54 protein-coding genes and 1 pseudogene (1 of these 55 cut by a window edge) are annotated in these 55354 nt (G+C 66.5%); 23 read left to right on the top strand and 32 right to left on the bottom strand.

What is annotated here, in order from left to right; all coding sequences use genetic code 11:
* Window positions 1-165: 165 nt before the first annotated feature.
* Genes arsJ through AB4Y64_RS04450 form a run of 6 tightly spaced genes read right to left on the bottom strand, consistent with a single transcriptional unit; the run spans window position 166 to window position 4911 of the window.
* Window positions 166-1395 carry an organoarsenical effux MFS transporter ArsJ gene (gene arsJ / locus AB4Y64_RS04425; RefSeq protein ID WP_441815237.1) on the bottom strand — a complete coding sequence of 410 codons (1230 nt, stop codon included), beginning with the start codon at window positions 1393-1395 and terminating at the stop codon, window positions 166-168.
* Between the two features lie 3 nt (window positions 1396-1398).
* Window positions 1399-2406 (bottom strand): ArsJ-associated glyceraldehyde-3-phosphate dehydrogenase, encoded by a 1008-nt coding sequence (locus AB4Y64_RS04430; RefSeq protein WP_441815238.1) that lies wholly within the window; start codon window positions 2404-2406, stop codon window positions 1399-1401.
* 32 nt (window positions 2407-2438) lie between these two features.
* Window positions 2439-2942 (bottom strand): arsenate reductase ArsC, encoded by a 504-nt coding sequence (locus AB4Y64_RS04435; RefSeq protein WP_441815239.1) that lies wholly within the window; start codon window positions 2940-2942, stop codon window positions 2439-2441.
* Between the two features lie 16 nt (window positions 2943-2958).
* Window positions 2959-4038: an ACR3 family arsenite efflux transporter gene (gene arsB / locus AB4Y64_RS04440; RefSeq protein ID WP_441815240.1), complete on the bottom strand. Its 1080-nt coding sequence runs from the start codon at window positions 4036-4038 to the stop codon at window positions 2959-2961.
* Window positions 4035-4553: an arsenate reductase ArsC gene (locus tag AB4Y64_RS04445; protein ID WP_441815241.1), complete on the bottom strand. Its 519-nt coding sequence runs from the start codon at window positions 4551-4553 to the stop codon at window positions 4035-4037. Before AB4Y64_RS04445 ends, arsB begins: the two co-directional genes overlap by 4 nt.
* A gap of 4 nt (window positions 4554-4557) precedes the next feature.
* A complete protein-coding gene (locus AB4Y64_RS04450) occupies window positions 4558-4911 on the bottom strand; it encodes an ArsR/SmtB family transcription factor (protein ID WP_441815242.1) in 354 nt (117 codons plus the stop codon).
* Window positions 4912-4962: 51 nt separating this feature from the next.
* Between AB4Y64_RS04450 and AB4Y64_RS04455 the strand changes: the two genes are divergently transcribed.
* The 4 genes from AB4Y64_RS04455 to AB4Y64_RS04470 are packed head-to-tail and all read left to right on the top strand — an operon-like array spanning window position 4963 to window position 9005.
* Window positions 4963-5784 (top strand): MarR family winged helix-turn-helix transcriptional regulator, encoded by an 822-nt coding sequence (locus AB4Y64_RS04455; protein WP_441815243.1) that lies wholly within the window; start codon window positions 4963-4965, stop codon window positions 5782-5784.
* A gap of 45 nt (window positions 5785-5829) precedes the next feature.
* Window positions 5830-6372: an arsinothricin resistance N-acetyltransferase ArsN1 family A gene (locus tag AB4Y64_RS04460; protein ID WP_441815244.1), complete on the top strand. Its 543-nt coding sequence runs from the start codon at window positions 5830-5832 to the stop codon at window positions 6370-6372.
* 9 nt (window positions 6373-6381) lie between these two features.
* Entirely contained in the window at window positions 6382-7836 is a 1455-nt protein-coding gene (locus tag AB4Y64_RS04465) for an NAD(P)-binding domain-containing protein (RefSeq protein ID WP_441815245.1), read from the top strand.
* A gap of 14 nt (window positions 7837-7850) precedes the next feature.
* A complete protein-coding gene (locus tag AB4Y64_RS04470; protein WP_441815246.1) occupies window positions 7851-9005 on the top strand; it encodes an MFS transporter in 1155 nt (384 codons plus the stop codon).
* Window positions 9006-9155: 150 nt separating this feature from the next.
* Here the strand turns inward: AB4Y64_RS04470 and AB4Y64_RS04475 are convergent, their stop codons facing one another.
* On the bottom strand, window positions 9156-9377 hold the full coding sequence (locus AB4Y64_RS04475; protein WP_441815247.1) for a DUF378 domain-containing protein: 222 nt from the start codon (window positions 9375-9377) through the stop codon (window positions 9156-9158).
* A 32-nt stretch (window positions 9378-9409) separates the two neighbouring features.
* Window positions 9410-9937 (bottom strand): fasciclin domain-containing protein, encoded by a 528-nt coding sequence (locus AB4Y64_RS04480; RefSeq protein ID WP_441815829.1) that lies wholly within the window; start codon window positions 9935-9937, stop codon window positions 9410-9412.
* Window positions 9938-10076: 139 nt separating this feature from the next.
* Between AB4Y64_RS04480 and AB4Y64_RS04485 the strand changes: the two genes are divergently transcribed.
* Entirely contained in the window at window positions 10077-10964 is an 888-nt protein-coding gene (locus tag AB4Y64_RS04485) for a MerR family transcriptional regulator (RefSeq protein ID WP_441815248.1), read from the top strand.
* An 11-nt stretch (window positions 10965-10975) separates the two neighbouring features.
* Here AB4Y64_RS04485 and AB4Y64_RS04490 read toward each other — a convergent pair whose 3' ends face one another.
* The gene (locus AB4Y64_RS04490; protein ID WP_441815830.1) at window positions 10976-11320 is read right to left on the bottom strand and encodes a VOC family protein; all 345 of its coding nucleotides are present in this window, start codon (window positions 11318-11320) and stop codon (window positions 10976-10978) included.
* A gap of 141 nt (window positions 11321-11461) precedes the next feature.
* On the opposite strand from AB4Y64_RS04490, the gene AB4Y64_RS04495 reads away from it, so the two are divergent.
* A complete protein-coding gene (locus AB4Y64_RS04495) occupies window positions 11462-11725 on the top strand; it encodes a hypothetical protein (protein ID WP_441815249.1) in 264 nt (87 codons plus the stop codon).
* A 69-nt stretch (window positions 11726-11794) separates the two neighbouring features.
* On the opposite strand, the gene AB4Y64_RS04500 is transcribed toward AB4Y64_RS04495, so the two are convergent.
* From AB4Y64_RS04500 to AB4Y64_RS04510, 3 genes are all read right to left on the bottom strand, one after another.
* Window positions 11795-12580, bottom strand: a complete 786-nt coding sequence (locus AB4Y64_RS04500) for a TSCPD domain-containing protein (protein ID WP_441815250.1) — start codon at window positions 12578-12580, stop codon at window positions 11795-11797.
* A gap of 91 nt (window positions 12581-12671) precedes the next feature.
* On the bottom strand, window positions 12672-13253 hold the full coding sequence (locus tag AB4Y64_RS04505; RefSeq protein WP_441815251.1) for a hypothetical protein: 582 nt from the start codon (window positions 13251-13253) through the stop codon (window positions 12672-12674).
* A gap of 285 nt (window positions 13254-13538) precedes the next feature.
* The gene (locus tag AB4Y64_RS04510) at window positions 13539-15707 is read right to left on the bottom strand and encodes an adenosylcobalamin-dependent ribonucleoside-diphosphate reductase (RefSeq protein ID WP_441815252.1); all 2169 of its coding nucleotides are present in this window, start codon (window positions 15705-15707) and stop codon (window positions 13539-13541) included.
* A 542-nt stretch (window positions 15708-16249) separates the two neighbouring features.
* On the opposite strand from AB4Y64_RS04510, the gene AB4Y64_RS04515 reads away from it, so the two are divergent.
* From AB4Y64_RS04515 to AB4Y64_RS04570, 12 genes are all read left to right on the top strand, one after another.
* The gene (locus AB4Y64_RS04515; protein WP_441815253.1) at window positions 16250-17674 is read left to right on the top strand and encodes a trypsin-like peptidase domain-containing protein; all 1425 of its coding nucleotides are present in this window, start codon (window positions 16250-16252) and stop codon (window positions 17672-17674) included.
* Window positions 17675-17717: 43 nt separating this feature from the next.
* Window positions 17718-18080 (top strand): hypothetical protein, encoded by a 363-nt coding sequence (locus AB4Y64_RS04520; protein ID WP_441815254.1) that lies wholly within the window; start codon window positions 17718-17720, stop codon window positions 18078-18080.
* Between the two features lie 6 nt (window positions 18081-18086).
* Window positions 18087-18650, top strand: coding sequence for a phage holin family protein (locus AB4Y64_RS04525; protein WP_441815255.1), 564 nt, complete (start codon window positions 18087-18089; stop codon window positions 18648-18650).
* Between the two features lie 45 nt (window positions 18651-18695).
* Window positions 18696-19127 carry a hypothetical protein gene (locus tag AB4Y64_RS04530; protein ID WP_441815256.1) on the top strand — a complete coding sequence of 144 codons (432 nt, stop codon included), beginning with the start codon at window positions 18696-18698 and terminating at the stop codon, window positions 19125-19127.
* A complete protein-coding gene (locus AB4Y64_RS04535) occupies window positions 19124-20245 on the top strand; it encodes an AI-2E family transporter (protein WP_441815257.1) in 1122 nt (373 codons plus the stop codon). Before AB4Y64_RS04530 ends, AB4Y64_RS04535 begins: the two co-directional genes overlap by 4 nt.
* Window positions 20246-20356: 111 nt before the next feature.
* On the top strand, window positions 20357-21073 hold the full coding sequence (locus AB4Y64_RS04540; RefSeq protein ID WP_441815258.1) for an HAD-IA family hydrolase: 717 nt from the start codon (window positions 20357-20359) through the stop codon (window positions 21071-21073).
* On the top strand, window positions 21070-22443 hold the full coding sequence (locus AB4Y64_RS04545) for a leucyl aminopeptidase family protein (RefSeq protein WP_441815259.1): 1374 nt from the start codon (window positions 21070-21072) through the stop codon (window positions 22441-22443). The genes AB4Y64_RS04540 and AB4Y64_RS04545 overlap by 4 nt, the downstream gene beginning before the upstream one ends.
* Before the next feature lie 151 nt (window positions 22444-22594).
* On the top strand, window positions 22595-23857 hold the full coding sequence (locus AB4Y64_RS04550; RefSeq protein ID WP_441815260.1) for an efflux RND transporter periplasmic adaptor subunit: 1263 nt from the start codon (window positions 22595-22597) through the stop codon (window positions 23855-23857).
* Between the two features lie 52 nt (window positions 23858-23909).
* Window positions 23910-24605: an ABC transporter ATP-binding protein gene (locus AB4Y64_RS04555; RefSeq protein ID WP_441815261.1), complete on the top strand. Its 696-nt coding sequence runs from the start codon at window positions 23910-23912 to the stop codon at window positions 24603-24605.
* Between the two features lie 123 nt (window positions 24606-24728).
* Window positions 24729-25886: an ABC transporter permease gene (locus AB4Y64_RS04560; RefSeq protein ID WP_441815262.1), complete on the top strand. Its 1158-nt coding sequence runs from the start codon at window positions 24729-24731 to the stop codon at window positions 25884-25886.
* A gap of 15 nt (window positions 25887-25901) precedes the next feature.
* On the top strand, window positions 25902-27209 hold the full coding sequence (locus AB4Y64_RS04565; RefSeq protein WP_441815263.1) for an ABC transporter permease: 1308 nt from the start codon (window positions 25902-25904) through the stop codon (window positions 27207-27209).
* A 191-nt stretch (window positions 27210-27400) separates the two neighbouring features.
* Window positions 27401-27970, top strand: coding sequence for a hypothetical protein (locus tag AB4Y64_RS04570; RefSeq protein ID WP_441815264.1), 570 nt, complete (start codon window positions 27401-27403; stop codon window positions 27968-27970).
* Here the strand turns inward: AB4Y64_RS04570 and rarD are convergent, their stop codons facing one another.
* Both rarD and yedA read right to left on the bottom strand, forming a co-directional pair.
* On the bottom strand, window positions 27971-28876 hold the full coding sequence (gene rarD, locus AB4Y64_RS04575; protein ID WP_441815265.1) for an EamA family transporter RarD: 906 nt from the start codon (window positions 28874-28876) through the stop codon (window positions 27971-27973).
* Window positions 28873-29838, bottom strand: coding sequence for a drug/metabolite exporter YedA (gene yedA / locus AB4Y64_RS04580; protein WP_441815266.1), 966 nt, complete (start codon window positions 29836-29838; stop codon window positions 28873-28875). Before yedA ends, rarD begins: the two co-directional genes overlap by 4 nt.
* Before the next feature lie 192 nt (window positions 29839-30030).
* Here yedA and AB4Y64_RS04585 point away from each other — a divergent pair, with 192 nt between their 5' ends.
* Window positions 30031-30525: an Lrp/AsnC family transcriptional regulator gene (locus tag AB4Y64_RS04585; protein WP_441815267.1), complete on the top strand. Its 495-nt coding sequence runs from the start codon at window positions 30031-30033 to the stop codon at window positions 30523-30525.
* A 4-nt stretch (window positions 30526-30529) separates the two neighbouring features.
* Here the strand turns inward: AB4Y64_RS04585 and AB4Y64_RS04590 are convergent, their stop codons facing one another.
* From AB4Y64_RS04590 to AB4Y64_RS04610, 5 genes are all read right to left on the bottom strand, one after another.
* Window positions 30530-31360: a methylated-DNA--[protein]-cysteine S-methyltransferase gene (locus tag AB4Y64_RS04590; RefSeq protein WP_441815268.1), complete on the bottom strand. Its 831-nt coding sequence runs from the start codon at window positions 31358-31360 to the stop codon at window positions 30530-30532.
* Between the two features lie 112 nt (window positions 31361-31472).
* Entirely contained in the window at window positions 31473-33722 is a 2250-nt protein-coding gene (locus tag AB4Y64_RS04595; RefSeq protein ID WP_441815269.1) for a carboxy terminal-processing peptidase, read from the bottom strand.
* A gap of 285 nt (window positions 33723-34007) precedes the next feature.
* The gene (gene lipA / locus AB4Y64_RS04600; RefSeq protein ID WP_441815270.1) at window positions 34008-35024 is read right to left on the bottom strand and encodes a lipoyl synthase; all 1017 of its coding nucleotides are present in this window, start codon (window positions 35022-35024) and stop codon (window positions 34008-34010) included.
* A 58-nt stretch (window positions 35025-35082) separates the two neighbouring features.
* Window positions 35083-35802, bottom strand: a complete 720-nt coding sequence (gene lipB, locus AB4Y64_RS04605) for a lipoyl(octanoyl) transferase LipB (RefSeq protein WP_441815271.1) — start codon at window positions 35800-35802, stop codon at window positions 35083-35085.
* Window positions 35790-36068, bottom strand: a complete 279-nt coding sequence (locus AB4Y64_RS04610; RefSeq protein ID WP_441815272.1) for a DUF493 family protein — start codon at window positions 36066-36068, stop codon at window positions 35790-35792. Before AB4Y64_RS04610 ends, lipB begins: the two co-directional genes overlap by 13 nt.
* 351 nt (window positions 36069-36419) lie before the next feature.
* On the opposite strand from AB4Y64_RS04610, the gene AB4Y64_RS04615 reads away from it, so the two are divergent.
* Window positions 36420-36710, top strand: coding sequence for a winged helix-turn-helix domain-containing protein (locus AB4Y64_RS04615; protein WP_441815273.1), 291 nt, complete (start codon window positions 36420-36422; stop codon window positions 36708-36710).
* 55 nt (window positions 36711-36765) lie between these two features.
* Here AB4Y64_RS04615 and AB4Y64_RS04620 read toward each other — a convergent pair whose 3' ends face one another.
* The 8 genes and pseudogenes from AB4Y64_RS04620 to AB4Y64_RS04655 form a co-directional block, all read right to left on the bottom strand.
* Window positions 36766-37998, bottom strand: coding sequence for a D-alanyl-D-alanine carboxypeptidase family protein (locus AB4Y64_RS04620; protein WP_441815274.1), 1233 nt, complete (start codon window positions 37996-37998; stop codon window positions 36766-36768).
* Between the two features lie 67 nt (window positions 37999-38065).
* Entirely contained in the window at window positions 38066-39247 is a 1182-nt protein-coding gene (locus tag AB4Y64_RS04625) for a septal ring lytic transglycosylase RlpA family protein (protein ID WP_441815275.1), read from the bottom strand.
* A gap of 98 nt (window positions 39248-39345) precedes the next feature.
* Window positions 39346-40464, bottom strand: a pseudogene (gene mltB / locus AB4Y64_RS04630) (lytic murein transglycosylase B); the annotation flags it as partial.
* Between the two features lie 144 nt (window positions 40465-40608).
* Window positions 40609-41721: a rod shape-determining protein RodA gene (gene rodA / locus AB4Y64_RS04635; RefSeq protein ID WP_441815276.1), complete on the bottom strand. Its 1113-nt coding sequence runs from the start codon at window positions 41719-41721 to the stop codon at window positions 40609-40611.
* Entirely contained in the window at window positions 41718-43664 is a 1947-nt protein-coding gene (gene mrdA / locus AB4Y64_RS04640; RefSeq protein WP_441815277.1) for a penicillin-binding protein 2, read from the bottom strand. The genes rodA and mrdA overlap by 4 nt, the downstream gene beginning before the upstream one ends.
* A gap of 2 nt (window positions 43665-43666) precedes the next feature.
* Window positions 43667-44152, bottom strand: coding sequence for a rod shape-determining protein MreD (mreD, locus tag AB4Y64_RS04645; protein WP_441815831.1), 486 nt, complete (start codon window positions 44150-44152; stop codon window positions 43667-43669).
* Window positions 44152-45201, bottom strand: a complete 1050-nt coding sequence (gene mreC / locus AB4Y64_RS04650) for a rod shape-determining protein MreC (protein WP_441815278.1) — start codon at window positions 45199-45201, stop codon at window positions 44152-44154. The genes mreD and mreC overlap by 1 nt, the downstream gene beginning before the upstream one ends.
* 205 nt (window positions 45202-45406) lie before the next feature.
* Window positions 45407-46453, bottom strand: a complete 1047-nt coding sequence (locus AB4Y64_RS04655; protein ID WP_441815279.1) for a rod shape-determining protein — start codon at window positions 46451-46453, stop codon at window positions 45407-45409.
* 335 nt (window positions 46454-46788) lie between these two features.
* Between AB4Y64_RS04655 and AB4Y64_RS04660 the strand changes: the two genes are divergently transcribed.
* Window positions 46789-47721 (top strand): carbohydrate kinase family protein, encoded by a 933-nt coding sequence (locus tag AB4Y64_RS04660; RefSeq protein ID WP_441815280.1) that lies wholly within the window; start codon window positions 46789-46791, stop codon window positions 47719-47721.
* Between the two features lie 3 nt (window positions 47722-47724).
* On the opposite strand, the gene AB4Y64_RS04665 is transcribed toward AB4Y64_RS04660, so the two are convergent.
* The 5 genes from AB4Y64_RS04665 to ubiE form a co-directional block, all read right to left on the bottom strand.
* Window positions 47725-48192: an aminoacyl-tRNA deacylase gene (locus AB4Y64_RS04665; RefSeq protein ID WP_441815281.1), complete on the bottom strand. Its 468-nt coding sequence runs from the start codon at window positions 48190-48192 to the stop codon at window positions 47725-47727.
* 227 nt (window positions 48193-48419) lie between these two features.
* The gene (locus tag AB4Y64_RS04670; RefSeq protein WP_441815282.1) at window positions 48420-49142 is read right to left on the bottom strand and encodes a hypothetical protein; all 723 of its coding nucleotides are present in this window, start codon (window positions 49140-49142) and stop codon (window positions 48420-48422) included.
* Between the two features lie 5 nt (window positions 49143-49147).
* Window positions 49148-50131, bottom strand: coding sequence for an alpha/beta fold hydrolase (locus AB4Y64_RS04675; RefSeq protein ID WP_441815283.1), 984 nt, complete (start codon window positions 50129-50131; stop codon window positions 49148-49150).
* A gap of 58 nt (window positions 50132-50189) precedes the next feature.
* Window positions 50190-52133, bottom strand: coding sequence for a M1 family metallopeptidase (locus AB4Y64_RS04680; protein ID WP_441815284.1), 1944 nt, complete (start codon window positions 52131-52133; stop codon window positions 50190-50192).
* Between the two features lie 224 nt (window positions 52134-52357).
* Window positions 52358-53134, bottom strand: a complete 777-nt coding sequence (gene ubiE, locus AB4Y64_RS04685; RefSeq protein WP_441815285.1) for a bifunctional demethylmenaquinone methyltransferase/2-methoxy-6-polyprenyl-1,4-benzoquinol methylase UbiE — start codon at window positions 53132-53134, stop codon at window positions 52358-52360.
* An 86-nt stretch (window positions 53135-53220) separates the two neighbouring features.
* On the opposite strand from ubiE, the gene AB4Y64_RS04690 reads away from it, so the two are divergent.
* Together AB4Y64_RS04690 and AB4Y64_RS04695 are read left to right on the top strand one after the other, a co-directional pair.
* A complete protein-coding gene (locus AB4Y64_RS04690) occupies window positions 53221-54873 on the top strand; it encodes an MFS transporter (protein WP_441815286.1) in 1653 nt (550 codons plus the stop codon).
* Window positions 54870-55354: the beginning of an HlyD family secretion protein gene (locus tag AB4Y64_RS04695; protein ID WP_441815287.1), read on the top strand. It continues 649 nt past the right edge of the window; the window shows 485 of its 1134 coding nt (coding positions 1-485); its start codon is at window positions 54870-54872; its stop codon lies beyond the right edge, outside the window. Before AB4Y64_RS04690 ends, AB4Y64_RS04695 begins: the two co-directional genes overlap by 4 nt.

Raw genomic sequence — 55354 nt, forward strand, 5'->3', positions numbered from 1 at the left:
CCAGGCTCTCCATTCCGTCCGACCAATGCATGCAGCGAGCCGAGCGCCATCAGAGCCGACTGCGGAAAGAAGCGTGACCCACGCGGAGACGTACCCGACCAACGGAAGGAGTCCGACCTTGACACTACCGCCCGATTAAAGAAGCGGACATCACGCTTCCACTGCCTATCCATGTTCAATCTGGACGCTCTCCAAACTCCTGGGTAGCGCGCTAGACACGGTTGCGGCTAAGAGGACTAACGCGGCCGAGACCCAGAGGCAGGCACCTAATCCGAAGCTCTGGAACACCCACCCGGAAAGTACTGTGCCGAGGAGCCGCCCTAGCGCATTGGCCATGTAATAGAAGCCGACGTCTAACGAAACACCGTCCGCCTGCGCGTAGCTCACTATCAAGTAGCTGTGCAGCGCCGAGTTGATCGCAAAGAGCACCCCAAAGAGAGCCAGGCCGATCAGCAGTACGTCCTGCGGTGGATACTGCCGCGCCAACAACATGGCCATGGCTGCAGGAACGACGGCCAGTACTGCGGCCCAACCGAATGCCTCTCGGCCCCTGGGTGCAGTTCCCGACCGTCCCACGAGGAGAATTGGTGCTACCGACTGGACTATTCCGTAACCGATTATCCAGGCGGCCAGAAAGCTGCCCACTTGCCAGAAATCCCATCCGAGGGACTGGGCAAGGAAGACCGGTAGCGCGACCACGAACCATACATCACGCGCACCGAACAGGAACATCCGCGCGGCTGAGAGCAGGTTGATGGCTCTACTTTTTGAGAGGATGTCCCGAAACTTCGGCTTGGCCTTAGCCTTACCGAGATCGCGCTTCAGCAACGCTAAGCTCAGAATCAGAACCCCAGCCAAGGCGGCCGCCATCGCAGCGACGGCAGCCTTGAAGCCAATCACCGTCAATAGCGCGCCTCCCAGAAAGAAGCCGATGCCCTTGAGCGCGTTCTTGGACCCGGTTAACGCCGCCACCCAACGGAAGAGCGTGCCCTGCTGATCGGCCGGTACGAGCAGCTTGATGCTGCTCTTGGCACTCATCTTGTTGAGGTCCTTGGCGATCCCTGAGAACGCTTGCGCAGCCATTACCCACGGCACGGTTAACAATGCGGCCGGTACCAGCAACATCGACAAGGCAGCCACCTGCATCGCCAGGCCGATATTCATGGTTCTGTTGAGGCCGATCCGCGCGCCAAGCCAGCCGCCGACCAGGTTGGTGATGACGCCGAAGATCTCGTAGAACAGGAACAGCAGGGCCACCTGGAGCGGTGAATAACCCAGCTCGTGGAAGTGCAGCAGCACGAGCGTGCGCAGGGCACCGTCAGTCAGGGTGAAGGCCCAGTAGTTTCCGGTGATCAGCAGATACTGTCGGACGTCGGACGAAAGGCGCGCGAGCATAGGTCAGCGATCCGCTTTGCCCACGTACTGCACGAGCTCCGCGGTGCGGTTAACATAGCCCCACTCGTTGTCGTACCACGCGTAGATCTTTACCTGCGTGCCATTGATCACCATCGTCGACAACGCGTCGACGATGCTGGAACGCGGGTCGGTCTTGTAGTCGATCGACACGAGCGGCCGCGTCTCGTAACCGAGCACGCCGGTGAGCTCTCCCTCTGCGGCGGCCTGTAGCAAGGAGTTGACCTCCTCCACCGTAGTCGGGCGTTCGACCTCAAACACGCAGTCGGTCAGCGAGGCATTGGTCAGCGGCACACGCACCGCGTGGCCATTCAAGCGTCCCTTGAGCTCAGGGAATATCTCGGCAATGGCCGTGGCCGAGCCGGTGGAGGTCGGGATCAGGCTGCTGCCGCACGAACGTGCTCGGCGCAGGTCCTTGTGCGGTGCATCGACGATCACTTGTGTGTTCGTGAGGCTGTGGATCGTAGTCAGGCTGCCGTGCCGGATACCCAAGGACTCATGGATAACCTTGACGACCGGCGCGAAGCAGTTAGTTGTGCAAGAGGCCGCCGAGACGATGCGGTGCTGGTCTGGATCAAAGCGCTGGTGATTCACGCCCATCACGATGTCGAGTGCGCCCGCAGATTTAACCGGCGCGGTCACAACGACCCTCTTGACGCCCTGGTCGAGGTAAGGCTGCAAGACATCCGGCTTCCGGAACTTGCCCGAAGCCTCGATGACGACGTCGCAACCCGACCAATCGGTTGCTGCAATGTCTTTGTTACGACTGACCGGGATCCGAACGCCGTCGACCATGATGGACTCGCCGTCGGCGGTGGCCTCTCGGTCCCAGCGGCCGTGGACGGAATCGAAGTTCAACAGATGCGCCAGCGTAGTTGCATCACCAGCAGGATCGTTGATCTGCACAAACTGAATATTCGGATTTCCCCAGGCCGCACGCAAGGTGAGGCGGCCCATTCGGCCGAAGCCGTTGATGCCAACGCGAATGCTCATTGAAGGCTCTGTTGCGAGTGGAATGAAGTAGTTCAGGCCGTGGCCGGAGCTTCGCTGATCTGGCGCAGCTTGGTCTCGGCTGCAAGGCGATCCAGTGCTTCCATGCGCAGCGACAGCAACAGCGAAATACGCTGCTGCAGCACGAGGAGCGTATTGGAGAATGCCTTGTGGATTTGCTCTTGCGTACCCGTGACCGCCATCGGATCGGGAATGCTCCAGTGCGCGGTTATCGGCTGACCAGGCCAGACCGGGCAGGACTCACCAGCGGCGCGATCGCACACTGTGATTACCAGATCCATCTCTGGCGCCCCAGGCTGGGCGAATTCAGCCCAACTTTTGCTGCGAAGGACGCTCACATCGAGCCCGGCATCGGACATCACTTTCAGCGCCATCGGCTGTACCAGTCCCGCGGGGTGGCTGCCTGCGCTGTATGCGCGAATGCGCCCCTTCCCAAGTGAGTTTCCCAATGCTTCCGCCATCTGGCTGCGGGCCGAGTTACCGGTGCATACGAACAGGACGTTATAGCGGTCTTTCATATGGCCTCTGCGATGTTTACGGCTCGGAAGAACGGGCGACATACCAGGGCTTGGTGGCGTTCACGATGCGCACGACGGACAGCATCACCGGCACCTCCACAAGCACGCCCACGACAGTGGCCAGTGCCGCACCAGAGTGCACCCCGAAGACGGCCACTGCGGTGGCAACCGCCAGTTCGAAGAAGTTGCTCGCACCGATGAGCGCGGACGGACCGGCCACGCAGTGTGCGACCTTGAAGCGACGGTTCAGCCAGTACGACAGCCCTGCATTGAAGTAGACCTGGATGACAATTGGCACCGCGAGCATCGCGATGATCGCGGGCTGCGCGATGATCTGCTTGCCCTGGAAGCCGAACAACAGGACCAAGGTCAGCAGCAGTGCGGCGAGCGAGACCGGATGCAAGCGCCGCAGAAGAACGTCGAGCGCCTGTTGACCGCCGCGCTGGATCACGAATCGCCGGATCACCGCGGCAACCAGCACAGGGACGACGATGTAGAGGCCGACGGACAGCAGCAGCGTCGACCACGGAACGGTAATCGAGGAGATGCCCAGCAACAGCGCGACAATCGGCGCGAATGCGAAGACCATGATGAAGTCGTTCAGCGCCACTTGGCTAAGCGTGAACTGCGGTTCGCCGTCGCACAGATTGCTCCAGACGAACACCATGGCCGTGCAAGGCGCCGCGGCCAGCAAGATCAGTCCGGCGACGTAGGAATCAATCTGATCCGCGGGCAGATACGGTGCGAACACGTGACGGACGAAGAGCCAACCGAGTAGCGCCATCGAGAACGGCTTGACCGCCCAGTTGACGAAGACGGTGACACCGATGCCCCGCCAATGCCGCTTGACCTGACCCATCGCGCCAAAGTCGATCTTCAGCAGCATTGGGATGATCATCAGCCAGATCAGCAAGGCAACAGGCAGGTTGACTTTGGCGATTTCGGCCCCACCGAGTTTTTCGAACGTTCCCGGAGAGGCATAGCCCAGCAGTGTGCCCACCGCCATGCACACGAGGACCAGCGCCGTCAGGTTTCGCTCGAAACCGCCCATCCTCTGCGACAGTGACAGTGGCTTGGCCTCGGTCACCGCACTCATGCCGCCTGCTCCAGGAGCTGACGGGCAGGCAATTCGACCGCGATGACGCTCAGCTCGTGCTGCAGGGCCTCGCGGTCCATGCTTTCAAGCGGCAGCGTGAGGAGGCGCGCCAACCGAGCGGACACGACGTCCTCGGTGATCCGAAATGCAGCAGCGACCGCCGCTGCGTCGCCGGCAGTACCGGCTGGATCGGGGAGGCCCCAATGAGCTTTTACGAAGCCACCAAAGAAGACGGGGCAGCTTTCGTTGGCCGCGCTGTCGCATACGGTCACGACCAAGTCGAACGTGGGCGCACCGTCTGCGGTGTACTCGTCCCACGACTTGCTGCGCACTCCTTCAGTCGCTATGCCTCGCCGATGCAGTTCGGCCAGCGCATGCGGATTCACCACTCCGGCGGGCTGGCTGCCAGCGCTATGCGCATCGAATCGCGTTCCGCCCAGATGGCTCAGCGTGGACGCAAAGAGAATGCTGCGCGCGGAATTGGCTGTACAGAGGAACAGAACCTTGTAAGCCATCAGATCACCGGGCGCGGGCACGAACAGGGATGGACTTGGCCGGCACCAGAACTTCCGGGGCGCACTTGCTCGGATCCCCGCCACAGCAGTTCAGCGTGAGGAAATCCACCAGAGCCTGCATTTCCTCGAAGTTCGCCCGGTAGCGAATGTTCCGACTGTTCCTCTCCGCCTCGATGAGTCCGGCGTGAGAAAGCGACTTGAGGTGGAAAGACAGGGTTGCGTTCGGGATGTCGAACTTCTGGGCCAGGTCGCTTGGAAAGGCGCCTTCCGGCCCGAGCTCCACCAGATGCCGGTAGATGCTCAGGCGGGAGGCGTTGGCCAGTGCGGCCATGGCGGTGACTGCGTTCTTCGTATCCATAATTCCAGTATGTTAGAATCATCGAACGAGAGCAACCCCCAAGGTGCGCTTATGGCCACGACCGCCATGCCGATCCTTTCGCAAGAGATCCCGGCCCTGCTCGCGGGCGCCCTGCGCCGCTCTGCTGGCCAACTCGGCGAGGCCCGGGAGAGTTGGAGGCATAAACGCGACCGAGCACCCTTCACGGAGTCTGCCTCCGCCGATCTGGCCGACGTCGAATCAGTGGTCATGCCCAACACGTGGCGGCGACCTCAAGCGCTTGGGCAAACCTCGGGACACCGCACGCTTGACACGGTACGGGAGAGGAATATAGTTGCGACTAACAACGATATGCCGCGTCCGATGTCAGCCAAGCCTGCCCCCCTTTCGAATCCCCTGCTGCGCGACGCCGAAGCGTTGCACGCGGCCGTGTCGGATTTGGTGCGGGTCTACCAGTTTCGCGATCGGGACAAGATCTGCTGCTACGACATCTCGGTCACGCAGTGCTATGCGCTGGAAGCCCTGGTAGATCGGGGACCGAGTCGCAGCCAGGCATTGGCCGAAGTATTGATGCTCGACAAGAGCACGACCACCCGCGTCGCCGACGCGCTCGTGCGGAAGGGATACGTCGAGCGCCTACCCGATCCCGACGATGCACGAGCCGTCTCGCTTCGCGTCACGCCTGAAGGTCGGAAGCTCTACGAGAAGATCAACGGTGAGCTTATCGAACAGCAGGCCGACCTGCTGCGCGATCTGGATCCTCAGATGCGCGCCGCGGCGACCGAGATCATCCAGCGCCTTGCACGTGCCGCCCAAGCGCGTTTCGTCTCCGGTGTAAGCGTGGGTAGCTGTGCGCCGTCTTGCGGCAATGATGCTGCCGCGAAGTGTGGTTGACCCCTTTTTTGCCCAGATAGTTGTCACTAACAACAGGTGATGAGGATGATCAAGATTCGATTGGCCCAGATGCATGACGCAAAAGCCATCGCGGCCATCTACAACCAAGGCATTGCCGAGCGCTCTTCAACCTTTGAAACGAATCCGCGCTCAACCGCGGACCTGGAACAGCGCTTGGCTGATATCAATCGTTACCCCTTGCTGGTCGCGACCAGCGAAGCCGGTGAAGTTCTCGGCTGGGCAGGACTAAGCGGCTACCGCCCGCGAGATTGCTATGCGGGTATCGGTGAATTCTCCGTGTACCTCGACGCCGCCGCGCGCGGCAAAGGGATCGGACGCCAGTTACTCCTGGCCCTGATCGATGTCGCTCGCGACCGTGGCTACTGGAAGCTGCTATCGCGGATCTTCCTGTTCAACACGGCCAGCCGCGCACTGTGCCGCTCGGTCGGCTTCCGTGAAGTCGGCATCTACGAAAAGCACGGCCAGCTCGAAGGCCGCTGGCTCGACGTCGCCATCGTCGAGCGCCTCATTCCTGAAAACCTCTCACCCCCGACGACCGAAGCCGAAGCGGCTACGGCGAATGCCTGAGGAGAACCCATGAACGCTGCACTTCCCGTTGTCGTAATTGGCGCCGGCCCCGTTGGTCTGGCCGCCGCCGCTCATCTACTTGAGCGTGGCTTGACTCCCTTGGTCCTGGAGACCGGCGAGTCCGTTGGCGCCGGCATGCTCCAGTGGGCCCATGTCCGCATGTTCTCGCCTTGGGAGTTCACCATCGACCGTGCGGCGGGTGCACTGCTGGCGAAGCAAGGCTGGCAGGCCCCGAACCTTGCCCACTACCCTGCCGGCGGTGAGGTGGTCGAGCAGTACTTGAAGCCTCTCGCTAACACGCCAGAAATCCGGTCGCACCTTCACCTGGGTGCTCGCGTTTCCACTGTGACCAAGCAACGCCGCGACCGAATGAAGGACGCCAAGCGCAACGACGTCCCGTTCGTAGTCCGATACGAAGACGCTGCCGGCGAGCATGAAATCCTGGCGCAGGCGGTGATTGACGCATCCGGGACCATCGACAACCCGAACCCGATGGGCGCATCTGGCGTCCCCGCGCTGGGGGAACGCTCCCTCCATGCGCACGTGTTCTACGGAATGCCAGACGTGCTCGGTAAGCACCGGGAGCGCTACGCCGGCAAGCGCGTCCTGGTCGTTGGCAGCGGACACTCCGCGTTCAACGTGCTAAGCGATCTGGCACGCCTGTCGAAGCAGATGCCGGGCATGCAGATCGAATGGGCTATCCGTCGCCCCTCGCTGCAACGTGTGCTTGGCGGTGGCGAGAACGACCAGCTCAAGGAACGGGGGAAGCTCGGCCTGACCATCAAGCAGCTGCTCAACGAAGGCACCCTGCGCGTAACGACGAGCTTCCACCTTGATCGGCTGGAGAAGACGCCCGGCGGCATCGTTGCCCACGGTGAAGGAAAGACCGTCCCGGCAGTGGATGAAGTCGTGGCTGCCACCGGCTTCCGGCCCGACACCTCCCTGCTGTCGGAGCTGCGCATCTCGCTCGACTTGGGCACGCAGAGCCCCACGGCGCTTGCCCCGCTGATTGACCCCAATCAGCACAGTTGCGGAAGCGTCCGCCCACATGGTGCGGAGGAACTCAAGCATCCCGACGCGAATGTCTACATCGTCGGAATGAAGAGCTACGGACGCGCGCCGACCTTCCTCCTGCCCACGGGATACGAGCAGGTGCGGTCAGTGGTTGCCGCCATCGCGGGCGATTGGGACGCCGCGCGTCGCGTGGAACTGGTACTGCCCGAGACCGGCGTTTGCGTCACCCAGTTCACCGAAGAAGAGGAAGCCACGCAATCCAGCTGTTGCGGGACGGCACCCGTTGAGCCGGCAAAGGAAGCTGGCTGCTGCGGGGGACCCGCGACTGAATCGAGCAATGCGTGTTGCGTCGGAGATCAGCAGGCGAAGGTGAGAGGCAGTGCCGGCTGTGGCTGCAGCGCTACGCCCGCCAAGCCTGTCCCCGCACGCACCAGTTGCTGCGCTAGCTGACGATGCCAGCACACATGAGGCGTGCCGTATGGCTGCTGGGATTGTGCCAGTGCATCCTCTGGGGAGTTCTGTACTACAGCTTCTCGGTACTGCTCGTACCCATGGAAGCAACGCTGGCCTTGTCGCGAACGGCAGTGGCTGGCGCCTTCTCCGCTGGACTGCTCGCCATGGCCTTGCTGGCGCCCGCGGTTGGTCGATGGCTCGACCTAGGCCATGCCGCTTCCGTCACTCGCATTGGCATGGCGTTGGCGGCCCTCGGCCTTGGCATCGTCGGCACCGCTCAGGGAGTCACTGCTCTCTATGTGGGTTGGCTTTGCATCGGCATCGCGATGGCTTTCCTTCTGTACGAACCAGCATTCGCGCTCGTGGCACGTGCCGTCGAAGCTGAGCCACATCGGGTTCGCGCACTCGCAGCTGTGACGGTGATGGGTGGGCTTGCTAGCACCATTTTTCTGCCGATCGTCTCTACCCTGGTCGAGGCCTTGGGCTGGCGGTCCACAGCGCTAGTTGGTGTGGGCGCGATTGTGGTGGCAGCCTCGATCATGGAGGTTTGGGTGGTTCCCTCCCTTCGAGCGAGTGACGCTAGTCGGGCGAAGAGGCCCTCACAGCGTCCGGGAGCCTGGCCTCGTCATATGCGCGCCCTGATCGCAATATTTGCCTCTGGCACGCTGGCTAGTATGGCACTGACGCTGCTTTTGATCCCATTGCTCCTGACACGTGGCACCGAGCCATCTGTTGCAGCGATGGTGTTGGCGGCATTGGGCATCGCTCAGCTGCCCGGGCGCATTTGGTTGCTGCATGGACGCAACGCCATACCGCCCGAACTGTTGAAGACCTGGCCGATCGTCTTCCAGGTTATCGGGCTGACGGTGGTTACCTTTGCATCTTCAGCATCCGTGATAGCTGGAGGCGTCGCAGTCTTTGGACTGGGCTCGGGTCTGCACACGCTCTCCCGACCGTGGCTGATTCAAGGGCTCTATGGGGTTGCTGAGGTAGGCCGTTGGAACGGCGAAATTGCTCGTGCGCAAGGGTTCTCCCGCGCAGCGGCGCCGTTGCTCATGGTCGGCGCAGCCGCGGTCTTTGGAATACCAACCGTGCTGCTCACCGTCGCTGGCATCCTGATATTCACATTGCCCTTCGCGCTTCGCCTTCCGCACTCATCAGCGTGACGCCGTCTCGGATCGAACTCTCCGATACCGGCCTGCCCCTGCACTGCCCAACAGGCGTGCCGGGGTTGCTTCGGAGTACACCGGCACCCGTAAAAAACGTCGACGCCAGCCGCTATAGTGCGTCCGGCGCCAACGGAACCTGCAGGCGTGCTACGGACTACGTACTACGGCCGCGTGCGATGCGGGCCGCGTCAACGAGACGACCTGCCACAGCGCCGACAGGCCGACCAGAACGTACACCACGCGTGCGAGCATCGCGTCCTGACCGCCGAACAATGCGGCGACGAGATCGAACTGGAATGCGCCGACCAACCCCCAGTTCAGACCACCGACGATCAGCAGTACCAGCGTCACGACATTCAGACTTTTCATTGTTCATTCCTCCGTGTGTGCGGGTTGCGCAATCAGCCCTGCGGTATGAGCACCTTGTCGATGACGTGGATCACGCCATTGCTGGCGGCGACGTCGGCACTGAGTACGCGGGCACCGTTGACGGTCACTGCGCCGCCGGACGCCCGGATTGCGAGTTCGCCGCCCTGTACCGTGGTGGCGGCATCCATCCCCGCCACCTGGCTCGCGGTCACGCGGCCCGGCACGACGTGGTAGGTGAGGATTGCGACCAGCTTGTCGTGGTTTTCCGGCTTCAGCAGGCTTTCGACGGTGCCTTTCGGCAGCGCGGCGAATGCGGCATCGGTCGGGGCGAACACGGTGAAAGGACCGGCGCCCTTGAGCGTGTCGACCAGGCCGGCCGCTTCGAGCGCGGCGGCGAGGGTCTTGAACTGTCCGGCGCCGATGGCGGTGTCGACGATGTCGACGGGTGCATGCGCCGGAGCGCTGCTCTTGGCGGCGCCGTTGCCGCCGGCGGGCGCCGCGAAGACGGCCGGCGTCGAGACAGCCAGGACCAGGGCGATCGCAAGGACGCGGAGGCGGATCGGCAGGGGGCGGAAGGACATGGCGGTTCTCCAGGGGGAAGGGGTGGCACGAGGCGGAGTCTCACCCCCACGCTGTTAGACGTCTGTACAAGCTATCCATGTACAGAGCATGTACATTTCGCCCTGTACATTTGGTGCCATGTATCCCATCAAGGCCGCCGCCGAGCTCGCGGGACTTAGCACCGAGACGCTGCGCGCGTGGGAGCGCCGGCATGGCGCGATACGCCCCGTCCGGGATGCCCAGGGCCGGCGCCTGTACGACCCGGAAACGATCGAGCGGCTCTCGCGTTTGCACCGCCTGACCGACCGCGGCCACCCGATCCGCGACCTCGCCGCGCTGGACGACGATGCCCTCGACCGCTTGCTCGACGCCGGCCGGCGGGCCGCCTACGGCGGCGTGGAAGGGCTGCCGTCGCGCATGCTCGATGCAATCGCCGAGTACCGCGTCGACGTGTTCGACCGCGACCTTTCGGTGGCGATCGCCACGCTACCGATAACCGTGCTGATGACGCGTGTCGTCATGCCGCTCTTGCGGGAGGTGGGGCTGCGCTGGGCCGACGGACGGCTCGCGGTCGCGCAGGAACGACTGGTCAGCAGCCTGCTGCGCATGCGCCTGCTCGCGGTACTCAGCCCCCCTCCGCGCGAACAGCGCCCCCGGGTGCTGTTCGCGACGCTTCCTGAGGAACGCCACGAGCTGGGCCTGATCGGCGCGGCGCTGCAGGCACACGAGGCGGGCGTGCCCGTGCTCTACCTCGGCACCGAACTGCCGGCTCTTGAAATCGCGCGCGTCGCGGCCAAGCTCGGCGCAACCGGAGTCGCGCTGAGTTCGGTGGACTCGCAACAGGCCCGCTCGGCTCTGGAGGAACTGCGCCGGCTCGATGCCGAGCTGGCGCACGGCGTGCCCGTGTGGCTTGGCGGCACGAATGCGCGTTACCTGGCCGAAGAACTGGCGTCGGCGCGGATACAGGCCGTGGGTGATGCCCAGTCGATGACGCGGGGAATGGCTCCGCACGCGGGGCGCGGCTGATCAGCGGCGGCTCAGAAGGCGCCGCCGCGTTTGTTGAAACAAGGACTCAATCGTCGGCCAGAATTCCCCGCAAAACGCATCGACCAGCCAGGTGCGGATAGGGCCTCATCCATGGTCCCCCTCCACCGGAAGCAGATATCCGCCGATCCGGGCGTCGGTCGCGCAGCAACCAGCTCCACCCCGTTATCTTTTTGATGCACGCTGAGGCTGGCGCCGCCGAGGGATAGCTGCCGCACGAGTGTTCGTCCATCAACCGCATGCTCCGCGGTCACGGCTGCACCGAAAAGCCGTTCGTAGAAGGCGGTCGTGGCCTCAAGGTCTTCCACCGTGATGGCTACATGGACGATGCACGCGATCTTCCACGTGACTTCGCTCCAATGTTGCGGCGGTCAGATGAGGACCACCTGTCAGGCTGAATGCGGACTCCGCGGGAACAGATCGGATGGTATTGTTTCGGCTTCCGGCAGTGTGCCGCGTGTCAACCTCTTCGGACAGCCATGGATCCAATCTCGCTCGAAGACCTCGCTTTGCTGGCGGTATTGAAAAGGGTATCCCAGCGCGCTGCGCTGACCGATGACGACTCCGTCGTCCGGGACCGGCTGATCGAGAGCGGGTTGGTGGTCGAGGACGAGGAAGGACTGGGACTGACATCGGCCGGGATCGAGATGTGCAAATCCCTGCAGCATCGGGCTGCCGCCGATGCGCAGGTGGCCAAGATTCTCGAGCAGCGCGAAAATGGCGGCGAGGCCCCAGCGGCCTAGGAAGCAATGGTTGCTTGACCGATGCGGTCTCTCGCGGTCAGTCCATCCAGGGCCTGTTCGCGCGTCAGCTCAACCGCACTTGCTGTACCCGCAGTTCAAGCACGTCGCGCAGCCATCCATGATCACGACCGCCTTGGTGTTGCACTTGTGGCACATCGTTGCGCTCGGCGGGAAGCTGACGCCGTCGCCGGTGACTTCGACGTCCTCGCTGCGCGGCGTATCGCTGATGCGCGGTTCGGGGAACAGGTCTACGTGGCCCGCGTCAGAGTTTTTTTTTGACAGCTGCGCGTAGGCGGCGCGCTTCTCGGCGATCAGGGCGCGCTGGGCGTCGCTCATCTCCGGGTCGTGCATCAGGCCGATCGACTTGAGGTGGTCCTCCACGATGCTGCCCAGCTCGGCCACCAGCGACGGCATGTACACGCCACCGGCCTTGAAGTAGCCACCCTTCGGGTCGAACACGGCCTTCATCTCGTCGACCAGGAAGGTCACGTCGCCGCCCTTGCGGAACACGGCCGACATGATGCGCGTCAGCGCGACGATCCACTGGAAGTGGTCCATGTTCTTCGAGTTGATGAAGATCTCGAAGGGGCGGCGCAGCTCGTGCTCGGTGCCGGCGTTGAGGACGATGTCATTGATCGTCACGTACAGCGCGTGCTCGAACAGCGGCGATTTGATCTTGTAGGTGGAGCCGATCAGGATCTCGGGGCGCTCGATGCGCTCGTGCATCTGGATCACGTCGGCGGTCGGCAGCGACTCGACCGCGGCGACCGGCGCCGGGCGCGAAGCCTCTTTCGCCTTGTCTTCCGGGGTGACGACGCTGTAGCCCTTGATTTTCTTGTCGATCTTGACGGCCATGAACCCGCTCCTGGTGCGGTAACGCTGATCTAGTTATATGTCGCTTAAGGCGGTCGCCGCGCCACTGGGACGCGGCGACCAATCGGGGCACTTACTTCCTGGCAGCTTTCTTCGCGACCTTCTTTGTGGGTCGCTTGGCTGCCTTCTTCGCCGCCTTCCTGGCTACGGCCTTCTTGGCCGGCGCCTTCTTCACAGCTTTCCGGACGGCTGATTTCTTCGCGACCTTCTTCGTCGCAGTCTTCTTCGTGGCCTTCTTGACGGCCTTCTTCGCAGCCTTCCTGGCAACCTTCTTCGTTGCCTTCTTGGCGGCCTTCTTCGCCGTCTTCTTCGCCGCAACCTTCTTCACCGCCTTCTTCGCGGTCTTCCTGGTCGCAGCCTTCTTGGTTGCCTTCTTTGCAGCCTTCTTCGTCGCCTTCTTGGCCGTCTTCTTGCCGGCCTTCGCCTTGAGCGACGAAGCTTCCTTCTTGGCCTTGGCGCTGGCAGCGGCGAGCTTCTTCTTGGCGGTGCCTACCGCCTTCTTGGCGGCCTTGCGTGCCTTCTTGGCGGTGGTCTTGACCGACGCCACCGCTTCCTCGGCACGGTGCATCACCGCGCTGGAAATGTGGGATGCGGTTTCTTTCACGTTATCGGCGGCCTGCGACAGGGTCGCCGTCACTCCGTTGCCATTGCTCATGTGCCCTCCTGACGGGCGTCAAAACCTGGTTGGCGTGTTGCGGTAATCGGGGTGTTGCAAGGGCGATGCTATACCTGCTGCACGCGCACGACACAATCCACACGTTACTCACTTGGGCCTGGTACATGAACGCGGAGCCGGCCCGGACTCCGTGTGGAGGCGATCACCGCTGCCCCCTGCCTCTACCGCTGCCGCTTCGAAAGTGCGAGGAACCTGCTTCCCCCGGGTGCCGTTGTTGCCTGACGCCTGAAAGCAGGTCCCTCGCAGCGCTCGCGACCACAGCGCTCAGAACTTTCCGTAATAGCCTTCCTTCAACGCATCGAACAGATTGGCGGCGGTGTGCATCTCGCCGTCGTATTCGATCTGCTCGTTGCCCTTGACCTCCAGCACGCTGCCGTCTTCCAGCTCGAAGCGATAGGTGGTGTTTTCCAGGTCGGCTTCCTTGACCAGCACGCCCTGGAAGGCGGCCGGGTTGAAGCGGAACGTGGTGCACCCCTTCAGGCCCTGCTGGTGGGCGTAGCGGTAGATGTCCTTGAACTGCTCGTACGGGTAGTCGGTCGGGACGTTGGCGGTCTTGGAGATCGAACTGTCCACCCACTTCTGCGCCGCGGCCTGCACGTCGACGTGCTCCTTGGGGGAGATGTCGTCGGCGGAGATGAAGTACTCCGGCAGCCTGGCGTGCTCTTCATCCGAGAACGGCATGGCCTTGGCGTTGATCAGCTCGCGATAGGCCAGCAGCTCGTAGGAATAGACGTCGACCTTTTCCTTGGACTTCTTGCCTTCGCGGATCACGTTGCGGCTGTAGTGGTGCGCGAACGACGGCTCGATGCCGTTGGAGGCGTTGTTGGCCAGGCTCAGCGAGATCGTGCCGGTCGGCGCGATCGAGCTGTGGTGCGTGAAGCGCGCGCCGGTCTGCGCAAGCTCGTCCACCAGCTCCGGCGCCACCGAGGCGACGCGCTGCATGTAGCGGCTGTAGCGGGCGTGGAGGACGCGGCCGGGGATGTCCTGGCCGATCTTCCAGCCGTCCTTCACCATCTCCGGACGCTTGCGCAGCATCTCGGCATCGACGGCGAACAGCTCGTCCATGATCGGCGCGGCGCCCTTTTCCTTCGCCAGCGCCAGGCCCATTTCCCAACCGGCCACGGCCATCTCGCGGGAGATGCGCTCGGTGAACTCGCACGACTCCTTGCTGCCGTACTTCATGCGCAGCATGGTCACGGTGCTGCCCAGGCCGAGGAAGCCCATGCCGTGGCGGCGCTTTCGCATGATCTCGTTGCGCTGCTGCTCCAGCGGCAGGCCGTTGACCTCGACCACGTTGTCGAGCATGCGGGTGAACACGCGCACGACTTCCTTGTATTCCTCCCAGTCGAAGGTCGCCTGGTCGGTGAACGGGTCGCGAACGAACTTGGTCAGGTTGACCGAGCCCAGCAGGCAGGCGCCGTAGGCCGGCAGCGGCTGCTCGCCGCAGGGGTTGGTCGCGCGGATGTTCTCGCACCACCAGTTGTTGTTCATCTCGTTGACGCGGTCGATGAGGATGAAGCCCGGCTCGGCGTAGTCATACGTCGAGACCATGATCATGTCCCACAGGTGGCGGGCACGGATGTGGCCGTAGATCTTGCAGGCCACCAGGCCGTCGTCGCGCACGATGTAGTTGCGGTGGGTCGGCCACTCGCGCCACACGACCTGGGTCGCGTCGTCGAGGTTGATGTCGCCCTTTTCCTTCATGTTGACCGGGAACACCAGCGGCCAGTCGGCGTCGGTGTCGACCGCTTCCATGAAGCCATCGGTGATCAGCAGCGACAGGTTGAACTGGCGCAGGCGGCCGTCTTCGCGCTTGGCGCGGATGAAGTCCTTCACGTCCGGATGGGAGACGTCGAACGTGCCCATCTGCGCGCCACGACGGCCACCGGCCGAGGACACGGTGAAGCACATCTTGTCGTAGATATCCATGAAGGACATCGGGCCGGAGGTGTAGGCGCCGGCACCGGCGACGAACGCGCCGCGCGGACGCAGCGTCGAGAACTCATAGCCGATGCCGCAACCGGCCTTCAGCGTCAGGCCCGCTTCGTGGACCTTCTCCAGGATGCCGTCCATCGAATCCTCGATGGTGCCCGAGACGGTGCAGTTGATGGTCGAGGTGGCCGGCTTGTGCTCGAGCGCGCCGGCGTTGGAGGTGATGCGGCCGGCGGGAATGGCCCCGCGGCGCAGCGCCCACACGAAACGCTCGTTCCAGTACTGCTGCTTCTCGGCATTGGGCTCGGCTTCGGCCAGGGCCTTGGCCACGCGCTGGTAGGTGGCGTCGATATCGGAATCGACGGCCTTCCCCGTCTTGGTCTTCAGCCGGTACTTCTTGTCCCAGATGTCCTGGGAAGCGGGCTGCATGGGGATTTCCCTTTCGAGGTCCCCCGTTACAGCCGCGGCCGTCTTGACCGCCTCGAGGCGCACTGTGCTCATGCCTGTCCTTTCTCCTCGTTCTGGCAGCAGATCGGGACCGCTGCCGGTGGATTCTTATATTGGGTGCCGCCAAGCCACTGACCACCAAACGGTCGCCGACGGCGATGCCCGCGACCGGTCTTGCACGTCCGCGAAACATGGGTTCTGGTTCGATTTTGGGCTCATCTTGCTCCCGTTCCGCGCCATCCCCCGATAGCGCTGACAGTACCGCAACTCTAAGCCAGGAAATCCCTAACTTTGGGCTCCCGCCGCCCGTTGACCACTACATGTAGTGGCCGGAGCGAGGGTTCAAGCTAAACCCGGTGCCGAATTTAGTCAACGCTTTTTTGATCGCAGTCACAATGCGTGACGGACGTCAGCGATGCAGTGCGGCAGGTGCACTTGCAAGCCGCGCCGGTCTCGCGACCGCCGCTGGCGGGGGCTGCGGCAGCGGCGCAGATGCTGGAAACTTCATGGCCTATTTAGTGGTCTTGCCAGACACTGGGGCCGTTCAGCCGCCGTGTGCGGACCCGACCCCTCCTCCCTCCAGCCAGAACGACGCGATGCGCCCTCTGCCGACCCTTCTTACATTGTCCCTGGCCGCCGCCTTCGGCGGATTCGTTGCCATCGCCATGCGCGACGGCCTGGAAACGCCTGCCCAGGCGGCGCCGGCCGCAGCCACCACCGTGGCCGCGTTGCCGGTGGTGGTCAGCGGCCAGCCACTACCGTCGCTGGCGCCGATGCTGGCCAAGGTCACCCCGGCCGTGGTCAGCGTCCACACCAAGCAGCGGGTCAAGGTCAGCCCGTTCGGCGGCGACCCGATGTTCCGGCGCATGTTCCCGGAGCTGACCCAGGAGCGGATCAACGAATCGCTCGGCTCTGGCGTGATCGTCGATGCCCAGCGCGGGTACGTGCTGACCAACCACCATGTGATCGAGGGCGCCGACGAGGTATCGGTGACGCTGGCCGACGGGCGCACGCTCAAGGCCGAGTTCCTGGGTTCGGACCCGGATACCGACGTCGCGCTGATGCGCATCAACGCACCCAACCTGGTCGCGATCCCGCTGGCCAACTCCGATGCACTGCGGGTCGGCGACTTCGTCGTCGCCGTCGGCAACCCGTTCGGCATCGGCCAGACGGTAACCTCGGGCATTGTCTCCGCGGTCGGCCGCACCGGCCTGCGCGGACTGGGCTTCCAGAACTTCATCCAGACCGACGCCTCGATCAATCCGGGCAACTCCGGCGGCGCACTGGTCAACCTCAACGGCGAACTGGTCGGCATCAACACGGCCAGCTTCAATCCGCGCGGTTCGATGGCCGGCAACATCGGGCTGGGCTTCGCCATCCCGACCAGCCTGGCGCGCAACATCATGGGCCAGTTGATCGCCAACAATGGCGTGGTGATCCGCGGAACGCTGGGGCTGGAGTCGCAGGCGGTCGATGCGCGCCTGGCGCAGGGACTGGGCCTGGAGGAAGCGCGCGGCGCACTGGTCACGCAGGTCTACTCCGGTGGTGGCGCGGCGACGGCCGGCCTCAAGCCCGGCGACGTGATCATCAGCGCCAACGGCGAGCGCATCGACGACCCGGACGCGCTGCGCAACTTCGAAGGCCTGCAGGCCGTCGGCAGCCGCGTCGCGCTGGAGGTGCGTCGTGACGGCAAGGTGATCCAGATGAACACCGTGCTGCGCGAACAGCCCAAGTCGTTCCAGGGACTGGAGCTCGACCCGCGCCTGGCCGGCGCCGTGTTCGCCGAACTGCCCGAGCGCCTGCGCCAGTCGGGCTATTCCGGCGTGCTGGTCGAATCGGTCGCGCGCGGCAGCCGCGCTGCGCAGAACGGCCTGCAGAAGGACGACATCATCACCGCCGCCACGTCTGGTACGTTCGAGGATCTTTCAGGTTTCCGCGCCAGCTTCACACAGGCTCCCGCACAGTTGGTCCTGCGCGTCGTACGTGGCGGCGGCCGACAGGGCAACTTGTCGATGCAGTAACGTCACGCCTGCGACACCCCGAGACCCCTTGGAGGAACACCTGATGAATCCCACCCCCAGCGACGGCATGAAGACCCACCTCGGCGAAGCCGGCGGACACCTCAAGCAGGCGGCGAGCGATGCCGGCGAAGCACTGCGCGGCGCAGCCAGCGCGGCCGGCGACGAACTGCGCGTGGGCAAGGCGAACGTGAAGGCCGACCTGGCCGACAGCGCCCTGTCGGGAATCGCTGCCGCCGAGCAGGCCGGGGGCGTTGCCCGCGAGCAGGTGGATGCACTGATGGACAAGGGCCGCGACCTGATCGACAGCGCCGCCGAACTGATCCGCGAGCGCCCGCTTGCGTCCTTCGGCGTCGCCTTTGCCGCCGGCTGGATCATCGCCAAGCTCGCCCGCAGCGGCGACAAGTAAAACCGCATGAGCCAGGTGGGGGACGATCGAACGCCCGAGGGACCCGAGCCCGGGGCATCGGTTCCGCCGCCTGACCAGTTGGGAGAGGCGCTGCGCGAACTGGGCGCCACCGCGCGCACCGGCCTCGGCGCCGCGGGCGCATCGGCCAAGGCGATGCGCAGCCTCGTCGCCGCCGACCTGGCGCTGGCGCGCAGTGCGCTGGGCCGCGCGCTTGCCTTCGTCGGTGTGGCGATCGTTTTCGGCGCTTCGGCCTGGCTGTTCCTGATGGGCAGCCTGGTCGCGCTGCTGACCACCCTGGGCCTGTCGTGGTTGCTGGCAATGCTGATCGCCGCACTGCTCAGCCTGGCCGTGACGGGCTACGCCTGCTGGCGCGCGATGCACTATTTCGACCACACCCGCCTGCAGGCTACGCGCCGGCAGCTGGCGCGCCTGGGCATCGGCGACCTCGCCGACTTCATGCCCGGCCCGGGCTCGGAGGAATCGGCGCGCGACGCTGCAAAGCGCCACGAACAGAGCCTGTCGGGGCGGCCGAAGAAGGACGAACAGGGCATCGACGTCGCGCCGCCATGACCAGTCCCATGACTATTCCCATGACTTCCCTCGTCGCCCGCCGCCATGCGCTTTGAACAGCTGATCCAGAAGGTCGACCAGGCCGAGGACGCGCTCGAAGCCAGCGAGCGCAGCGCCGTAGCCGACCTGCGCAAGGTGCGCACGTCGTGGCGCGAGCTGTGGACGCCGGGAAGGATCGTGATCGCCGGCCTCGCCGCCGGCTTCGTCGTCGGCCGCGCCGAACCGCTGCGCACCCTGGGCAAAAGCGGTGGACTGATGCAGCTGGTGACGATGATCTCGGGCCTGTTCGCCGGCGGCAGCGCCCAGGTGGCCGCCGAAGGTGCCGAGCAGGCAGCCGCCAGCGCCGAACAGGCCGCGGCCGCTCCTGCGCCCGTCGTGGCTGCGCCTCCACTTGCGGACGAAGATGCACTGACGCTGGCGCGCGCCGAGGCAACTGTGCAAGCTGCACGCGGCGTGGTCCATCCGGTCGAACCTTGAGCATCCCAGCAACCCAAGCACCTTCCGAATCGGAACCGCCCGGCGAGGGCGACGCTCCGCCATCCCCGTTACAGGCACGCCCGAGGTCCTCCAGCGCGGCCATGGTGCTGGCCACGCTCGCGGTCGGTTACACGCTATGGGCGGCGCAGGAACTGGTCCTGCCTGTCCTGCTGTCTATGTTCTGCGCACTCATCGGCAACCCGATCATCCGCGGCCTGCAGAAGCTGTACATCCCGCGTTTCCTCGGTGCGGTGCTGGTGCTCGCCGGTGGCCTCGCCGGCGCCGCCGCGCTGGGCAACCAGCTGGTCGAACCGGCCGGCGAATGGGTGCGGCAGGTGCCGCGCGAAATGAAGTCGATCGCGCCGAAGCTGCGCGACTTGACCAAGCCGATGCTCGACGCCAACAAGGCCGCGCAGAACATCGCCCGAGCCGCCGGAGGCGAGAGCACCGGCAAGCCGGTGCAGGTGATCCGCACCGAGCTCAACGAACCCTACAAGGCGCTGACCGCGACGCCGCGGCGGGTGGCCTCGGTGCTCGCGGTGGTGCTGCTGACGTTCTTCTTCATGGTCTATGGCGAAAGCCTGCAACGAAACGCGATCGCGCTGTTGCCGACACGGCAGCAGAAGAAGCTGACCGTCGACATCCTGCATTCGATCGAGCGCGAGATATCGCGCTACGTGCTGACCATCACCCTGATCAACATCGCCCTCGGCCTGGCCCTGGCCGGCGCGCTGTACTGGCTGGGCGTGCCGCTGCCCGAAGCGCTGCTGTGGGGCACGATGGCGGCGATCCTGAACTTCGCTCCCTACGTGGGCCCGCTTGTCGGCATCGTCATCATGTTGCTGATGGGCTTCGTCGCCTTCGACAAGCTGCTGCCGTCGCTGCTGCCGGCAGGCATCTACCTGGTGCTGCACACCATCGAGGGCCAGATCATCACCCCGATCGTGCTCGGCCGGCGCATGCGCCTGTCGCCGCTGGTGCTGATCCTGGCGCTGATGCTGTTTGGCTGGCTGTGGGGAGTCATCGGCCTGCTGCTGGCGGTGCCGCTGCTGGTGTGCGTGAAGCTGGTGCTGGCGCGGATCGAGGGCCTGGGGGGCTGGGCGCGCCTGCTGGAGTGAGCCGAGCCGGATCCGGGCCCCGGGCGCGCCAAGGTCGCCTGGGACGCTCATGCAAAAGCGCGGTATGCCGTTAACGACGGGGCAGTGCAGCAAACAGGCTAAAATATCGGCATGCAATTCCCAGTTCGCGCCATCACCCTCGACCTCGACGACACCCTGTGGCCGTTCGCGCCGATCGGGGCGCGGGTCGAGCAGGTGCTGCACGCGTGGCTGTTGCAGCATTGCCCAGGCACGGCGCAACGCTTCCCGATCGAGGCGATGCGCGAACTGCGCGAACGCGTCTTCGTCGAACGTCCGGACCTCGCCCACGACTTCAGCCAGCTGCGCAAGCTGAGCCTGATCCGCGCGATGGAACTGAGCGGCGATGATCCGCAGCATGCCGATGCCGCGTTCGAGGCGTTCTACACCGAACGCAACCGCGTCGAGTTCTACCCCGATGCCCTCGCTGCGCTGGAGCGGCTGGCCGCGCGCGTACCGCTGGCGGCGATCAGCAACGGCAATGCCGACCTGGCGCGCGTTGGCGTCTCGGCGCATTTCGCCTTCCAGCTCGGCGCGCGCGAGCACGGCACGCCCAAGCCGGCGGCGAGCATCTTCCACGCCGCCTGCCGCCAGCTCGACCTCGCCCCCGGCGATGTCCTGCATGTCGGCGACGACATCGAACTGGACGTGGTCGGCGCCCACCGCGCCGGCATGCGCAGCTGCTGGATCAACCGCGACGGCGCGCACTGGCCCCATGCCGACCTGCGCCCCGACCTCGAATTCGCCACACTCGCCGGACTGGCCGACTGGCTGGACCTGGCACAACAACCGGAACTCCTCAGCGCATGAGCATCCCGCACGGCTTTGCCGATACCCGCACCGAGAGCCTGCCGCTGCATGTGGTCAGCCGCGACACGATCGGCCAGTGGCGGGCGACGCAGGATGCGGCAGCGCTGGCCTGGCTCGATGCACAGGGATTCGATGGCTCGCCGTGGACGGCGCTCACCCTGCCCGCGGCGGATGGTGGCCTGGCTGCTGCGGTGATCGGCGTGGCCGACCTGCTCGACCCCTATTCCTACGGCCACGCGCCGTATGCGTTGCCGCTGCGCAGCTGGGTGCTGGCGACCGAGCTTCCGGTCGAGGCAAGGTCGGCACTGCACCTGGGCTGGGGCCTGGGCAGCTACCGCTTCAACCGCTACAAGCAGCCGCTGCGGCAACCGGCGCTGTTGCAGGTGCAGGCAGACGACGAAGCCTTCGCCCAGCTCGCTGCGTGCCTTCGCGTGCGCGACCTGGTCAACACCCCGACCGAAGACATGGGCCCGGACCAGCTCGAGCAGGTCGCCCGCGAACTGGCCGAGCGCTTCGGCGCGCGGATCGAGGTGATCAGCGGCGATGACCTGCTTACCCGCAATTTCCCGGCGATCCACGCCGTCGGCCGCGCCAGCCACCGCGCGCCGCGCCTCATCGAACTCAACTGGGGTGACGAATCGCACCCGCACGTGGCCATCGTCGGCAAGGGCGTGTGCTTCGATACCGGCGGCCTCGACCTCAAGCCGGCCGACGGCATGCGCAACATGAAGAAGGACATGGGCGGCGCCGCCCATGCCATCGCCCTGGCCGAACTGGTGATGACGCGCAAGCTGCCGCTGCGCATGACCCTGCTGGTGCCGGCGGTCGAAAATGCCGTGGGCCCCAATGCATTCCGTCCGGGCGAAGTGGTCGCCACGCGCCAGGGCATGTCGGTGGAGATCGACAACACCGATGCCGAAGGCCGCGTGATCCTGTGCGACGCGCTCACCTACGCCGGCGAGCAGAAGCCGGCGCTGCTGCTCGACTTCGCCACGCTGACCGGTGCTGCGCGAATCGCCCTTGGCCCGGACCTGCCGGCGCTGTACTGCAACGACGAGGACGTGGCGCGGTTGTGGCTGGAGTCGGGCATAGAGCAACGCGATCCTCTGTGGCGCATGCCGCTGTGGCGCCCGTACCTGCGTTACCTCACCAGCACCGTCGCCGACATCGCCAACGGCGGGCCTTCGAAGATGGCCGGCAGCATCACCGCGGCGATCTATCTGGAGCGCTTCGTCCCGGCGGTGCAGAAGTGGGCGCACCTGGACGTGTACAGCTGGAACGACAGTGATCGCCCGGGCCGTCCGGCCGGTGGCGAAGCACAAGGGCTGCGCGGGGCGTATGCGCTGCTCAGGAAGCTGTCCTCGACCTGATGGGCCCTGGCGTGATCGCGATCGACCCGGCCCGGGTGGTAGCGATAACCCCCATGCCACGTGCCCGGTCCTGCACAAACTGACTTCCGGCAGGTTGGCGCAATCGGTGGTCTGACGTCACACTAGGCGCCGTCTTGCGTCTGGTGTGCATATGACTGCCTCGTCCGACCTGCTCAGGGAATTGCGCATAGACCGTAGCGCGCCACCGCCGCCGGCATCACGCCGCGGCTTGTGGATCGCGCTCGCTGTCGTTGCGGTGGTGCTCGTACTCGCACTCGCGGCGTGGGCCGTGCTTGGCCGCGAGCGCGGCGTCGAAGTGAAGACCGCCACCGCAACCGCCATCGGCAGCGGCGGCAACGCTTCGGTGCTCGACGCCACCGGTTATGTCGTCGCCCGCCGCATGGCCACGGTGTCGGCCAAGATCACCGGCAAAGTGCGCGAAGTGCTGATCGAAGAAGGCCAGAAGGTCGAGGAAGGCCAGATCATGGCCACGCTCGATCCGATCGACGCCGATGCCGAACGCACCCTCGCCAGCGCCCAGGTCGGCGCCTCGCGCAGCCAGGTCGAAAGCGTGCGTGCGCGTCTGTCCGAGGCCGAAGCCAACGCCCGCCGACTGTCGACGCTGGTCAACCAGCAGCTGGTGTCGAAGGCGCAGTACGACGAAGCGATCGCCGCGCGCGATTCGCTGCGCGCCGAACTGACCACCTCCGAACGCAATGCCAAGGTCGCCGGCGACCGCCTGCACATCGCCGACCTCGGCGTCGACAACACCATCGTGCGCGCGCCGTTCTCCGGCGTGGTCACGGCCAAGGCCGCGCAGCCGGGCGAGATCGTATCGCCGCTGTCGGCCGGTGGCGGCTTCACCCGCACGGGCATCGGCACGATCGTCGACATGGATTCGCTCGAGATCGAGGTCGAGGTCGGTGAGGCCTTCATCGGCCGCGTGCAGCCGAAGATGCCGGTCGAGGCCACGCTCAACGCCTACCAGGATTGGAAGATCCCGGCCGAGGTGATCGCCATCATCCCGGCGGCCGACCGCGGCAAGGCCACGGTCAAGGTCCGCGTCGCGCTGAAGACCAAGGACCCGCGCATCGTCCCGGACATGGGTGTGCGCGTGAGCTTCCTGGAAGCAGCCAAACCCGAAGCGCCGAAGCAGAAGCCGGGCGTGCTGGTGCCGGCCGCGGCGATCACCAGCCGCGACGGCAAGCAGCTGGCCTTCGTCGTCGTCGACGAGAAGGCGCAGCAGCACGAGGTCACCGTCGGCCGCAGCCTGGGCGACGACCGCGAAGTCACCCAGGGCCTCTCAGGCGGTGAGACGGTCGTGCTCGACCCTCCCGCAGGTCTGGCCGATGGCGACCGCGTCAAGGTTGCCGTCGCCGCCGCCGAGTCCGACAGCGGCTCGGCAGACCAGTAATCAACGAAGCAGTTAACGCAGTTCCTCCTCCTACCGTATCGAGGACGTCGCAATGTCTACGCTGGTTTCGATCCGCAATCTCAGGAAGACCTATCAACGCGGTCCGGAAAAGGTGGAGGTGCTGCACAGCATCGACCTGGACATCCCCAAGGGCGACTTCGTCGCGCTGATGGGTCCGTCGGGCTCTGGCAAGACCACGCTGCTCAACCTCATCGGCGGCCTCGACTCCCCCACCGGTGGCGAGATCCAGGTCGACGGCCAGCGCATCGACACGCTCAGCGCCGGCCAGCTGTCGCAGTGGCGCAGCCACAACGTCGGCTTCGTGTTCCAGTTCTACAACCTGATGCCGACGCTCAACGCGCAGAAGAACGTCGAGCTGCCGCTGCTGCTGACCAAGCTGTCGTCGGCCCAGCGCAAGCGCAATGCCGAGATCGCGCTGCAGCTGGTCGGCCTGGCCGAACGCGGCAAGCATCGCCCGAACGAATTGTCCGGCGGCCAGCAGCAGCGCGTCGCGATCGCCCGCGCGATCGTCTCCGACCCGACCCTGCTGATCTGCGACGAACCCACCGGCGACCTCGACCGCCAGTCGGCGGAAGAGATCCTGGCGCTGCTGCAGTCGCTCAATCGCGAGCACGGCAAGACCATCATCATGGTCACCCACGATCCCAAGGCCGCCGATCACGCCCAGCGCACGATCCATCTCGACAAGGGCACCCTGGTCGAGCGCGAGCTGGCGGTGGAGCACTGACGTTTCTCAAGGAGCTGAGGGCAAGGGGCCAACCACGCATTCGGCGCCCCGCCCCCTCTTCCGGCCCTTCGGGCCACCTTCTCCCACAAGGGGAGAAGGGAGACACATGTTGAGGAAGCAGAGATGAAATACCTGCACCTGATCTGGGCCGCGCTGTTCCGCAGCAAGACCCGCACGTTTTTGACGTTGTTGTCGGTGGTGACCGCATTCCTGCTGTTCGGCATGCTCGACTCGGTGCGCGTGGCGTTCAACTCCGGCGGCAGCGTCACCGGCGCCAACCGTCTGGTCGTTGCCTCGCGCCTGTCGATCACGCAGATGCTGCCCTACAGCCTGGACACCCAGATCAAGACGATCCCGGGCGTGCAGAAGTCCGCGTATGCGGCCTGGTTCGGCGGCATCTACCAGGATCCGAAGAACTTCTTCGCCAACTTCTCCGTGGGCCCGGGCTACCTGGACCTGTATCCGGAGTTCAAGCTTCCGGCCGAGCAGCGCAAGGCGTGGGAGAACAACCGCACCGGCGCCATCGTCGGCGAGGCGCTGGCCAAGCGCCACGGCTGGAAGATCGGCGACACCATCCCGCTGCAGGCCACCATCTTCCCGACCCAGGGCAGCAACAACTGGTCGTTCAAGCTCGATGGCATCTTCCGCATCGACGACGAGAAGATGAAGGCGCAGGAGAACGTGCTGTTCTTCCACTGGAAGTACTTCGACGAGGCCAACGACTACGTCAAGGGTCGCGTTGGCTGGTACATCGTCAAGGTCGCCGACGGCGCCGGTTCCGATGGCGTGGCCAAGGCCATTGATTCGCTCTCGGCCAACTCCGACCACGAGACCAAGGCGCAGACCGAAGCGGCGTTCAACCAGGCCTTCGCCAAGCAGTTCGCCGACATCGGCCTGATCGTCACCGGCATCATGGGCGCGGTGTTCTTCACCCTGCTGCTGCTGACCGGCAACACGATGGCGCAAGCGGTGCGCGAGCGCATCCCGGAGCTGGCGGTGCTCAAGACGATCGGATTCTCCAACCGCAGCGTGCTGTGGCTGGTGCTGGCCGAGTCGATCCTGCTGGTGGTGCTGGGCGGCGTGATCGGCATGGGTATCGCCTCGCTGCTGATGCCGGGCGTGAGCAAGGCCAGCGGCGGCATGATCCAGTTGCCGACGGTGCTGGGACAGACCTGGGTGGTGGGCCTGGTGCTGATGCTCGCCATCGGCGTGATCGTGGGACTGCTGCCGGCGTTGCGTGGCATGCGCCTGAACATCGTCGATGCCCTCGCCGGCCGCTGAGCCAAGGAGATCCAGATGAAGAAGTTCATGATCAATCTCGGCATCGCCTTGCTGCTCGTCATCGGTCTGGTCGCCTGGGCGGTGCTGCCCTGGTACCTGGTGCTGGCCGTGGTGGTGCTGTTCGTGCTGTGGCTGCTGCTCACCCGTTCCGGGCGACTTGCCTGGGAGGCGGCCAAGATCGGCCTGGCCAGCCTGCCGCAGCGCTGGGGTGCCTCGTCGGTGATCGTGGTCGGCATTGCCGGCGTGGTCGGCGTGCTGGTGGCGATGCTGGCGATGGGCGAAGGCTTCAAGGCCACGCTCAACCAGACCGGCAGCGACTCGTCCGCGATCATCCTGCGTGCCGGTTCGCAGGCCGAGACCAACTCGGTCATCACCCGCGACCAGGTCCCGCTGATCTCGTCGCTGGCCGGCATCTCGCGCGGCGCCGACGGCCGACCGGTGATCTCGCCGGAGTTGTCGCAGGTGGTGAACCTGCCCAGCAAGGCGGACGGCACCGACTCCAACGTGCAGTTCCGCGGTGTCGGCCCGATGGCGTGGACGCTGCGGCCGAAACTGAAGATCGTCGAAGGTCGCAAGTTCAACCCCGGCATGCGTGAACTGGTGGTCGGTCGCGGCGCGCAGAAGCAGTTCGTCGGCCTGGAAGTCGGCAAGCAGCTCAAGCTCGCCAACCAGATGTGGACGGTGGTCGGTGCGTTCTCGTCCGGTGACTCGCATGACTCGGAACTGTGGGCCGACGTTGACGTGCTCGGCCCGGCGTACCAGCGCCAGGCGTTCCAGTCGGTGACGGTGAAGCTGGACGGCAAGGACGGCTTCAACCGCCTCAAGGCCGCCCTCGCCGGCGATCCGCGCCTGAAGCTGGACGTGGAGACGACGCACAACTACTACGCCAAGCAGTCCGAAGGCCTGACCAAGCTGATCAACATCCTCGGCAAGGTCATCGGCACGATCATGGCGATCGGCGCGGTCTTCGGCGCGCTCAACACCATGTTCGCCGCCGTCGCCGGCCGCGCTCGCGAGATCGCCACGATGCGCGCGATTGGTTTCCGCGGCGTGCCGGTGGTGGTGGCGGTGATGCTGGAGACAATGCTGCTGGCGCTGCTGGGCGGGCTGATCGGCGCCGGACTGGCGTGGCTGGTGTTCAACGGCTACAGCGTGTCCACGCTGGGCAACAACTTCAGCCAGGTCGTGTTCCAGTTCAAGGTCTCACCGGAATTGCTGTGGAACGGCCTGAAGTGGGCGCTCGGCATCGGCCTGGTCGGTGGCCTGTTCCCGGCGCTGCGTGCGGCGCGACTGCCGGTGACCGAGGCGTTGCGCGCCGCCTGATCGACGCGCGGATGCATGCAGACAAGGGCGCTCCGGCGCCCTTGTCTGCGTCTGGGGTTCGCGCGATGTGTGCGCGTAGGGCGCCGCCTGCCAAGCAACTGTGCGCGCCGTGGAAGGCGGCGCGTGCCTGCGCGTTGCGATGATCCATGCAGAAGGGGACGCCCCGCTCCCCGCAGTACATGGACTCGGACATGGCCCCAAGCACGGACAACAGCATCCGGATCGGAATCGACGGCGCAGGTTCTGCAGACCTGCTCGACAACATTGCCATCAACGAATTCGGTGCCGCCATTGGCGCGAGCATGTACGACGGGCGTGCGATCTTCGGCGCGCCGCTGGCCACCGTCGAGCGTTCGATCCTGGACCGGCTGGCGATCTCGCCGGGCAGTCCGGTCTACCTGTTCGGTTACAGCGTCGGCGGCGACCAGGTGCTGCGGCTGGCCAACAACCTGGCGGCCTATTCGGTGGAGGTGAAGGGCCTGGTCGCGTTCGATCCGCACAGCCCGCTCAATCCGTTGCCGATGCAGAGGCGCTACACGCTGGCCAGCGACAGCTGGGAAACCCTGAACTTCCTCCAGTGCTCGCCTTACGCACTGGGCAGCAATCCGTTCTGGGGCGGCCAGGTCAACGACGCCTGCAACGTCGACCTGACGTCACAGGGTGCGGTCCATACCACCATCGTCAGGACCGCGCTGGCGAAGTACGAGGCGGTGATCCTCTCCGTCCTCGGCGTGCGGGCGCTGCCGCTGGCTGCCGTCTAGTCAGCTTGCCAGCGCGGCACTGCGCCGCGCGCGCATCAGGCCATCGATCGCGAACACCGCCAGCGCCACCCAGATGAAGATGAAGCCGGTGGCGCGGTCGCGGTTGAAGGCTTCGCCGAAGAACAGCACGCCAAGCAGGAACTGGATGGTCGGGGCGATGTACTGCATCAGTCCGACCACCGACAGCGGCACGCGGCGCACGGCGAAAGCGAAGCCGATCAGCGGCAATGCCGTCAGTGCGCCGCCAAAGATCAGCAGCGCATCCACGCCCAGACCCCAGCCGCTGGCAAAGTGGCCGCTGCCGTGCGTCTCGCTCCACAGCAGCACCACCAGTGCAGGCAGGAACAGGTACACGCTCTCCACGCCCAGGCCGCTGACCGCGTCGACCGCCACCAGTTTGCGGATCAGGCCGTACAGCGCGAACGACAACGCCAGCCCGATCGCGATCCACGGCGGCTGGCCGTACTGCCAGGTCAGCCAGGCAACACCGGTCGCCGCCAGCGCCACCGACAGCCACTGCACGCGGTTGAGCCGCTCATGCAGGAATGCCACGCCGAACAACACGCTCACCAGAGGATTGATGAAGTAGCCCAGGCTGCTTTCGACGACGTGCCCGGCGTTGACGGCCCAGATATACAGGCCCCAGTTGAAGGCGATCAGCGCGCCGCTGAGCGCCAGCATCCAGGCCGCGCGCGGTCGCGCCAGCGTTGCGCGCAGCCAGCCTCGGCCCTGCTTCCACGCCAGCCATGCCGCCACCAGCAGCGCGCTCCAGACGATGCGGTGCATCACGATCTGCAGCGACGGCACCACCTTGAGCAGATGCCAGTACAGCGGCATCAGCCCCCACAGCACGAAGGAGGCAGCCGCGACCCACAGGCCGCTGCGCGCGGCGGCGTGATCGCTCATGCCGCCGGCTCCTCGGGTGCCGGTGCCGGTGCCGGTGTCGCTGCCGCTGCCACCGTCGCCGGTTTGCCGGCGCGCGCCTTGGCCAGGGTGATGATGACCACGCCGACCAGGATCACCGCCATCGCGCCCAGGTCGTGCGCGGTGAAGTGCTCGCCACCGATCAGCGCGCCGAACACCACCGCGATCGGCGGATTGACGTAGGCGTAGCTGGTCGCCAGGGCCGGACGCACGTGGTGCAGCAGCCAGATGTAGGCGGTGAAACCGAAGATCGACCCGGCGACCACGAGGTACAGCATCGCCGCGGTCGCGCTGACGCTCGGCATCGCGGTCATGCGCTCGCCGTGCAGCACGGCGGCGATCAGCATCCAGATGCTGCCGGTGAGCATCTGCCCGGCGGCCGACATGAACGGTTGCGGCAGGTCCTGGTCGCGGCTCCAGATCGAGCCCCAGGCCCATGCGATCGGCGCGATCACCAGGCACACCAGGCCGAGCGTGGACGACGACAGCTCGCCGCCGGCATTGAGCCAGAGCACGCCGAGGAAGCCGATGATCAGGCCGACCCATTCGATCTTCGAAGGATGGCGGCCGCGCAGCATCGCGAACACGCCGGCGAACAGCGGCATCGAGGCCACGGCAATCGCGGCCAGGCCGGAGCCGACCTCGGTCTCGGCCAGGTTCACCAGGCCGTTGGACAGCAGCACCATCCAGATCGACAGGATCCACAGCGTGCGCCACTGCTTTCCGGTCGGCTTGGGGACGCCGCGCCAGCGCAGCACCGCGAACATGATCGCGCCGGCCAGGAACATGCGCCCGGCGCCGAGCAGGAACGGCGGATAGCTTTCCAGCGCGAAGCGGATCGCCAGGTAGGTCGAGCCCCAGAGGATGTAGACCGAAGCCAGGGCAAAGGCGACGGCCAGCCCGCCGGGAGCGGCGCGGGCGGCGGTAGGTGCAGCGGTGCTCATGCGGAGTCCAGGTGGGGAGTTGGCGGTGCTGCCGGCCGACGCGACCGGCACCGCGCCGCGCGGCGACCCGGTGCCGTCATCGACGGCCGGGACGCCGCACCGCCGGTGCAGGGATCGTTCGGATGACTGAATCGTAACGGCAGTGGCCGCGACGGGATTGATAAATCGTGCGCATAAACGCAAAAATTTTGCATGGCCAAGACTCCCGTGATGCTGGACGAGTTCGACCACCGCCTGCTGGAGCTGCTGCAGCGCGATGCCTCGGCAACCCTGACCGAGCTCGGCGAAGCCGTCGGGCTATCCGCCAGCACGGTGCAGCGACGGCTCACGCGGTACCGCAAGAGCGGGCTGCTGCGGCAGATCGCGGTGCTCGACCCCACCCTGCTCGGCACCACCACCCTGGCCACGGTGCTGGTGGCGATGGAGCGTGAGGCGGCCAAGCTGCATGCGGCGTTCCACGCCCGCATGCGCGCCGCGCCGGAAGTGCAGCAGTGCTACACGCTGGCGGGCGAGTGGGACTACCTGGTGATCCTGTCGACCACCGGCGTGGCCCATTGCCGCGAAGTGGCCGACCGCTTGTTCATGGACGAAGGCAACATCAAGCGCTACGAGACGCGGATGGTGTTCGACGTGGTGAAGGCGGGGTTGCACGTACCGACCCGGATGCCGGCGAGGCGGCGGAGGTAAGGCATCACGCCGCGCGCTCGCGCGCCAGCACCTTCTGCTTCATCGGCAGGCCCCAGCGATACCCGCCGAGCGAACCATCGCCGCGGATCACGCGATGGCACGGCACCACGATGGCCACATGGTTCCCGGCGCACGCACTGGCCACGGCGCGCGTCGCACGCGGTTGCCCGATTGCACGCGCCACTTCGGCATAGCTGCGCGTCTCGCCGCGCGGGATCTTCATCAATGCGTCCCAGACCTTCTTCTGGAACGCCGTGCCGATCAGGTCCACCGGCACCTGTGCCTGCTTGCCGGCCAGTGCATCGGCAACCGCGCGCAGCCGCGGCGCGAGGAACTCGTCGCGACCGGCATCCACGCGCTCCAGCTGTGCCTGCGGAAACTCTTCGTGCAGGCGCGCTTCCAGCGCATCGGCATCCTCGCCCAGTTCGATCATGCACACGCCGCGCTGCGTGGTCGCGACCAGGGCCTGGCCGAGCGCGGTGGCGGCGATGCTCCAGCGGATCTGCTCACCGGCGCCACCGGCGCGATAGCGCGCGGGCGTCATGCCGAGCTTCGCGGCACCGCCTTCGTACACGCGCGACGGCGATCCGTAGCCGGCGTCGTACAGCGCCGCGCTGACATCGTTGCCTTCGCGCAACGCGACCTTGAGCGTCCCCAGCTTGCGCTGCGCGAGGTACTCGGCCGGACTGAGGCCGAAACGCGCGCCGAATTGCCGCTGCAGGTGCGAGGCGCTCAGGCCGACCGCGATGGCCAGGTCGGTCAGCGTCGGCTCGCCGGCGTCGAGCAGTTGCCGGGCGTGGTCGAGTTTGTCGCGGAGCTTGCGGGCGGTGTTCATGGTCCAAAGCGTAACGGGCGCCCTGGGGCGCCCGCTATCCGTTTCTTGCTGCTGGTGGCGACCGTTGAACCCATCGCCACCCAGCCCTCTCCTTGAAGGGGAGGGCTACATGTCAGTCCGCCCAGTGACCCGCCGTCGTCGCCGTCGGCAGCACCTGCGCCGAAAGCTGGCGGTCGCTGTTGAGCAGGTGCACCGCGTCGGCGAGGATCGCAGCCGATTCGCGCAGCAGCGGGTCCGGACGGTTCTCGGCCAGCTTCTCGCGTTCGGCGTCCTTGGCGATGTCGCGCTCGTTCGCCGCCAGGCCGTCGTCGTTGTAGTCGTCGGCCAGCGGGTCCAGGTCCAGGCCCAGGGTCTTGCGCTCTGCCTGGCGCTGCTTGCGCTTGTTGTCGTCGCGGTCGCGCTCGGCGCGGCGCTCGGCTTCGTTGAGGCTGACCCACTTCTTGGCGCGTTCCTCGCGGAACTCGTTGACGTCATCCGACCACCACTGGAACTCCTTGTCCTTGGCGATGCGGGTGGTGTGCAGGGTCTCGAGCTTGGGCAGGAGCGGTGCGAAGTTGCCGTAGGCGGTGTGCTGCACGGCCGAGATGCGGGTCCACGGCAAGGCGTTGTCGTAGGTGCTCTCGCCGTATTCGCTGGCATCGACCGACACCGGATAGGCGATGTCGGGCACCACGCCCTTGTTCTGGGTCGAACCGCCGCTGACGCGGAAGAACTGGGCGATGGTCAGCTTGACCTGGCCGAAGCGCGCTTCCTCGTTGGCCGGCCAGCGGTCGAGGTCGACCAGGTTCTGCACCGTGCCCTTGCCGAAGCTGGTTTCGCCGATGACCAGGCCGCGGCCGTAGTCCTGGATCGCGCCGGCGAAGATCTCCGACGCCGAAGCCGAGCCACGGTTGATCAGGACCGCGAGCGGACCTTCCCAGGCAATGCCGCTGTCGCTGTCGCCTTCGACGCTGACGCGGCCGCCGGACTCGCGCACCTGCACGACCGGGCCGCGGTCGATGAACAGACCGGTCAGCTCGATCGCCTCATTGAGCGAACCACCGCCGTTGTTGCGCAGGTCGAGCACGACGCCTTCGACCTTTTCCTCGCGCAGCTTGGTCAGCAGCTTGGCGACGTCGCGCGTGGCCGAGGCGTAGTCGGCGCTGTTCTTGCGGCGGCCTTCGAAGTCCTGGTAGAAGCCCGGCAGTTCGATAACGCCGATGCGTTGCTGCGGCGCGCCGTTGACGGCGGGAATGGTGATGACCTTCGACTTGGCGGCCTGGTCTTCCAGGCGCACCTTGTCGCGCACAAGCACGATGCGCTGCGGCTGGCTGTCGAGGCCCGATTCGGCCGGGATCACGTCCAGGCGCACCTTGGTACCCTTGGCGCCGCGGATCTTGGCGACGACATCGTCGATGCGCCAGCCGATCACGTCTTCCATCGCGCCGCTTTCGCCCTGGCCGACGCCGACGACGCGGTCACCGGGCTTGAGCTTGTTGGACTTGCCGGCCGGACCGCCGGGCACGATCTCGCGGATCGCGACCACGTCGTCCTGCTTCTGCAGCACCGCGCCGATGCCTTCGAGCGACAGCGACATCGACACGTTGAAGTTGTCGGCGGTCTTCGGGGTGAAGTAATCGGTGTGCGGATCGACCGAGTTGGCGTAGCTGTTGAGGAAGGTCTGGAAGACGTCCTCGCCCTTGAGCTCGGCGATCGACTTGCCCATGTTGGCGTAGCGCTTGTCGAGCGTCTTGCGGATGTCCTCGGGCTTCTTGCCGGCCAGCTTCAGGCGCAGCCAGTCGTTGCGCACCGACTGCTTCCACAGCGTGTCGAGCGCGGCGTCGTCGGTGGCCCAGGGCGCGTCCTCGCGGTCGTACTCGTAGCGGTCGCTGCCGGTGAAGTCGAAGATGTCCTGCTTGAGCAGGTTGCGCGCGAAGGTCACGCGCTGGTCGACGCGCTGCTTGTAGGTGGCGAAGATCGCGTACGCCGGATCGAGGTCGCCGCTCTTGATGGCGTCGTCGAACTTGAGCTTGAAGACGTCGAACTTGGCGACGTCCTGCGCGGTCAGGAATTGCTTGCCGCCGTCGAGCGACTCCAGGTAGCGCTTGTAGATGTCAGCCGACAAGGTGTCGTCGAGCGCCACCGGGCGGTAGGCGTAGCGGCTGTCGGAGAGCAGCCCGTAGACGAGCTTGGCGGCGGTGGTCTGGTCGGCGGTCGGCGCACGCGGCAGCGGCGACGGTTCCATCGACTTGATCAGGCTCGGCTTCTCGTGCTGCGGGAATTCGACCTGGGTGGTCTTCTTGTCGACGCTATCGGAGGACTGCGCGAGCAATGCCAGCGGTGTGGTCAGCAGGAAAGCGAATAACGTGGTCTTGGCATTCATCGCGGGGCTCGCGGCCGTTGCCGGCCTGATCTTTGGTGCGGGGGGCGTCAGGACACGGACAAGGAACGGCATGAACCGACAGCATGGACCGGTGTTCGACAACCCCACAGTGCCGAAAGTTGCGGCGGCTGTCACCCCACCACGGGTGGGAATAAGCGTGCCATCGCCCGCACAAACGCCCGTTCATGAGGAAGCGTTCAGGCAGGCGTTACGCAAGCGTTAGATGGCCCGCGTCGCCGCCAAGTTGCGGCCTGGCCGGTCAACGAGGCGTGAGGCTGCGGGCAGTCAGTTGGCGGCGACGAAGCCGGCTTCGATCGCCGAGCGGTCGGCGTGATAGGACGAGCGTACCAGCGGGCCGGAGGCAACGTGGGTGAAGCCCAGGGCCATGCCGTAGACCTCCAGTTCCTTGAACTCTTTCGGGGTCCAGTAACGCAGCACCGGATGGTGGTGGGGGCTGGGCTGCAGGTATTGGCCGATGGTGATCATGTCGACGTCGTGGGCGCGCAGGTCGCGCAGGGTCGCCTGCACCTGCTCCATGGTTTCGCCCAGGCCGAGCATGATGCCGCTCTTGGTGGCCACGTCCGGATGCTGCGCCTTGAACTTCTGCAGCAGGGTCAGCGACCACTGGTAGTCGGCGCCCGGGCGGACGTTGCGGTACAGGTCCGGCACGGTCTCGACGTTGTGGTTGAACACGTCCGGCGGGTTCGTGGCGAGGATCTCCAGCGCGCGCTCCATGCGGCCCTTGCCGCGGAAGTCGGGCGTGAGCACCTCGATGCGGGTCCTGGGGCTGTGCTCGCGGATGGCGGCGATGCAGTCGACGAAGTGCTGGGCACCGCCGTCGCGCAGGTCGTCGCGGTCGACGCTGGTGACCACCACGTACTTCAGGCCCATGTCGGCGACGGTGGTGGCCAGGCTCAGCGGCTCGCCGGCGTCCGGCGGCTTGGGCCGACCGTGGGCGACGTCGCAGAAGCTGCAGCGGCGGGTGCAGACCTCACCGAGGATCATGAAAGTCGCGGTGCCGTGGCTGAAGCACTCGTGGATGTTGGGGCAGCTGGCCTCTTCGCAGACCGTGACCAGGCGGTTCTCGCGCAGCTTGGCCTTGAGCAGCTGCACCGAGTTGCCCGACGGGATGCGCACGCGGATCCACGACGGCTTGCGCAGCACCGGCGCATCGGCGAACTGCACCGGCGAGCGCGCGATCTTGTCGCCTGCCAGCTGCTTCACGCCAGGCTGCAAGGCTTCCGGCGCGGCGTTGCCGCTGACCATGGCGAGCGGGATGGACTTGGCGGTGGAATCGGTCATGGCGAAGCGTTCTCTGCGGTGTTTGCCCCCTCTCCCGCGAGCGGGAGAAGGGACATTTTCAAAGTCGCGGCGGCGGCGCCTGTTCGACCTGCAGGCCGAACTGGCGGGCGACGTGGCCGATCAGTACCGGCTTGACCGCGTCCAGCCCCGAAGGGCCGCCCAAGTCTAGCATCGAGGTCACTTTCAGCCCCTGGTAGCCACACGGATTGATGCGCACGAACGGCTCCAGGTCCATCGCGATGTTGAAGGCCAGGCCGTGGAAGGTGCAGCCGCGACGGACGCGGATGCCGAGCGCGCCGATCTTGGCGCCGTTGACGTACACCCCCGGCGCGCCTTCGCGGCGTTCGGCGTGGATGTTCCAGTCGGCCAGGGTGTCGATCATGGCCTGCTCGATCCGGTGGACGTATTCCTTGACCCCGACCTTGAGCCGTTTCAGGTCCAGCAGCGGGTACAGGACGATCTGGCCGGGACCGTGGTAGGTCACCTGGCCGCCACGGTCGACATGCAGCACCGGGATGTCGCCGGCGAACAGTACGTGCTCATCCTTGCCGGCCTGTCCGAGGGTGAACACCGGATCGTGTTCGACCAGCCACAGCTCGTCGGGGGTGTCGGCGGTGCGTTCATCGGTGAAGGCCTGCATGGCCCGCCAGACCGGCTCGTAGGCGCGCCGCCCCAGATCCCTCACGCGAGTCGGAAACATGCCCCCCTCCCCTTTGGGAGGACCGGGGAGGGGATGGGTCTCAGCCGCCGGAACGTCCACGTTGCTCAGAGCGTCCACTTCACTTCCGGATGTTCCCGCAGCACCGCATGCGCCAGGTCGTACTGCTCGCGGTTCACGGCGCGGAAGCTGATGCGCACCGACACGTAGCGACCATTGCTGGAATGCTTCCAGCTGACCGATTCACTGACCACTTCGATACCGGCGTCGAGCAGCAACGTCGGCAGCACCGTCTCCAGGTCCTTCTCGGCCGCGCCCATGGCGCTGAGCTCGAACGTGCCGGGGAACTGGAAGCCGTGGTCGGGGTTTTCGGATTTGATCTCCATGGGTACCGATTATGGGTGCGGAGGGGAGGGAACCCAAGCCGGCCAGGGATGCGCCTGAATCGGCGATGGATGCCACCAGCTGCGGTCTCTGCACGGGCCGCCGCGACCGACGGTCCGAGCCGTTCGCCCGATACGGCAAACACAGTGTTGCACCTGCCCATCACGCAACCGTTAAGGTGTCGTGCGGCTATGATCGGGCCACGCAATGCTTCGATGGTGCGACCCACTGCACGTGGTTCCGGCCTGCTGGTGCGCCGGAGTGTCGTCACCCAAAGTTGAACGGCCTCGCCGCAGCGGCGACCGGCCTCGGGACGAAAGCGGGGTTGCTCTCCCATGCAGACGCGGACAGCGATGAACGTCGCCCGCTATCGCTTTGGCCGGCTGACGCTGGAGCTGGCCAAGCGCGAGTTGCAGCGCGATGGCGTCGCGATCGCGCTGCCGGCACGCGCGTTCGAATGCCCGGGCTATCTGATCACGCACCGGGATCGCGCCGTGGGCCGGGACGAACTGGTTCGCGCGGTTTTCGGCCGCGCCGACGTATCCGACTCGCAACTGGCGCAGATCGTGCTGCGCACCCGCCGCACCCGTACATCGGACCTTCGCCCGGGCTCGCTGCCCGGGCGATTTTTTTGCCGCGCATGAAAAAGGCCGGCATGCGCCGACCTTTTTCGTGTCGCCTGGTTGCTGGCGTGCCGGATTACTCCGACTTCCACCACATCAGCAGCTCGTCCCACAGGCGCTTGAAGAAGCCACCCTGCTCGATCGCGTTGATGGCGACCAGCGGGCGCTGCGAGATCACCTTGCCGTCGAGCATCACCTTCACCGTGCCGATCTTCTGGCCCTTGGCGATCGGAGCAACCAGGGTCTTGGGCACGTCCATCATCGGCTTGAGCTGGTTGTACTTGCCGCGCGGCACGGTCACCAGCAGCGGCTCGGCGACGCCGAGCTGGACCTCGTCGGCGGATCCCTTCCACACCTTCTGCTTGGCGATCTGCTTGCCGACGTCGTAGAGCTTGTGCGTCTCGAAGAAGCGGAAGCCCCAGTTCAACAGTGCCTGCGAATCGACGGCGCGCTGGTTCTCGCTGCTCGATCCCATCACCACCGAGATCAGGCGCTGGTCGCCGCGCAGCGCGGACGCCATGAGGCAGTAACCGGCATTGGAGTGGTGGCCGGTCTTGATGCCATCGACCGACGGATCACGCCACAGCAGCAGGTTGCGGTTGGGCTGGGTGATCGGGCCGACCGTGAATTCCTTGATCTTGTTGTACGAGTACGCGACCGGGTAGTCGTGGATCAGGGCGCGGCCGAGCAGGGCCAGGTCGTGCGCGGTGGAGTAGTGGCCTTCCGCCGACAGACCGTGCGGGTTGACGAAGTGCGAGCCCTTCATGCCGATGCGCGCGGCGTACTGGTTCATCAGCGCGGCGAAGGCGTCGGTGGAGCCGGCGACGTGCTCGGCCAGGGCGATCGCGGCATCGTTGCCGGACTGCACCACCATGCCCTTTTCCATCTGCACCAGCGGCGCGGTCTTGTTGACCTCGAAGCCGGAGTAGCTGCCGTCGGTGCCGGCGCCGCCGGTGCGCCAGGCGTTCTCGGTCATCATCACCTGGTCGGTGTCCTTGACCTTGCCGGCGGCGAGTTCGGCGGCAATCACGTAGCTGGTCATCACCTTGGTGATGCTGGCCGGCTCGACGCGCTCGTCGTAGTTCTCGCCGGCCAGGATGTTGCCGCTGGCGGCGTCCATCAGCACCCATGCCTTGGAGGTGATCTGCGGCGGCGGCGGGACCGGCAGCGAGTCGCTGGCCGCGGGCAGCGCCGGAGCGGGCTGGGCGGCAGCCGGCTGCGGCGTCGGCGTCTGGGCGATGGCGAGACCGGTCACCAGGGTGGTGACGGCGGCCAGCGCGGCGGCTCTGGCAAGAGCGGGTACTTTCATTGTCTCAACTGCTCCGGAGGCCGGCGACGTGCCGGCCAGATATTGGGGGTTGTACCGAGGGTGAATTCTAGTCGCGGACGCGCTGCGGCTGGCCAAAACCCAGACCCGCGATGCGGGCTGCAAGTTCCGGGGCCTGGGCGGCCTGGAGGGGGCCCACGCGCAGGCGCCAGATGGTCTGGCCATTGGCGCTGGCGTCGGTGATCTGGGCCGTGTCGATGCCGGCGCGGCGCAATGTCGTCAGCGCGCGGTCGGCATTGGCACGGGCGGTGAAGCTGGCGACCTGCAGGACCACGCCGTCGGCAGGGCTGGGCGTTGGCGCGGCGGGCGCAGGTGCCGGCACTGTCGACATGGATGCTGCCGCCGGCGGCAACGGGGTCGCAGCCACGGTGGCGTTCGCGGCGGCGGCCGCCTGGTTCATCGCGGTCGGCTTGCCGGTGGCGATGCGCACACCGGGCGGCAGTTCGCCGGCCCGGGCGCTGGCCACGGGCATCGCGGCGATCAGTCGATCAATGGGCGTGGGCGCCGCCGGCTTGGCTGCCGGGGTGGGCGTGGAAGCGAGCACCGGCCGGTCATCGTCGCCAGGCACCAGCGCGCGCACTTCGACCCGGCCGGTGCCGCGCGCGGTGATGCCCAGCTTGACCGCGGCGGCGTAGCTCAGGTCGATGACGCGACCTTCGTGGAACGGGCCGCGATCGTTTACCCGGACCACCACCGACTTGCCATTGTCGAGGTTGGTGACGCGGGCGAAGCTGGGCAGCGGCAGCGTCTTGTGCGCGGCGGTGAAGGCGTACATGTCGTACACCTCCAGGTTGGAGGTGCGGCGGCCGTGGAACTTCTGGCCGTAGTACGAGGCCGTGCCCTGCTCGACGTAACCCTTGGGGTTGTCGAGCACGCGGTACTGCTTGCCGAGCACCGAATAACTGGGGCGGTTGCCGATCGCCGAACGCGGCTCGTTCGTCACTTCCGGCTCCGGGATCGCATCCACGTCAGGCACGTGGTCGGGCGTGCTGTCGGACACGCCCGGCTTGTACAGGCCGCCGGCGGTGTAGTGGCCGCGCGTGCTGGGATCTTCCTGGGCCGCCGCGTACGGCGATTTCTTCTTCCCGCCCGGCAACTGGCTGTGCTGCACCCCGCCCTTGTCGGGGATGCCCAACGACTGCGAAACAGACTTCTTCGGCGCACTCGCACAGGCGACCAGGCCCAACGCCAGCGAGGCGATGAGCGTGGAGCGGACAAGGCTGCAATGCATGGCCGTGGACCTCATGTCGAGGGCGGTGTGGCGACGACTGCGGGGGCGGCAGGACTGGTGGCGGCTGGTGCGGCAGCAGGAGCTGCAGCAGCTGCGGTCGGCTCGTTGGCGCGGCCGGCGATCGCCTCGCTGAGCTGGTACACCGCCATCGCGTAGTGCTTGGAGATGTTGTAGCGGGTGATCGCGTAGAAGTTGCGGAAGCCGAACCAGTATTCCTGGCCGTCCACGCCATCGAGCATCACCACCGTGGCGGTCTGCCCGGCCGGCACCGTGGTCAGCGGGCGGAATCCGCGCGCGGCCAGGTCGGCCATCGAGTAGACCGGGTCGAGGTTTTCCGGATCGATCGGCCTGGCATCGGCGGCGACATTGGCGCGCACCGTGACCGGGCCGCCGCGCACCCAGCCGCCCTTCTTGGCGAAGTAGTTGGCGATCGAGGCGAAGACGTCGTCGAGGTCGTTGAACAGGTCGCGCTTGCCGTCACCGTCGCCATCGACGGCGAATTCGCGGTAGCTCGACGGCATGAACTGGCCCCAGCCCATCGCGCCGGCGTAGCTGCCGTTGAGCGTGGTGATGTCGAAGCCGGTTTCCTTGCCGAGCGCGAACAGCTGGCCAAGCTCGCCGCGGAAGAACGCCTCGCGGCGATTCTCGCGATCGGCCTTGGCCGGGTCGCCGGTCCGCGGATAGGCGAACGCCAGCGTGTACAGCGCATCGAGCACCGGATAGCTGCCGGTGTTCTTGCCGAAGTTGGTTTCCACGCCAATGATCGACACGATCACTTCGGCCGGCACCCCGAACTTCGCCTGGGCGCGATCGAGTTCGGCGCGGTGCTCGGCGAGGAAGGCGCGGCCGCCGTCGATGCGTCCCTGGGTGATGAAGATCGGCCGGTAGTCGCGCCACGGCTTGGCTTCGGCCGGCTTGGACATCGCCGCGATGATGCTGTCGCGGATTTCGGCGCGGTCGAGCACCGATTCGATGTAGGCCGGGTCGATGCCGTACTGGGCCGCGGTGTCGCGCACGAACGCGGCCCGCGCTTCCGGCAGCGCCTTGCGCTCGTGCGGCTCGGGCAGCGCAGGCGTACCCGGGACCGAGGTCGCCGGGGCAGCGGGTTTGGCGGGAGTTTGTTGGGGAGCTGGCGCCGAAGCTTGGGTGGCGCAGCCGGCCAACGCGAACAGGAGCGCGCTGATCGCGGCGCTACGGAGAGTGTGGCGTCGGGTCATCGCCGCGAGGGTAGCACGCGGTCAACAAGGTCAAAACCGCGTGTTCAGGGGAGACTGAACCGGTAGTCAGGTTCATTCTGGCTGAACAGGTGGGAGCGCGAGGGCTGCCCTCATCCGCCCTCCGGGGAGCACGCCAGGCCGGGATCAGCGCGCGTACACCGGCCGGTGCGCCCGCACCGCCATCACCACGCCCAGCCCCGCCAGCAGCGAGACCGCCGAGGTGCCGCCATAGCTCAGCAGCGGCATCGGCACGCCGACCACCGGCAGCAGGCCCGAGATCATGCCGCCGTTGACGATCACATAGACGCAGAACGCCAGGCCGAGCGCGCCGGCGATCAGGCGCGAATAACCGTCTCGGGCCTCGGCGGCGATCCACAGGCAGCGGCCGATCACGAACAGGTACAGCGCCAGCACCGTCGCCACGCCGACCCAGCCGAACTCCTCGCTGAGCACGGCGAAGATGAAGTCGGTGGTGTGCTCGGGCAGGTAGTTCAGGTGCGACTGCGAGCCCTGCCCCCAGCCCTTGCCGGTGAGGCCGCCGGCGCCAATCGCGATCTTCGACTGGATGATGTTCCAGCCGGTGCCGAGCGGGTCGGATTCGGGATTGAGGAAGGTCAGGATGCGGTCCTGCTGGTACGGCCGCAGCAGCCAGAACCAGGCCACCGGCGCGATCGCCGCGACCGCGCCGAAGGCCATGCCGAACCACCACCACGGCAGCCCGGCCAGATACAGCGCGAACGCACCGCTCACGGCGACCAGCATCGCCGTGCCGAAGTCGGGCTGCAGCAGGATCAGGCCGGTGGGCACCGCGATCAGCAGGCCGGCAACGAGCACCGTGCGGAACCGGGGCGGCAGCGACTGCCGGTCCAGGTACCAGGCGACCATCATCGGCAGGGTCAGCTTGAGCAGTTCGGCCGGCTGCACGTAGACCACGCCGAGGTTGATCCAGTGGCGGCCGTGCTTGCCGGTGCCGATCAGCAGCACCAGCAGCAGCGGCAGCAGCGACAGGCCGAATGCGATCGGCGTCCAGTTGCGCAACTGGTTCGGCGGAATTCGCGAGAGCACCCACATCATCCCCAGGCCGGCGACGAAGAAGGCGCCCTGGCGCACGACCAGGCCGACGGCGTGGTCGGCGGCGCTGTAGAGCACGGCCAGGCCGATCACCATCAGCGCCAGCACGGCACCGAGCAGGGGCAGGTCGAAGGTGCGCATGAAGCGCACGAGCAGGTCGAACAGCCAGCGCAGGATCTGTCTCATCGGCTTGGCCCTGCCACTTCGATCACGGCGTCTTCTTCCAGCGGCAACGCAGCCACCGGCTGCGTCGGACGCACCGACTTCGGGTCGCTCGGCACCGGCTCGGGCATCTTGCCCAGCAGCCAGGCGTCGAAGATCTTGCGCGCGATCGGCGCGGCGGTACTGCCGCCGAAGCCGCCGTGCTCGACCGAGATCGCCACCACAATCGTCGGGTTGTCGGCCGGCGCGTAGCCGACGAACAGCGCCTGGTGACGCAGGTTGTACGGCAGCGAATGCGGATCGAAGCTGATGTTGCCCTTGCGGCTGATCTTCTGCGCGGTGCCGGTCTTGCCGGCCATCATGTACGGCGCGCCGATCGCCATCGCCCGACCGGTGCCGCCCGGGCCGTGGATGGTGCCGATCATGCCTTCCTGCACTGCGCGCAGGTTGCCGGCGTTGTCGGTGATGCGCGTCGGCGCCGGCTGCTGCAGCGGTGTCCACGGTGCGAGATAGCCGTCGCGGCGATCGGCGACGATGTGCGGGCGCACCAGGTTGCCGCCGTTGGCAATGGCGGCGGTGCCACGCGCAAGCTGCAGCACGGTCGCCACCCAGTAGCCCTGGCCGATGCCGGCATTGACGGTCTCGCCGGCGTACCACGGCTCCTTGCTGCGTTTGCGCTTCCAGTCCGGCGACGGCACCACGCCGGCCTTCTCGCCGAGCAGGTCGATGCCGGTCGGTTCGCCGAATCCATACTTGCGCATGTACTGGTCGAAGCGCTCGATGCCCATGTCGTAGGCGAGCTTGTAGTAATAGAAGTTCACCGACGCCGAGATCGACTTGCGCAGGTCGGTCCAGCCGGCGCCGCCGTGGGCGTCGCGCCAGCCGCGGCGCTGGCCGGGGATGTAGAAGGTGCCGGTCGAGAAGAACTTGTCCTCGGGCCGGCGCAGGCCGCTGTCGAGACCGGCCAGGCCGATCAGCGGCTTCACCGTCGAACCCGGCGGGCCGCCGCCGAGCACGTTGCGGTTGAACATCGGCCGCGACGGGTTGTCCATCAGCGCGCGGTAGTCGACGTTGGAGATGCCGTTGACGAACAGGTTGGGGTCGTAGCCCGGCAGGCTGACCATGCCCAGCACTTCGCCGGTGCGCGGATCGAGTGCCACGGCCGAGCCGTCCATGTCGCCGAAGGCGGTGACCATCGCCTGCTGAAGATCCAGGTCGATGCTCAGGCGCAGGTCGGCGCCGGGCGTGGCCGGGACGTGGCCGACCTGGCGCATCGGCCGGCCATCGACGTTGGTCTCGATCTGCTCGTAGCCGACCTTGCCGCGCAGCGCTTCCTCGTAATAGCGCTCCAGGCCGGTCTTGCCGATGTGGGTCAGCGAGGCGCCGCCTTCACCGAGCGCCTTGAGGTCGTCGGTATCGATGCGGGCGACGTAGCCGATCACGTGCGAGAACAGGTCGCCGTACGGGTAGCGGCGATTGAGGTACGACACCAGGTCGACGCCGGGATAGCGCCAGCGGTCGACGGCGAAGCGCGCGGCTTCTTCTTCGCTCACGCGCAGCTTCAGCGTGATCGGCTTGAAGCCGCGGGTGGCGCGGCGCTCGTCCTCGAAGCGGGTGATGTCCTCGGGCGTCAGGGCGATGACCTTGGCCAGCTCCGGCAACCAGGTCTCGGTCTTGCCGGCTTCGAACGGCGTCACTTCGATGCGGTAGGCAGGGACGTTGTCGGCCAGCACCCGGCCCTTGCGGTCGAGGATCAGCCCGCGCCCCGGCACCACCGGCCGCAGCTTGATGCGGTTGGCTTCCGAGCGCGTGGCGTAGTCGGCGTGCTGCCAGACCTGCAGTCGGAAATACCACAGCCCGAGCCCGGCCAGCGCCAGCAGCACGCAGCTGAAGGCGATGGCGGAGCGCAGGCGGAACTGGTTGGCTTCGGCTGCGGCGTTCTTGAGGACGCGACGACGCGGACCCATCGTCAACGCCCCCGCCAGCGGCCCAGTCGCAGCGAGTCCAGGCCCACGAACAACAACGGCCACAGCAACATGCCGGCCAGCGGCGCCAGCCAGTACGAGGCCGGCAGGGTCGGTTCGCCAACGGCGAAATGGATGGCCGAGGTGACGATGCGGTCGTTGAGCAGCAGGCCGCCGATCGCCAGCGCCTGTTGCGACATCGGGAAGAAGCGCAGCCGCGCGCGGAAGCGCTGCAGGATGTAGGCCATCACCACCAGCCGCAGCGCCTGCTCGCCGAACAGGCCGCCGTAGACCAGGTCACCGGCCAGGCCGATCAGGAACGCCACGCCCAGGCCGATGTGGTCGGGGTCCTCGATCACCCAGTACGCCAGCACCAGCGCCAGCCAGTACGGCCGCAGCGGCTGCAGTGTCGGCGGCAGCGGCAGCAGGCCCAGGATCAGCGCCACGACCAGGCTCAGCGGCAACACCCATTGCGGACGGACGCGCGTCATCATCGGCGCGGCTCCGTCTGCGCGGGCTGCGGCCTGGCGGGCGTGACCGGCTTCGGTTTCGCGGGCGTCGTTGCGGGTGTTTCCGTCGCAGGCGGCGCGGAGGTGGTGCCTTGTCCGATGGCGATCGTCGCCGCCGGCGCGGTCCCTGCTGGCGCGGTCGTCGCCGGCGAGGTGGTGGCATTGAAGGCGGTGGCGCCCGGCAGCGGGCTCGGCCGGTTGAGCAGCACCAGCACTTCGCGGCCACGGTCGAGCTGGGCGGCCGGCGTGACTTCGCCGATCAGGAAGGCGCGGCTGTCGTCCGGGCGCAGCGAGGCGATGGTGCCGACCGGGAAGCCCGGCGCGAAACGTCCGCCCAGGCCCGAGGTCACCAGCACGTCGCCGACCTTGATGTCGCTCGACAGCGGTACGCTCGGCACCCGCAACAGGTCGCTTCGGCCCTCGCCATAGACCACCAGGCGCACGCCATTGCGCGCCACGGCCACCGGGACGGCGTGGGAGGGGTCAGTCAGCAACAGCACGTTGGCGTACATCGGCGTGACCGCGATGATCTGGCCGAGCAGGCCGCCGGCGTCGATCACGCTCTGCCCGACCTGGACGCCATCGCGGCTGCCGGCATCGAGGACGAGGCGCTGGCGGGTCGGGTCGAGGTCGATGTCAAGCACCGGCGACAGCACCACGTCGAGCTTGCCGCGCTCGGCGGCATCGAGCAGGCCCCGCAAGCGGGCATTGTCGGCGGCCAGCGTCTGCAGGCGCGCCATTCGCGCCTGGTTGAGCATCAGGTCGTTGCGCAGGCGGCGGTTTTCGGCGGTGAGCTGGGTCAGCGTGCCGGCATCGTCACTGATGCGCTCCACCACCTGCCCCGGCCAGCCGGCGACCATCCACAGCGGCTGCACCATCAGCGTGACCTGGCGCCGCGCCTGGTTCAGCCAGCCGCCGCGATGGTCGAGCATGATCAGCATCACCGCCAGCGCCAGGTAGGCCAGCAACTTCAACGTACCGGCGACATCGCCCGTGCGGGCTGCGGTAGGAGGACCGGCGTAGGAAGGCACGAGGGCGTCGAGGGTTTCGAGGGCGGGAATGGAAAGCGGGAGTCGGGAGTATGAAGCGGGAACGACGCGCAGGCACAGGCGTCTGGTGAACGAACGGGCGGAACGGGTTCACCGTCACCATCCACGTCCACGGCGCCCATCGCTTCGCAGCCCCCGGACGCCCTTCGTTCCCTGTTCCCCTTTCCCCGTTCCCGCCTTTACGCAGTTACTCCGGCGCGAAAAACTCATTGCCGTGCATGTCGACCAGCTCCAGCGCGCGGCCACCACCGCGGGCGACACAGGTCAGCGGGTCGTCGGCGACCTGCACGTGCAGGCCCGTCTCCTCGCTGATCAGGCGGTCCAGGTCGCGCAGCAGGGCACCGCCACCGGTGAGCACGATGCCGCGCTCGGCGACGTCGGCGCACAGTTCCGGCGGGGTCTGCTCCAGCGCCAGCTTGATCGCCGAGACGATGCCGGCCAGCGGCTCGCGCAACGCCTCGAGGACCTCGTTGGAGTTGATCGTGATCATCTTCGGCACGCCCTCGGCGAGGTTGCGGCCGGAGACCTCGATCGAATTTGCCTTGGTCTGCGGGTAGGCGCAGCCGATCTCGATCTTGATGCGCTCGGAGGTCGCTTCGCCGATCAGCGTGCCGTAGGTGCGGCGCACGTAGCTGATGATCGACTCGTCGAAACGGTCGCCGCCGATGCGGACCGAGGCCGAGTAGACGATGCCGTTCAGGGCGATGACTGCGACTTCGGTGGTGCCGCCGCCGATGTCGACGACCATCGAGCCGCGTGCCTCGGTGACCGGCATGCCGGCGCCGATCGCGGCCGCCATGGGCTCTTCGATCAGGTAGACCTCACGGGCGCCGGCTTCTTCGGCCGACTCCTTGATGGCGCGGCGCTCGACCTGGGTCGAGCCGCAGGGCACGCACACCAGCACGCGCGGGCTCGGGCGCAGGAAGCGCGACTTGTGCACCTTGCGGATGAAATGCTTGAGCATTTCCTCGGTGTAGGTGAAGTCGGCGATGACGCCGTCCTTCATCGGGCGGATCGTGGTGATGTGGCCCGGGGTGCGCCCGAGCATCATCTTGGCTTCGCTGCCCACCGCCGCGACGGTGCGGTTGCCGCCGATCAGGCGGTCCTGGCGGACGGCGACCACCGATGGTTCGTTCAGGACGATTCCCTGGCCGCGGACATAGATGAGGGTGTTGGCCGTGCCCAGGTCGATGGACAGGTCGTTGGAAAACATGCCGCGAAACTTCTTGAACATCGAGGGATAGGCCGTCAAATGGGGGCGCGAGGGGTTCGCTAGCCTAGCAACCGCCCCCCCTGCGAGCAAGGAAAAAACCTGCAAATCCCGGCACTTCGTGCCGCCGAGGGTCACCCCGGGGGTTGCGGCCCCATTGCGGCCCCATTGCGACCCCATTGCGACCCCATTGCGGCCTCATCGCGACCCCGTCGCGACCCGACTTCCGCCGCGAAGGGCGCCCGGAAGCGCGGCCCCGGGGTGGCAACGGCCGTGGCCGCTGGCCGCCGGAGCCCCCCTCGGCTACCCTAGCGCCCGCGCGGCGCTCGGGCCGCTTTTTTTCTTTTGGGGTATCAACGATGTCTGCGCTGATCTGCGGCTCTCTGGCCTACGACACCATCATGGTGTTTCCCGACCAGTTCAAGAACCACATCCTGCCGGACAAGGTTCACATCCTGAACGTGTCGTTCCTGGTGCCGCGCATGCGCCGCGAGTTCGGCGGCTGCGCCGGCAACATTGCCTACAACCTCAAGCTGCTCGGCGGCGATCCGATCCCGATGGCGACCGTCGGCCAGGACTTCGCGCCGTACCGCGAGCACTTCGAGCAGCAGGGCATCAACCTGTCGCAGGTGAAGGAGATCGAGGAGCTGTTCACGCCGCAGGCCTTCATCACCACCGACCACGACAACAACCAGATCACCGCGTTCCATCCGGGCGCGATGATGCGCAGCTACGAGAACCACGTGCGCGACGTGAAGGGTGTCACGTTCGGCATCGTCAGCCCCGACGGTCGCGAAGGCATGCTGCAGAACGCGACCGAGTTCGCCGAACTGGGCATCCCCTTCATCTTCGATCCGGGCCAGGCGATGCCGCTGTTCAACGGCGAAGAGCTGCGCCACTTCATCGAGCAGTCCGACTACGTCACGGTCAACGACTACGAGTCGAACCTGCTGCAGGAACGCACCGGCTGGAGCGAGAACGACATCGTCAAGCGGGTCAAGGCGTACATCACCACGCGCGGCCCGCACGGCTCGCAGATCCACACGCCGGAAAAGACCTATGACATCCCGCCGGCGCACGAGCGCCGCGTGACCGACCCGACGGGCTGCGGCGATGCATTCCGCGCCGGCCTGATCTTCGGCATCGAGAAGGGTTACGACTGGCTCACCATCGGCCGCATGGGCAACCTGATGGGCGCGCTCAAGGTCGAACACCCGGGCACGCAGAACCAGCGCTTCGACTACGACGAGTTCAACGAACAGTTCAAGCAGCAGTTCGGCTACTCGCTGTAAGCGTCACATCATGTGCGCAAGCCACAGCAGTTCGGGCGCCGCCAGGCGTTCGAACTCCTTGTAGGGCATGCGCACCACTTCGGTGTGGTTGCCGGCGTTGAACGCGACTTCATCCTGGTGCGCCAGGCGCGAGTCGACATATACCGGCATGCCATAGAGGTGGCCGAACGGCGGCATCGCGCCGGGCTCGCAGTCGGGGAACGCGCCGCGGAACTCGGCTTCCTCGGCCAGCTCGACCGTCGCGCCGCCAAGGGCGAGCCCGAGCCGATAGAGATCGACCCGGTAAGTCGATGGCATCACCACCATCGCCATGCGGCCGTCGGCCTTGATCATCACCGACTTGGCGAAATGCACCGGTTCGATGTGGGCGATCGAGGCGGTGTCGTGCGCGGTGATCGTGCGCGGGTGGTTCAACGTGGTGTAGGGCGCTTGTCCCTGGTCGAGCAGGTTGTGCAGGCGTGGAGAGAGCATGGCGACCTCCGCCTGGCTCGGCTGCGCTCCAGTCACGGCCGTGCCGCTGGGTGGACCGGCGCGCACATCCGCCGCGCGCCGCCTCAGCAAGACCACCGGTCCTGCATGAACTGGACTTTACTCCACGCCTGTAACGATCTCGTAAGCGTGGCCGATGCCGGAAGCGAGCTGCGCGTCGCATCCGCACAGCCGATCAGGCGTCAGGCATGGCCCACAGCGTGTCGACCTCAGTTCCACTTCGGCAGTTTCGTGGGGTCCAGCCCGCCTACCTCGAACACGGCCGTGCGCGTTCCGCCGGCCTTGACCGGGAACTCGATGGCGATGGTCCTGGCCGCCTTCACGGTCTTCCACAGCGCGCGCTCGTCCTCGATGAACATCGCGATCGCCTGGTCGGTTTTCGGCCGGCTCGCCGCCACCGGCTTCGGCGCGGCATCGTCGATCTTCAGTTTCACCTTGCAGCCGCCGTAGCAGTCGAAGTCGCCGGCCTCCAGCACCAGGTAGCTGCTGCGCCCCCAATCGGGGTGGTCGCGGAAGATCAGCTGCACCGGCCGCGCGCCGCTACCGTCGGTGTCGACGTAGTCCTTGCCGTAGATCGACGCCGACAGCTGCTCGCCGCCCTTCACCGGCTGCGTCTGGTAGGTCCACAGCGCGGCCAGGCGCCGCTGCTCGCGCGCATGCGTCGCCTTGTCCCTGACCTCCTGGTGGCGCTCCTCGATGCGTGCGGCGGCCGCGCTGCCCGGGTACTTGGCCATCAGTACGTCGCCGTGGGCGCGCGCCAGCTCCCAGTTCTGCTTGCCGTACTCGGCCTCGAACGCGTCGGCCATGGCATCGGCCTCGTGTTCGCGCGCGGCCGCCTGCTGCGCTTCGGCCACCTTCGGATCCTGCGCGGGTCCGCAGGCGGCCACGGCCATGGCCGCGGCGAGGATCGCCGGGCCGGTCAGTCTGCGCATGCCACTCATGGTCCCTGCCCTCGTTCAATCAGCATCTCGATCGCCTGCGCGACCATGTCGGGTTGCTCGACCAATGACATATGGCCGCAGTTATCTAGAAGTACGCGGTTGGCGTGCGGAATCTGCTGCGCGTACAGCGCCAGCGCGCTGGAATCGATCACCGCATCCTGACGGCACCACAGCAGCAGCGCCGGCTGGCGGATGTCGGCAGCGGCCTGGCCAGGCAGGAAGCTTTCGTCGCCGCGGCCAATGCGCGTGAGCACCTGCTGCTCGAACGCGGCATCGCCACGGCGGCGATTGATGTAGATGCGATCGGCCGGCCACGGAATCCACGGCCGCGCGCCGGGGTCATGGAACACGGTATCGAGATAGCGCTTGAGCGAGGCTTCGTCCTCGACGCCGAACGGGTTCTGCCCCGCCAGCACGCGCGCGCCGAAGCGGTTGTCGGCAAAGCGCACGCCCGCGGCGTCGATCAGGCCGACGCGCGCGACCTCCTGCGGATGGCGGGCGGCGACGAGTGCGGCGATGCCACCACCCATCGAATGACCGAGCAACACGACGCCGCGCGGGTCGGCGGCGACCTGCCTGATGAAATGGTCGACGCGCTCGCTCTGGGCGAGGAAGCCATAGTCGGCGCCGGGAACGCGCTGGCTCTCGCCCCAGCCCGGCAGGTCCGGAATCAGCAGGCGGTAGTGTCCGCGCAGACGCCGCGCCACCGGGTACCAGTTTTCCTTGCTGCCGGTGAAGCCGTGCAGCATCACCAGCGTCGGCGCGTCCTTCGGGGCATCATCGCTGTAGGCGTAGACCCAGAGATGATCGTCGACCCGGACGCTTTGCCGCGACAGGCCCGCGGCCAGGCGTTGACGCGCGAAGTCGGCGCGAACCACCGTGTAGGGATCGCGCCACAGGGCAATGGCGGCAATCGCGGCGACGAGCACCAGCGATGCGAGCAGGACAATGGTGAGGGTGCGCGGCCTGCGTGGTGGCACGTGTGGTCCTCGATGCTTCCCCAACCCTCCCCTGCATGCAGGGGAGGGAGCAGAGCGATTACTGCTTGGCCGAAGCCGACTGCGCCTTGGCGATCGCCGCCTCCACCGATTCGGTAGTGATCGGGTGGTAGCCCGGGCGCGCCCTGGCGAAGGTGTCCTGGGCCAGCTTCAGGCCCGCAGGCGTCTTCACCAGCTCGTTGTAGGTCGGCATGATCAGCTTGCGGCGGCCGATGCGCTCCAGGAATGCAGCGATGGCGTCATTGGCCTGCGCGTAGCCGCTGCGCACGGCAAGCGGATACCAGCGCTGCGCAATCTCGCCGTTCGGCGTGCCAGTGAAGTGGTAGCTGGCGTCGAGCGCGGCCAGCTGTTCCGGCTTGAGCGTGGGCGGCATGCCGTCGAGGAAGTGCTCCCACTCCTGCGTGCTCCACTTCGCGGTCGCGTCTTTTGCCGGCAGCGTGCCGGCGTCGAGCCATGCCTTGCGCGCGGCATCGACGGCGTCGAAGCGCGGCGACACGGTCTTGGGTGCATCGGCCGGCACGCCCGGCTGGTAGATCCACTCGTCGAGCTCGGCCTCGCTGACCTTGCCCGGGTACTTGGCGAGCAGGTTGGCCTTGGCGTATTCGATGAACGTGGTGGTCGGGATGCTCTGGAAGGCGAAGTGGTCGAAGTAGCCCTTCAGGAAGGGATCGAATGCCTCGCGGCCGTAACGCTCCTCGAGGAACTGCAGGAACCACGCGCCCTTGGTGTACACGGTCGAACTGCTGGAGTCATCGGGATTGCTCACCGTGCCCGGGCGCTGTGCCAGCACCTGCAGCTTCGGATCGATCTCCTTGTACTCGGCGGCGAGCTCGTTGCGCGCGATCACCTTCTCCATGTCGGCGGCCGGCTTGCCGTACAGATCCTCGACGATGCGGTTCTCGACGTAGCTGGTGAAGCCTTCGTTGAGCCAGCTGTCCTTGGGCGTGGAGAACGTCACCAGGTTGCCCGACCAGCTGTGCGCCAGCTCATGCGCGACCAGCGACACCAGCGACTTGTCGCCGACGATCACGGTCGGCGTGGCGAAGGTCATGCGCGGGTTTTCCATGCCGCCATACGGGAACGACGGCGGCAGCACGAGGATGTCGTAACGCTCCCAGCGGTACGGCCCGTACAGGCGCTCGGCCGTCTGCATCATCTTCTCGGTGTCGTCGAATTCCTTCGCCGCCTTCTTCACCATCGCCGGTTCCGCCCACACGCCGGCACGGCCGCTGATCGGCTGGAACACCAGGTCGCCGGCGGCGATCGCCAGCAGGTACGACGGGATCTTCTGCGGCATGGTGAAGGTGTAGTCGCCATCACGCGCCGCCTTCGGGTCGTTGTCGGCGCTCATCAGCACCATCGCGTCCTTGGGCGAGGTCACGTGCGCGGTGTAGGTGAAGCGCACCTGCGGCGTGTCCTGCAGCGGCACCCACGAACGCGCGTGGATCTGCTGCGACTGGCTGAACATGAAGGGCGTCTTCTTGCCCTCGGTCATCGCCGGCGTCAGCCACTGCAGGCCGGAGGCGTTGGGCGAGGTGTGATAACTGACGCGGATGCGCTTGTTGCGCGAGGGCGATTCGATCACCAGCTTGCTGCCGAGGATCTTGTCCTTGTCGCCGACCTTCCAGGTCAGGTCGTCCCACTTGCCGTCGGCGCGCTCGCCGACGATCTTCTCGATGGCGATGTCGCGCGTGTCGAGGACCAGCTGCGTCGCCTTCAGGTCGGTCCAGTCCAGCGTGTAGGTCGCGCTGCCGCCGAGTTCCTTCTTGTCGAAGTCGACCTGCAGCATCAGGGCGAGGTCGTCGATGCGTACCTTGGACGGCTCGGAATAGGAGAACTCGTCGACGACGGCAGCGGTCTTCTGGTCGGATGCGGCCACTGCGGCGGCCTCCCTGGAAGCGGTGGCGGCCGGCGGCGCGGCATCGCGCGAGCAACCGGCGGCAAGGGCGGCAACGAGGCAGAGGGACAGGATCGAATAACGCATGAGGGCCACGGCGGACAGGGTGATCGGCCGAGTTTAGCGCCTCGCCGGACCGCGGGCACGGCTGCGGCGAGGCCCGTTCGGGGGACCGTCAGCCGCCCTGACCGTCGTCCCGGCGGACGCCGGGATCCATTGGACCTTCCCGAAAATCAAGGGTTCCCGCCCTTGCGGGAATGACGGAACCGGTGGGCCATGGCCCCGGTCCCGGTGGTCGCCCGGACGAGGGCTCAGACCTTGTAGCCGGTGTGGATCGCGACGATGCCGCCCGAGAGGTTGCGGTAGTCGCAGCGCGCGAATCCGGCGTCGACCATCATCGCCTTCAGCTGATCCTGCGGCGGATGCTTGCGGATGCTCTCGGCCAGGTACTGGTAGCTGTCGGAATCGTTGGCGAACAGCTTGCCCAGCTGCGGGAGCACCTTGAACGAATGGAAGTCGTAGATCGGCTTGAACCAGTCGGCCTTCACTTCCGAGAACTCCAGCACGCGCGCCTGGCCGCCAACCTTCAGCACGCGCTGCATCTCCCGCAGCGCCGCGTCCTTGTCGGTGACGTTGCGCAGGCCGAAGGCGATCGTGACCAGGTCGAAGGTAGCGTCGGGGAACGGCAGCTTCTCGGCATTCATCTGCACGTATTCGAAGCCGGCGACCTTGCCCATGTCGGTCATGCGGTCGCGGCCGACGCGCAGCATCTCGCCGTTGATGTCGCCCAGCACGATGCTGCCGGCATCGCCGACGCGGTCGCGCAGCAGCAGGGCGATGTCGCCGGTGCCGCCGGCCAGGTCGAGCACGCGGTCGCCGCGCTTGACCTGGGCGGTGCCGACGAAATAGCGCTTCCACACGCGGTGCACGCCCAGCGACATAAGGTCGTTCATCAGGTCGTACTTGCTGGCGACCGAGGAGAACACCTGGCCGACCAGCTTCTGCTTCTCGCCGGTGGGAACGTCGCGGAAGCCGAAGTGGGTGGTGCCGGGCTTGTCGCCGGGCTTTTCTGGGCTGGAATGGCTCATCTGGCGATTATCGCATCAACGTGCAATTCCGGGGTCGCCCCAGCGCCCGGCCCCGGCCCCGACCCAAGCCTGGAGGGAGAACCGCGATGAGCCAGGTTGCGCCCCGGGAATGGCTGCCGCACGAGCGGCCGCAGTTTCCGGGCTCGCCCTCGACCCCGCTGCACCCGACCTGGCTGCGCTGGTCGTTCGGGCTGGTCGGCGCGCTGGTCGCCATCACCGGCAGCCTGGGCAACGCCATGGTCGTCACCAACCAGCTGCAGTTGCAGGGCTCGCTCGGCGTGACCGCGGTGGAGATCGCATGGCTGCCGGCCGCGTACGTGATGACCAACGTCTCGGCCAACCTCATCCTGATCAAGTTCCGCCAGCAGTACGGCCTGCGGCTGTTCACCGAGATCAGCCTGGTGCTGTATGCGCTGGTGACGTTCGGACACCTGTTCGTGCACGGCCTGGGCTCGGCAATCGCGGTGCGCGCCGCGCACGGCATCGTCGGCGCGGCGCTGACCACGCTGGGCATCTTCTACATGATCCAGGCGCTGCCGGCGCAGCATCGGCTTCGCGCATTGGCGATCGGCATCGGCCTGAGCCAGATCGGCGCGCCGATCGCGCGGGTGATCTCGCCGGACCTGCTCGAATTCGGCGAGTGGCGCGGCCTGTATCTGTTCGAACTCGGCCTGGCGTTGCTGTCGCTGGGCGCGGTGCTGCTGTTGCGACTGCCGCCCGGCGACCGCTACAAGGTCTTCGAACGGCTCGACGCGCTGTCCATCACCCTGCTGTCGGTCGGCATGGCCCTGCTCTGCGCGGTGCTGTCGCTGGGGAGGACCGTGTGGTGGCGGGAGGCGCCGTGGATCGGCTGGTGCCTGGCCGGATCCATCGTGCTGGTGGTGGCCGGCATCGCTGTGGAGCACTTCCGCGCCAACCCGCTGATCAACACGCGCTGGCTCAGCAGCGGCCTGATGCTGCGCCTGGGCATCGCGATCATCCTGCTGCGGATGGCGTTGTCGGAGCAGAGCGTCGGCGCGGTCGGCTTCCTGCAGGCGATGGGCCTGACCAACGAGCAGATGCGCGGCTTGTTCACCGTGGTGTTGCTGGGCTGCCTGATCGGCATCGCCACCAGCGCGATGACGGTCAAGCCCGTGCTGACCCGCGTGCCGGCGCTGATCGCATTGACCTGCATCATGATCGGCGCGCTGATGGATGCCTATTCCAACAACCTCACGCGGCCACCGCAGCTGATGGTCAGCCAGTTCCTGATCGGATTTGGCAGCACCTACTTCCTCGCACCGGCGCTGATCGCCGGCGTCGGCAGCGTGATCGCGCAGCCGCGCAACCTGATCAGTTTCTTCGTGATGTTCAGCATCACCCAGAACGTCGGCGCGCTGTTCGGTTCGGCGTTCCTGGGCACGTTCCAGGTGATGCGCGAGAAGTTCCACTCCAGCCAGCTGGTGCAGAACCTGACCCTGCTCGACCCGCAGGTGGCCGCGCGCATCCAGTCCGGCGCCGGCACCTACGGGCAGACCGTCACCGACCCGGCCCTGCGCAGCGCCCTGGGCGTGCGCGAGCTGGGCGTGGCGGCTTCACGCGAAGCCAATGTGCTTGCCTATAACGATGTCTACTTCGCCATCGCCGCCCTCGCGCTGATGACCATGATCTGGCTGACCATCGTCGCGACCCGGGCGCGCCTGCAGGCCCGACGCGAACGCCTTGCGGCCGCCCACGCAACCGCGGCATCGACGCCATGAGCACACCCTCGCCTCCGCCGCCTCCGTCCGCGCCCACACCCGCCACCGCGCCGCCGCAACCGGCGCCGGCCGCGCCGCCCACGTTGCCGCCGCGCCCGCGCTGGCAGATCGCGGCCTTTGCCGCGGTGGCGATCGGTGGCGCACTGGTGGTGCTCTATGCCTGGCACCTGCCACCGTTCCGCACGCCGGTGCAGAGCACCGAGAACGCCTACGTACGTGGCCTGGTCACCGTGATCAGCCCGCAGGTGAGCGGCTACGTCACACATGTGCCGGTGCGCGATTTCCAGCACGTGCGCAAGGGCGAACTGCTGGTGCAGATCGACGACCGCCTGTACCGGCAGCAGGTCGACCAGGCCAGTGCGCAGTTGCAGGCGGCGCGGGCAAATCTCGCCAACTGGACGCAGCAGTTACGCAGCGCGCAGGCCAACGTGGCGCAGACCCGCGCGACGGTCGCCAGCAACAATGCCGTGCATGTCCGCAC

Source organism: Lysobacter sp. TAF61 (assembly GCF_052113485.1).
In the GTDB taxonomy this organism is placed as follows: domain Bacteria; phylum Pseudomonadota; class Gammaproteobacteria; order Xanthomonadales; family Xanthomonadaceae; genus Lysobacter_J.

What these genes read in the sequence shown, in the direction of transcription:
- AB4Y64_RS04590 (WP_441815268.1), bottom strand. Translation starts at nt 31,360, where the DNA reads ATGAACACCGCCCGCAAGCTCCGCGACAAACTCGACCACGCCCGGCAA.
- AB4Y64_RS04445 (WP_441815241.1), bottom strand. Translation starts at nt 4,553, where the DNA reads ATGGCTTACAAGGTTCTGTTCCTCTGTACAGCCAATTCCGCGCGCAGC.
- AB4Y64_RS04610 (WP_441815272.1), bottom strand. Translation starts at nt 36,068, where the DNA reads ATGGAGATCAAATCCGAAAACCCCGACCACGGCTTCCAGTTCCCCGGC.
- AB4Y64_RS04660 (WP_441815280.1), top strand. Translation starts at nt 46,789, where the DNA reads ATGTCTGCGCTGATCTGCGGCTCTCTGGCCTACGACACCATCATGGTG.
- arsJ (WP_441815237.1), bottom strand. Translation starts at nt 1,395, where the DNA reads ATGCTCGCGCGCCTTTCGTCCGACGTCCGACAGTATCTGCTGATCACC.
- AB4Y64_RS04460 (WP_441815244.1), top strand. Translation starts at nt 5,830, where the DNA reads ATGATCAAGATTCGATTGGCCCAGATGCATGACGCAAAAGCCATCGCG.
- mreD (WP_441815831.1), bottom strand. Translation starts at nt 44,152, where the DNA reads ATGACGCGCGTCCGTCCGCAATGGGTGTTGCCGCTGAGCCTGGTCGTG.
- yedA (WP_441815266.1), bottom strand. Translation starts at nt 29,838, where the DNA reads ATGAGCACCGCTGCACCTACCGCCGCCCGCGCCGCTCCCGGCGGGCTG.
- AB4Y64_RS04465 (WP_441815245.1), top strand. Translation starts at nt 6,382, where the DNA reads ATGAACGCTGCACTTCCCGTTGTCGTAATTGGCGCCGGCCCCGTTGGT.
- AB4Y64_RS04620 (WP_441815274.1), bottom strand. Translation starts at nt 37,998, where the DNA reads ATGAAAGTACCCGCTCTTGCCAGAGCCGCCGCGCTGGCCGCCGTCACC.
- rarD (WP_441815265.1), bottom strand. Translation starts at nt 28,876, where the DNA reads ATGAGCGATCACGCCGCCGCGCGCAGCGGCCTGTGGGTCGCGGCTGCC.
- AB4Y64_RS04690 (WP_441815286.1), top strand. Translation starts at nt 53,221, where the DNA reads ATGAGCCAGGTTGCGCCCCGGGAATGGCTGCCGCACGAGCGGCCGCAG.
- AB4Y64_RS04560 (WP_441815262.1), top strand. Translation starts at nt 24,729, where the DNA reads ATGAAATACCTGCACCTGATCTGGGCCGCGCTGTTCCGCAGCAAGACC.
- AB4Y64_RS04475 (WP_441815247.1), bottom strand. Translation starts at nt 9,377, where the DNA reads ATGAAAAGTCTGAATGTCGTGACGCTGGTACTGCTGATCGTCGGTGGT.
- AB4Y64_RS04435 (WP_441815239.1), bottom strand. Translation starts at nt 2,942, where the DNA reads ATGAAAGACCGCTATAACGTCCTGTTCGTATGCACCGGTAACTCGGCC.
- AB4Y64_RS04525 (WP_441815255.1), top strand. Translation starts at nt 18,087, where the DNA reads ATGAGCCAGGTGGGGGACGATCGAACGCCCGAGGGACCCGAGCCCGGG.
- AB4Y64_RS04625 (WP_441815275.1), bottom strand. Translation starts at nt 39,247, where the DNA reads ATGCATTGCAGCCTTGTCCGCTCCACGCTCATCGCCTCGCTGGCGTTG.
- AB4Y64_RS04670 (WP_441815282.1), bottom strand. Translation starts at nt 49,142, where the DNA reads ATGCGCAGACTGACCGGCCCGGCGATCCTCGCCGCGGCCATGGCCGTG.
- arsB (WP_441815240.1), bottom strand. Translation starts at nt 4,038, where the DNA reads ATGAGTGCGGTGACCGAGGCCAAGCCACTGTCACTGTCGCAGAGGATG.
- AB4Y64_RS04450 (WP_441815242.1), bottom strand. Translation starts at nt 4,911, where the DNA reads ATGGATACGAAGAACGCAGTCACCGCCATGGCCGCACTGGCCAACGCC.
- ubiE (WP_441815285.1), bottom strand. Translation starts at nt 53,134, where the DNA reads ATGAGCCATTCCAGCCCAGAAAAGCCCGGCGACAAGCCCGGCACCACC.
- AB4Y64_RS04555 (WP_441815261.1), top strand. Translation starts at nt 23,910, where the DNA reads ATGTCTACGCTGGTTTCGATCCGCAATCTCAGGAAGACCTATCAACGC.
- AB4Y64_RS04515 (WP_441815253.1), top strand. Translation starts at nt 16,250, where the DNA reads ATGCGCCCTCTGCCGACCCTTCTTACATTGTCCCTGGCCGCCGCCTTC.
- AB4Y64_RS04500 (WP_441815250.1), bottom strand. Translation starts at nt 12,580, where the DNA reads ATGGCCGTCAAGATCGACAAGAAAATCAAGGGCTACAGCGTCGTCACC.
- AB4Y64_RS04540 (WP_441815258.1), top strand. Translation starts at nt 20,357, where the DNA reads ATGCAATTCCCAGTTCGCGCCATCACCCTCGACCTCGACGACACCCTG.
- AB4Y64_RS04455 (WP_441815243.1), top strand. Translation starts at nt 4,963, where the DNA reads ATGGCCACGACCGCCATGCCGATCCTTTCGCAAGAGATCCCGGCCCTG.
- rodA (WP_441815276.1), bottom strand. Translation starts at nt 41,721, where the DNA reads ATGAGACAGATCCTGCGCTGGCTGTTCGACCTGCTCGTGCGCTTCATG.
- AB4Y64_RS04680 (WP_441815284.1), bottom strand. Translation starts at nt 52,133, where the DNA reads ATGCGTTATTCGATCCTGTCCCTCTGCCTCGTTGCCGCCCTTGCCGCC.
- AB4Y64_RS04530 (WP_441815256.1), top strand. Translation starts at nt 18,696, where the DNA reads ATGCGCTTTGAACAGCTGATCCAGAAGGTCGACCAGGCCGAGGACGCG.
- AB4Y64_RS04510 (WP_441815252.1), bottom strand. Translation starts at nt 15,707, where the DNA reads ATGAGCACAGTGCGCCTCGAGGCGGTCAAGACGGCCGCGGCTGTAACG.
- AB4Y64_RS04430 (WP_441815238.1), bottom strand. Translation starts at nt 2,406, where the DNA reads ATGAGCATTCGCGTTGGCATCAACGGCTTCGGCCGAATGGGCCGCCTC.
- AB4Y64_RS04565 (WP_441815263.1), top strand. Translation starts at nt 25,902, where the DNA reads ATGAAGAAGTTCATGATCAATCTCGGCATCGCCTTGCTGCTCGTCATC.
- AB4Y64_RS04470 (WP_441815246.1), top strand. Translation starts at nt 7,851, where the DNA reads ATGAGGCGTGCCGTATGGCTGCTGGGATTGTGCCAGTGCATCCTCTGG.
- AB4Y64_RS04505 (WP_441815251.1), bottom strand. Translation starts at nt 13,253, where the DNA reads ATGAGCAATGGCAACGGAGTGACGGCGACCCTGTCGCAGGCCGCCGAT.
- AB4Y64_RS04545 (WP_441815259.1), top strand. Translation starts at nt 21,070, where the DNA reads ATGAGCATCCCGCACGGCTTTGCCGATACCCGCACCGAGAGCCTGCCG.
- AB4Y64_RS04655 (WP_441815279.1), bottom strand. Translation starts at nt 46,453, where the DNA reads ATGTTCAAGAAGTTTCGCGGCATGTTTTCCAACGACCTGTCCATCGAC.
- AB4Y64_RS04495 (WP_441815249.1), top strand. Translation starts at nt 11,462, where the DNA reads ATGGATCCAATCTCGCTCGAAGACCTCGCTTTGCTGGCGGTATTGAAA.
- AB4Y64_RS04595 (WP_441815269.1), bottom strand. Translation starts at nt 33,722, where the DNA reads ATGAATGCCAAGACCACGTTATTCGCTTTCCTGCTGACCACACCGCTG.
- AB4Y64_RS04485 (WP_441815248.1), top strand. Translation starts at nt 10,077, where the DNA reads ATGTATCCCATCAAGGCCGCCGCCGAGCTCGCGGGACTTAGCACCGAG.
- lipA (WP_441815270.1), bottom strand. Translation starts at nt 35,024, where the DNA reads ATGACCGATTCCACCGCCAAGTCCATCCCGCTCGCCATGGTCAGCGGC.
- AB4Y64_RS04570 (WP_441815264.1), top strand. Translation starts at nt 27,401, where the DNA reads ATGGCCCCAAGCACGGACAACAGCATCCGGATCGGAATCGACGGCGCA.
- AB4Y64_RS04520 (WP_441815254.1), top strand. Translation starts at nt 17,718, where the DNA reads ATGAATCCCACCCCCAGCGACGGCATGAAGACCCACCTCGGCGAAGCC.
- AB4Y64_RS04615 (WP_441815273.1), top strand. Translation starts at nt 36,420, where the DNA reads ATGAACGTCGCCCGCTATCGCTTTGGCCGGCTGACGCTGGAGCTGGCC.
- mrdA (WP_441815277.1), bottom strand. Translation starts at nt 43,664, where the DNA reads ATGGGTCCGCGTCGTCGCGTCCTCAAGAACGCCGCAGCCGAAGCCAAC.
- AB4Y64_RS04585 (WP_441815267.1), top strand. Translation starts at nt 30,031, where the DNA reads ATGGCCAAGACTCCCGTGATGCTGGACGAGTTCGACCACCGCCTGCTG.
- AB4Y64_RS04665 (WP_441815281.1), bottom strand. Translation starts at nt 48,192, where the DNA reads ATGCTCTCTCCACGCCTGCACAACCTGCTCGACCAGGGACAAGCGCCC.
- AB4Y64_RS04550 (WP_441815260.1), top strand. Translation starts at nt 22,595, where the DNA reads ATGACTGCCTCGTCCGACCTGCTCAGGGAATTGCGCATAGACCGTAGC.